The following is a 51,866-nucleotide window of genomic DNA, read 5'->3' as shown; positions in this document are numbered from 1 at the left end:
GGACGCCGGTCGGGCAGCACCCCGGCCGACGGCGCCCGCTGACCCGCACCCGTCCGTGAGCACCGCCGAGGCCGACCGGCCGCGCACCCGGCGGCGCCGCCGTCCGCCGCGGGACGAAGCGGCGACGATGACGCTCATCGCGCACCTCAAGGAGCTGCGCAACCGCATCGCCGTCGCCCTGCTGTTCGTCCTGGTCGGCACCGCGGTCGCCTTCTGGTGGTACGACCACGGACTGGGCCAGTTCATCCGGGCCCCGTACTGCTCCATCCCGGCCGACAACCGCTTGTCGGCCCGGATCTCCGGGGACGACTGCACCCTGCTGGTCACCGACGTCTTCGGCGGCGCGCTGATCCGGCTGAAGATCGCGTTCATCGCCGGTGTCGTGCTGTCCGCACCGTTCTGGCTGTGGCAGGTCTGGGCGTTCCTCACCCCGGGCCTGAAGTCCAACGAGAAGCGCTACGGCGTCTCCTTCGTGGCGGCGGCGAGCGCGCTGTTCGCCCTGGGCTCCGCGCTGGCCTACATCTCGCTCAAGGCGGGGCTCACCCTGCTGCTGGGCCTGGCCGGCGACAACGTCACGATCGCGCTCACCGCGCAGGACTACATCGGGTTCGTCATCTCGATCCTGCTGGCCTTCGGTGTCTCCTTCGAGGTCCCGCTGGTCGCGGTCGCGCTGAACCTGGTGGGCGTGCTGTCCTACGCCGCCCTGGCCAAGGCCCGGCGCTGGATCTTCTTCCTGACCATCGTGTTCGCAGCGTTCATCACGCCCACGCAGGACCCGTTCACGATGCTGCTCATGGCACTGCCGATGTGCGTGCTGTTCGAGGTGGCCATCCAGATCGCCCGGGTCGTCGACAAGCGCCGCGCCCGCCGGGACGGCACCGCGTTCTACGCCGACCTCGACGACGACGAGGCCTCCCCGCTGGACGCCCGCCCCTCGCGCCTGGACGGGGACAGCTGACCCGCACTGCCCTGTCCGTCGCCCTGGTGGTCGGGGCCGCGGCCGGACGCGGACGGGCCCGGGTGGCCGCCGACGCCGTCACCGCCCGGTTGACCGCTGCCGGCCTGCAGGTGCAGCGACCGCACACCCCCGACCGCGGGGCGGCCGAGCGGGCCGTCGCCGAGGTCGCCCCGGACGTCGACGCCGTCCTCGCCCTCGGCGGGGACGGGGTCGCGCACGCCGCGGTGCAGGGGCTGGCCGGTCGCGGCACCCCGCTGGGTGTGCTGCCGGCCGGCACCGGCAACGACCTGGCCCTCGCCCTCGGCGTCCCGCCGGACCCGCTGGCCGCCGCCGACGCCGCGGCCGCCGACCTGCTCGCCGGGCGCACCCGGCCGGTCGACCTGGTCCGCAGCAGCTGGGACGGCGGTGAGCGGTGGTGGGCCACCGTGCTGTGCTGCGGGTTCGACTCAGCGGTGAGCGACCGGGTCAACCGGCTGCGCTGGCCCCGGGGACGGCGGCGCTACGACCTGGCCATCGCCGTCGAGCTGGCGCGGCTGCGGCCCCGGCGGGTCCGGTTGACCCTCGACGGCGTGGTGGCCGACCACGACGTCACCCTCGTCGCCGTCGGCAACACCGGCTTCTACGGCGGTGGTCTGCGGATCTGCCCGGACGCCGACCCGGCCGACGGGTGGCTGGACGTCACGGTCGTCGGCCCGGTCACCCGGCGCGAGCTGGTCCGCACCCGGCCGCGGCTGGCGGCCGGCACGCACACCACCCACCCCGCCGTGCAGGTGCTGCGGGCCCGCGAGGTCGGCCTCGACGCGGAGGACCTGACCACCTGGGCCGACGGCGAGCCGGTGGGGCCCCTGCCGCAGCGCTGCACCCTGGTCCCGGCAGCGCTCGCGGTGCTCGGCGCAGGTCGCCGCTGACCCTTCTACGGTGGGTGCATGTCCGCCGATCTGAGCCCGGCCGAGCGGTACGCGGCCTCCCGGCGCCGGGGGCGGTTCCCCCTGCTGTCGGACTTCGTCCTCGACCTCGGGTTCACCCTCGACCCCTTCCAGCAGGAGGCCTGCGAGGCGCTCGAGGAGGGCTCCGGCGTCCTGGTGTGCGCCCCGACCGGGGCCGGCAAGACGGTGGTCGGCGAGTTCGCGGTGCACAAGGCGCTGGCCGAGGGCCGCAAGGCCTTCTACACCACCCCGATCAAGGCGCTGTCCAACCAGAAGTTCGCCGACCTCGTGGACCGGTACGGCCCCGAGCGGGTCGGACTGCTCACCGGCGACAACGCCGTCAACGGCGACGCCCCGGTGGTGGTGATGACCACCGAGGTGCTGCGCAACATGCTCTACGCCGACTCCCCGGCGCTGCGCGGTCTGGGCTACGTGGTGATGGACGAGGTGCACTACCTCGCCGACCGGTTCCGCGGTGCGGTCTGGGAGGAGGTGATCATCCACCTGCCCGACGACGTCACCCTGGTGTCGCTGTCGGCCACGGTCAGCAACGCTGAGGAGTTCGCCGACTGGCTGGTCACCGTCCGCGGTGACACCCGGGTGGTGGTGAGCGAGGTCCGGCCCATCCCGCTCTGGCAGCACATGCTCGTCGGCGGCCGGGTGTTCGACCTCTTCGCGCTGCGGCCCACCGCCCACCTCGCCGGCGTCGCCCAGCTGTCCACCCGTGAGCGCGGCGCCGCCGTCGTGGACCCCGAGCTGGTCCGCTACACCAAGGAGCAGGAGCGCCGGCTGGACTCCTGGCACGGCGGAGCCAGCCGGCGCAGCAAGGACCGCTACGAGCACCGGCCCCGGTACACCCCGCCCGGCCGGGCCGAGGTGCTCACCCGGCTGGACGCAGCGGGCCTGCTCCCCGCGATCACCTTCGTGTTCAGCCGCAAGGGCTGCGACGCCGCCGTCGAGCAGTGCCTGCGGTCCGGGCTCCGGCTGACCGACGAGGCCGAGCGGGCCGCCATCGCCGAGGTGGTCGACCGGCACACCGGCTCCCTGCACGAGGCCGACCTGCAGGTGCTCGGGTTCTGGGAGTGGCGGGAGGGCCTGCTCGCCGGTCTGGCCGCGCACCACGCCGGGTTGGTGCCGGCGTTCAAGGAGGCCGTCGAGGAGTGCTTCGTGCGCGGCCTGGTGAAGGCCGTCTTCGCCACCGAGACCCTCGCCCTGGGCATCAACATGCCCGCCCGCACGGTCGTGCTGGAGAAGCTGACCAAGTGGAACGGCGAGGCCCACGTCGACATCACGCCGGGGGAGTACACCCAGCTCACCGGGCGGGCCGGGCGCCGCGGCATCGACGTCGAGGGCCACGCGGCCGTCGTCTGGAGCCCCGGGGTCGACCCGGTCGCCGTCGCGGGCCTGGCCAGCACCCGCACCTACCCGCTGCGCTCGTCGTTCCGGCCCAGCTACAACATGGCCGTCAACCTCGTCGGGTCCTACGGCCGGGAGCGGGCCCGCGAGCTGCTGGCGTCGTCCTTCGCCCAGTTCCAGGCCGACCGGTCGGTGGTCGGCCTGGCCCGGCAGGCCGCCCGCAGCGAGGAGGACGCCGCCCGCCTGGAGGCGGCCGTCCCGGCCGCGAAGGGGGACGTCGCGGGCTACGCCCGGCTGCGGCAGGAGATCTCCGAGCGGGAGAAGGAGCTCTCGCGCGACACCGCCGCACGCCGGCGGCAGGAGGCCGCCGAGACACTCCTGGCGCTGCGGCCCGGCGACGTCATCCGGGTGCCGTCGGGACGCCGGCAGGGGCTCGCCGTGGTCCTGGACCCCGGCATCACCGAGCTCGCCGACCCCCGGCCCCTGGTGCTCACCGAGGACAAGTGGGCCGGGCGGCTGGGCCCGCTGGACTTCCCGACCCCGGTCGAGGCGCTGGCCCGCGTGCGGGTACCCAAGCACTTCAACCACCGCAGCCCGCACGCCCGGCGCGACCTGGCCTCCACCCTGCGCAACGCCCGGGTGGAGCACGAGCTCGGCGCCCGCAAGGTTCGCCGCGGGGCACCCGTCGACGACGACCCGGTGCTGGTGGACCTGCGGCACGCCCTGCGCCGGCACCCGGTGCACACGCTGCCCGACCGCGAGGAGCTGGTGCGCAGTGCCTACGGCTGGCTGCGCGCCCGGCGGGACGCCGACCGGGTGCACCGGCAGGTGGAGGAGCGCACCGGCTCGCTGATCCGCCAGTTCGACCGGACCTGCGACGTGCTGGAGCAGCTGGGCTACCTGCTGCCCGACGCGCCCTCGGCGGCCGAGGAGCACACCCCGGGGCCGCACCCGGCGGCCGAGGCCCCGGTCGTGACTGCGGCAGGGCGGCAGCTGTCCAGGATCTGGTCGGAGGCCGACCTGCTGGCCGCGGAGTGCCTGCGCGCCGGCGTCTTCGACGGGCTGGACGCCCCCGGCCTGGCCGCGTGCGCGTCGGCGCTGGTGTTCGAGGCCCGCCGAGACGGCCCCGGCCAACCGCCCGTGCCCTCGGGCCCGGTGTCGGCGGCGCTGGTCCGGATGCGCCAGGTGCACGCGCAGCTGCACGCGGTGGAGACCGACCACGGGGTGCGCCCCAGCCGGGACCTGGACCTCGGCTTCGTGTGGGCGGCCCACCGCTGGGCCGACGGCCAGTCGCTGGACCGGGTGCTGGCCGGGGCGGAGCAGGCGGGCACCGAGCTGTCGGGCGGGGACTTCGTGCGGTGGGCGCGGCAGCTGGTCGACCTGCTGGACCAGCTGGCCAAGGTCAGCGAGGGCGCGCTGGCCCGCACCGCCCGGCAGGCCGTCGAGCGCACCCGCCGCGGCGTGGTCGCGGTGGCGGTCACCGGCTGACCCGACGCGCCGACTGGGGCGGCACCTCCGCGTGGTGGAGGATGGGCCCGGCCCGTGGCCGGTGCCCCCGCAGGCCCGGCCCGCGACGACGAGGAGCGACGATGAGCAACCCGCCGCAGGGTGGCGACCAGCAGGACCACGACCGCCCGGCCGACCGGACCCCCGGTGCGGACGAGGGCGCCGACACCCGTGCGACCGGCCCCGAGGACGACGGCGGCACCCGGATGATCCCGCTGCGCGGGGACGGCCCGGCCGCTCCCGGTGCTCCCTCGGGCGGGGCCGGCTGGGGCGGGCAGGGCGGCTCGTGGGGCTCGTCGTCCTCCGGCGGCCAGGGTCAGTCGTCGACCCCGTCCTGGGCGCAGGGCCCCTCGGGCTCGGGGGATCCGTCCGCGCCGGGTGGGTGGGCGCGGTCGTCGTCCCCGTCGTCGTCCCAGCCGTCCTCGCAGAGCTCGCCGTCGACCCCGTCCTGGGGCCAGGGCAACCCGGCGCCGTCCGGCTCGGGCCCGCAGGGTCAGTCCGGCTCGGGCGACCAGTACGGGCAGTCCGGCTACAGCCAGCAGGGGTACGCGCAGCCCGGTCAGGCGAGCTCGGACCACGGCCAGTCGGGCTCCGGCTACGGGCAGCAGAGCCAGCCCGGGCACGGCCAGGGCGGCCAGCAGGGCCAGTCGGGCTTCGGGCAGCAGAACTCCGGCTACGGCCAGCAGGGCCAGTCCGGCTACGGCCAGCAGGGCCAGCCCGGCTACGGGCAGCAGAGCGGGTCCGGCTACGGCCAGGGCGGCCAGCAGGGCCAGTCGGGCTTCGGGCAGCAGAACTCCGGCTACGGCCAGCAGGGCCAGTCCGGCTACGGGCAGCAGGGCCAGTCCGGCTACGGGCAGCAGGGCCAGTACGGGCAGAGCGGGTACGGCCAGTCGGGGTCGGGCTACGGCCAGCAGGGCCAGCCCGGCTACGGGCAGCAGAGCGGCTCGGGCTACGGCCAGGGCCAGAGCTACGGCCAGGGCCAGACCGGGTTCGGGCAGCCAGGTCAGTACGGGCAGTCCGGCTACGGCCAGCAGGGCCAGCAGTACGGACAGCAGGGAGCCTTCGGTCAGCCGCAGCAGACCAAGCCCAAGCGGACCGGGCTGGTCATCGGCCTCGTCGTCCTCGGCCTCGTCGTCATCGCCGCCGCGATCGTGCTGCCGCTGGTGCTCGGTTCGACGAAGCTCGACCCGCAGGCCGTGCAGCGCGACGTCGCCGCCCAGTTCGAGGAACGGGAGAACGTCGCCGTCGACCTCACCTGCGACGACGACATGACCGTCGACGTCGGGGCCACCTACACCTGCACGGGCACCACGGCCGAGGACGAGGACGTCACGATCACCATCCGGATCACCGACGACCAGGGCGCCTACAAGTGGTCGGAGTGACTCACCAGCCCAGCACGGACGCCAGCCGGGCCACCGAGGTCTGCAGGCCGTAGCGCTGCGCCAGCGCGTCGAGGGCCGCCGGGTCCGCGGGGGACCGCGGGAGGTGGCCCTCGACGGGCCGCAGGTCGATGTCGGTGACGACCTGGACGACGGCGGGCGCGACGTCCAGGTAGGCCGAGGCCTCGTGCAGCTTCTTCAGCACCGAGGCGGTCAGGGGCGCCTTCGGGACGGCGGTGCGGGCCGCCGCCTCCCGGATGCCGGCCAGCGACCCGAACGCGGTGATCAGCGCCGCGGCCGTCTTCTCCCCGACGCCCTTCACGCCGGGCAGGCCGTCGCTGGGGTCACCGCGCAGCACCGCGAAGTCGGCGTAGGACCTCCCCGGCACCCCGTACTTGGCCGCGACTGCGCCCTCGTCGACGACGTCGAGGTCACCGATGCCGCCGCGGGCGGTGTACAGCACCCGCACCCCGCGGGCGTCGTCGACCAGCTGGAACAGGTCCCGGTCGCCGGTGACGACGTCCACGGGGCCCTCGGCGCGGGTGGCGAGGGTGCCGATGACGTCGTCGGCCTCGTAGCCGGGGGCACCGACCCGGGCGATCCCGGCCGCCGCCAGCACGTCGACCAGCACCGGCACCTGCGGGCCGAGCTCGTCGGGGACCTCCTCGCCGCCGTCGTCGGACTGCCGGTGGGCCTTGTAGGAGGGCACGGCGTCGGTGCGGAACGCCGGCCTCCAGTCGTCGTCCCAGCAGGCGACGAACCGGTCGGGGCCGTGCGCTGCGATGAGCCGGGCCGACATGTCCAGGAACCCCCGGACGGCGTTGACGGGCATGCCGTCGGGTGCGGTGACGGTGGTGGGCACCCCGTAGAACGCCCGGAAGTAGAGACTGGCCGCGTCCAGGAGCATCGTCGTCACACCGCGGGACGGTAACGGCTCGGCAACGACCCGTCCGGAACCGTCCGACGGTCTGGTTACTGTGCCGGGCGTGCCGTCCGACCACGCCCAGCCGACACCCAGCACGGGCCTGGTGACCACCCAGCGCCTCGACCGCGCCCGTGAGGTCACCGCCGAGCTGGAGCTCGACGCCGTCGTCGTCACGCCGGGTGCCGACCTGCGCTACCTGTGCGGGTACGCCGCGCACGCCCTGGAGCGGCTGACCGCCCTGGTCGTGCCGGCCAGGGGCGCGCCGCTGCTCGTCGTGCCCCGGCTGGAGGCCCCCATGGTCGCTGCGTCCCCGGCCGGCGGACTCGGGCTGGAGCTGGTCGCCTGGGACGAGACCGACGACCCCTTCGCCCTCGTCGCGCAGCAGCTGACCCGCCGGTTGGGCCGGGCACCCCGGTCCCTCGCCGTCGGGGCGCGCACCTGGGCCGAGCACGCCCTGGGCCTGCAGCGTGCTGCGCCGGGGACGCGGCTGGAGCTGGCCACCCCGGTGCTCGACCGGCTGCGGGTGGTCAAGTCCGAGGCCGAGGTCGCCGAGCTGGCCGTCGCGGCCGCCGCCATCGACCGGGTGCACGCCCGGATGGGGGAGTGGCTGCGGGTGGGGCGCACCGAGGCCGAGGTCGGCGCCGACATCGCCGCGGGGATCCTGGCCGAGGGCCACGTCGCGGTCGACTTCGTCATCGTGGGTTCGGGACCCAACGGCGCCAGCCCGCACCACGAGCTCTCCGACCGGGTGGTGCAGGCCGGCGACCTCGTCGTCGTCGACATCGGGGGCGAGCTGGCCAGCGGCTACCGCTCCGACTGCACCCGCACCTACGCCGTCGGCGGGGCCCCCGACGCCGCGACCGCCGAGTGGTACGGCGTGCTGCAGGCGGCGCAGGACGACGCCCGGGCCGCCGTCGCACCCGGGGTGACCGCCGAGCAGGTCGACGCCGTCGCCCGCGACGCGATCACCGCGGCCGGCTGGGGCGAGCAGTTCCTGCACCGCACCGGGCACGGCATCGGCCTGGACACCCACGAGGCGCCCTACGTCGTCGCCGGAAACAGCACGCCGCTGGAGCCGGGCATGGCGTTCTCGGTGGAGCCCGGCATCTACCTGGCGGGCCGGCACGGCGCCCGGATCGAGGACATCGTCGTCTGCACCACCGACGGCGCCCGCACGCTGAACGGGGGACCCCGTGACCTCGTCGAACTCCCCGGGTGACCCGGTGGCCGCCGAACCGCTGGACAAGCTCGAGCCCCGTGCCGACGTCGACCGTGCCCTGCTGGCCGCGCTCGCCCGCGACGGCCGGGCCAGCTACACCGAGCTGGCCACCCAGGTCGGGCTGTCGGTGTCCGCGGTGCACCAGCGGGTGCGCCGGCTGGAGCAGCGCGGCGTCATCACCGGGTACTCGGCGCGGGTCGACCCCAAGGCCGTCGGCCTGCCGATGGTCGCGTTCGTCTCCATCACCCCGATCGACGTCGCCCAGCCCGACGACGCCCCGGCCCGGCTGGCGCACCTGACCGCCATCGAGGCCTGCCACTCCGTCGCCGGGCCCGACAGCTACATGCTCAAGGTCCGGGTGGCCTCACCCGACGCGCTGGAGAGCCTGCTCGCCGAGATCCGCGCGGCAGCCAACGTGACCACCCGGACGACGGTCGTGCTCAGCACCTTCTACGAGGACCGCCCGCCGGTGTGAGCCCGTTCGACGTGCACGGCTTCTACGCCGACTGGACCACCGGCGACCTGGCCGCCGTGGTGGCCCGGTTGCACCCGGACGTCGACTGGCCCGAGGCGTGGTCGGGTGGACGGGTGGTCGGCCGGGACGCCGTGGCCGGCCACCTGGAGCGCCAGGCCCGCGACGTCCGGTTCTCCGTCGTGCCCGTGCAGGTGCACCCCGGCCCGGCCGTGACCGTGCACCAGGTGGTGCGGGACGCCGACGGCGACGTGCTGTCCGACACCCGGGTGCTGCACGGCCTGACGGTCCAGGACGGCTTGCTGCGCCGGCTGGACGTCGGCGAGCCGCCCCCGTAGTCGTCCACCGCCCGGCCCGGCGCGTCGACAACGCACCGAACGTGTGTTCGACTGGGTGCATGCGATGGGACGCCCAGCGGCTGGACCTCGAGGATCCCGGCACCCTGCCCGGGCTGCCCACCGTCGCCGGTCTGCTGCGCAGCCTGCAGGTGCCCGAGTTCCCCGGCCTGACGCTGCACGAGGTCCGCGCCAAATCCGCCCTCAACAGGGTGCCCGACCATTCCTCCATGCCATTCGCGTTCACCGTGAACACATTCAGAGGATGCAGCCATTCCTGCGTTTACTGCTTCGCCAGGAAAACACACGAATGGCTCGAACTCGACACCGGGTCGGACTTCGACTCGCAGATCGTGGTCAAGACCAACGTCGCCGACGTGCTGCGCCGCGAGCTCTCCCGCGCCTCCTGGAAGCGCGAGCACGTCGCCCTGGGCACCAACACCGACCCCTACCAGCGCGCCGAGGGCCGCTACCGGCTCATGCCCGGGGTCATCGACGCCCTCGCCCGCTCGGGCACCCCGTTCTCGGTCCTGACCAAGGGCACCCTGCTCACCCGCGACCTGCCGCTGCTGGCCGCGGCGTCCCGCGACGTCCCGATCGGCCTGGGCGTCTCCCTGGCCATCTGGGACGACGAGCTGCACCGCAGCCTGGAACCCGGCGTGCCCACCCCGAGGGCGCGGCTGGAGCTGGTCCGGCGGATCGCGGACGCCGGCCTGCCCTGCGGGGTGTTCCTCGCCCCCGTGCTGCCCGGCCTCACCGACCAGAAGGAGCACCTGGAGCGCGCGATCGCGGCCGTCGCCGAGGCCGGCGCCACCGGGGTGACGGTGCTCCCGCTGCACCTGCGGCCGGGGGCCCGGGAGTGGTTCACCGCCTGGCTGTCCCGCGAGCACCCCAAGCTGGTGGGCCGCTACCGCACCCTCTACAGCCGGGGTGCCTACGTGCCGGCCGAGTACCGCAGCTGGCTCACCGCCCGGGTGGCACCGATCCTCGCCGCGCACGGCCTGGACCGGCACAGCGGGGGAGAGGCCAGGGGCCTGCCCGGTGACGAGTCGGCGTCCTTCCCGCACGGGTCGCTCCCCGGCCCGCCCGCCCCGGCGCAGCCGCGGGCCGAACCCGAGCAGCTGGCCCTGTGCTGACCGGGCCCGTGCCCAGCACCCGCGGTTAGGGTCCGCACCATGTACACGGCCAGCTGGCGCGACGTCGTCCGCCGCGACCTGTTCGGCCCCTCGCCCGACCCCCGGGACCGGCCCTACCGGCTGGTCATCCGGGTGTTCCTGGTCGTGCTGACCCTCTTCCGGTTCCGGTTCGACGTCCGCGGGTCCGAGCACCTGCCGCGGCAGGGCGGGGCGGTGGTCGCCAGCAACCACGTCAGCTACTTCGACTTCGTCTTCCTGGAGCTGGCGGCGCTGCCGCAGCGGCGGCTGGTGCGGTTCATGGCCAAGGCCTCGGTGTTCGACAACCGGTTGGCAGGTCCCGCGATGCGCGCGATGCAGCACATCCCCGTCGACCGCACCGCGGGCGTCGCCGCCTTCGACGAGGCCGTGCGGGCGCTGCAGGCGGGCAAGGTGGTCGGCGTCTTCCCCGAGGCCACCATCTCCAGCTCCTTCACCGTGCAGGACCTCAAGGCCGGCGCGGCCCGGATGGCCGTGCAGGCCGGTGTCCCGGTCGTCCCGGCCGCGCTCTGGGGTGGGCACCGGGTCGCCACCAAGAACCGGCGCGTCGTGCTGCGCCGCGACGTCCCGGTCACGGTGCTGCTCGGCGAACCGGTCGTGCCCGAGCCGGGGGAGAAGACGCAGTCGGTGCTCCGCCGCACCCGCGCGGCCATGGAGGCGCTGCTCGAGGAGGCCCAGCGCACCTACCCCGACGCCCCGGCCGGCGACGACGACCGCTGGTGGCAGCCGGCTCACCTCGGCGGCACCGCGCCCACGCCCGAGGAGGCCCGCGCGATCGACCGGGACGACGTGCGCGGCACCGCGGTCCCAGTCCGGCGGTCACCGGTGCAGCAGGTCCGGCACGTGTTCGGCTCGCTGGTCAGTCGACGACGTCGGGGGCGATGAGCCGGAAGGCCTCGCAGTCCACCCCGTACCAACGGGTGGTCCGGCCCAGCGGCGCCATGCCCAACCGCCGGCACACGGCCATGGATCGCTCGTTCCCCGGCCGGACGACGGCGTAGACCTCGGGCAGACCGTCCTCGAAGGCCCGCTGCACCACCGCGGCGGCGGCCTCGGTGGCGTACCCGTGGCCCCAGCTGTCCGGGTGCAGGTGCCAGCCCACCTCGAACTCGCCGACCCCGTCGGGCAGCGGCTTGAACAGCAGCGTGCCCGCCACCGGCCCGCCCGCGAGCGGTTGCACCGCCCAGCACCCGGCCCGCGGGTCCGCCTCGTGCACCTGCCGCCACCGGTCCACCAGGGCCTCGACGCCGCCCGACGGGGGACCGGACAGCCAGCGCAGCACCTCCGGGCGCGAGTACAGGTCACCCAGCCGCGCCAGGTCCTCCTCCGACAGGGTCCAGGCCCGCACGAGCAGGCGGTTGGTCCGCAGCAGCTCCACGGGCCCTGCCTACCCCAGGTCAGCCCAGCTGCGCGACCGATGCCTCGCGGGACGCAGCAGCGGCGGCCTCGGCCGCCACCGGGTCGACCGCGCGGTCCGCCCACCAGCGCTGCCCGGACTCCGGCAGCGAGTGGATCGGGTCGTAGTAGGTGTAGCGGCGGTCCAGCGCCGCCTCGTCGGTGCGCTCGATCCCGGTGCGGTAGTTCTTCGTCCAGTAGCTGATGCCGCGCTCGCGGTCGTACTCGGCGACCTGGTGCACCCAGCGCTTGCCCACGTAGGGCACGTCGCAGACGATCCGCGGGGTGGCGAAGCCTGGCAGGTAGCCCATCAGGTCGTGCTGCAGGGTCTGCGCCTGCGACAGCGGCACCCGCCAGTGCTCGGCCGACGGGATCATGTCGCACATGTAGAAGTAGTAGGGCGTGACGCCGGCGCCGTCCAGGAGCGCGAAGCACAGGTCCAGCAGCTGGTCGGCGGTGTCGTTGACCCCGCGCAGCAGCACGCCCTGGTTGCGCACGTCGCGCACCCCGGCGGCCAGCATCGCCTGCGCGGCCTCGGCCACCAGCGGGGTCACCGACTGCGCGGCGTTGACGTGCGTGTGCACAGCGAGGGAGACACCACGCGAGCGGGCGGTGGCGGCCAGCCGGGTCATGCCGGCCACGACGTCGTCCTGCAGCCAGTGCTGGGGCAGGCCCATCAGGGCCTTGGACGCCAGCCGGACGTCGCGCACCGACTCGATCTCGAGCAGGCCCGCGACGAAGGCCTCCAGGTTCTTGAAGGGCAGGTTGGCGACGTCGCCGCCGGAGACCACCACGTCGCGCACGCCGGGGGTGCGGCGCAGGTAGTCCAGCATCTCGCCCTGCCGGTCGACCGGCTTGAGGTCGAACTTCAGCTTGGTGACCGCCGGGGTGGAGTTGCCGACCAGGTCCATCCGGGTGCAGTGCCCGCAGTACTGCGGGCAGGTGGGCAGCAGCTCGGCGAGCACCTTGGTGGGGTAGCGGTGGGTCAGGCCCTCCACGGCCCACATCTCGTGCTCGTGCAGGGAGTCGCGCGCCGCGTACGGGTGGCTGGCGGCGGTACCGGCCAGCCGGTCGGAGGCGACGGGGAGCATGTAGCGGCGCACGGGGTCGGCCAGCATCGCCGCGGTGGTGGGCACGGCGTCCGGCACCATCGTGTTGAGCATCTGCGGCGGCAGCAGCAGCGACATCGTCGCCCGCCCGGCCTGGTCGGCCTCGACGTCGGCGTAGAAGGACTCGTCGAGCAGGTCGCCGTAGACCCCGCGCAGCTGGCGCAGGTTCTTCACGCAGTTGACCCGCTGCCACTGCGCGCTGCGCCACTGCTCCCCGCTGACCTCGGCGAAGCCGGGCAGCCGACGCCAGTCGGGCTCGACCAGGGCCCGGGCCCGGTACTCGTAGGGCTGCTCCAGCACGACGACCTCCCACGACTTCTCAGTGCGACACGGGCACCCTACGGGAGATCGTTCGGCGAAACGTGTTCTCTGCGATAGTTTCTCAACCCGTCGAGGAAGAGGAGCAGGACGTGGGGACGGCAACGGAGCGGTCGCTCGGGGTGCACCGGGTGCTGGAGCCGGTCGGGGTGCTGCCCCAGGCCGCCCACCGGCTGGACCCCGACGCCCCCACCGGGCGCGACGAGGTCCGCATCGACGTCGAGCGGATCAACCTCGACGCGGCGTCCTTCCGCCAGCTCACCGAGGCCCACGGCGGGGACGGCGACGCCGTGCGCGCCGCCGTCCTGGCGATCGTGGCCGAGCGCGGCAAGATGCAGAACCCCGTCACCGGCTCCGGCGGCATGCTCATCGGCCGGGTCGCCGAGGTGGGGGAGGACTCCCCGCTGGGCCTGGCGGTCGGCCAGCGGGTGGCCACCCTGGTCTCGCTCACCCTCACCCCGCTGCGCATCACCGACGGGCTCGAGCGCTGGGACGGCCGCAGCGAGCAGGTCCCGGCGCAGGGCACCGCGGTGCTGTTCGCCCGCTCCATCGCCGCCGTCCTGCCCGAGGACCTGCCCGAGCAGGTCGCCCTGGCGCTGCTCGACGTGTGCGGCGCGCCCGCGCTGGTCGAGCAGGTGGTGCACCGCGGGTCCTCGGTCGCGGTGCTCGGCGCCGCCGGCAAGTCCGGGTGCCTGTCGGTGGCCGCCGCCCGCGAGGCGCACGCCCGCCGGGTCGTCGGCGTCGTCCGCGACGAGCAGGAGGCCTCCGCGCTGCGCGGGGCAGGCCTGGCGCACGAGGTCGTCGTCGCCGACGCCACCGACCCCCTCGCCGTCGCCGCGGCCGTTCGCGAGCCGGTCGACGTCACCGTCGTGTGCGTCGACGTCCCCGGCGCCGAGCACGGCGCGGTCCTCGCGACGGCCGACGGCGGCACTGTGGTCTTCTTCGGGATGGCCACCTCCTTCCCGGCGGCGGCCCTGGGCGCGGAGGGGATGGCAGCGGACGTGCGGATGCTGATCGGGAACGGCTACACGCCGGGGCACGCCGCCCTGGCCCTGGACCTCTACCGGCGCAGCGCCGGCGTGCGGGCGCTGATCGACCCGCGCGTGCACGCATGAGCCTGCTGCTCACCGGGGTCACCGTCGGGGACGCCGCCGACCGCGCCGTGCACGTCGTGGACGGCGCGGTCGGCTGGGTCGGCCCGGCGGCCGAGGCCCCGCGTGCCGACCGCACCGTGGACGGCGGCGGCGCCCTGCTCACCCCCGCGTTCGTCGACGCGCACGTGCACGCCACCGCCACCGGGCTGGCGCTGACCGGGCTGGCCCTGCACGGCGCGGACAGCCTGCGCTCGGCGCTGGCCGCGGTCACCGAGCACGTCGTCGCGCACCCCACCGGCACCGTGCTGGGCACCGGCTGGGACGAGACGGTGTGGCCCGAGGGCCGGGCGCTGACCCGGCACGACCTGGACGCCGTCGTCGGCGACCGCCCGGCCTACCTGGCCCGCGTCGACGTGCACTCGGCGACCGTCTCCACCGCGCTGCTCGACCGCATCCCCGGCATCACCGAGCTGCCCGGCTTCGCCGCCGACGGCCGGTTGCGGCTGGACGCCCACCACGCCGCCCGGCAGGTCGCCCACGGCTCGGTCGACCCCGCGCAGCGGGCCACCGCCCAGCGCGCCGCCCTGGACGCCGCCGCCGACCTCGGCATCGGCTGCGTGCACGAGATGGCCGGCCCCGAGGTCTCCAGCGCCGAGGACCTCGCCGCGCTGCTGGAACTTTCCCGGCGGGCGCCCGGCCCGCTGGTGCTGGGCTGGTGGGGCGAGCTCGCCGAGCGCGGCGGGCTGGACGTCGTCGCGGAGCTCGGCCTGGCCGGCGCCGGTGGCGACCTGTTCTGCGACGGGGCCTTCGGCTCGCACACCGCGGCCCTGTCGGCGCCCTACACCGACCGGCCCGAGACCTCCGGCGCGCTGCGCTTCGACACCGGCCAGCTCGTGGAGCACGTGCGCGCCTGCACCGCCGCGGGTGTGCAGGCCGGCTTCCACGTCATCGGCGACGCCGCCGTCGACCAGGTGCTCGCCGCCGTCGCCGCCGTGGCCGACGAGCTGGGCCGCGACGCCGTCCGGGCCTGCCGGCACCGGCTCGAGCACGTCGAGATGGTCTCGGCGGAGGCCGTGGAGACCCTGCGGTCCCTGGGCATGGTGGCGAGCGTGCAGCCGGCCTTCGACGCCGCCTGGGGCGGGGACGGCGGCATGTACGCCGAGCGCCTCGGGGTCGAGCGCGCGCTGGCCTGCAACCCGCTGGCCGACCTGTCCGACGGCATGGTCGCGATCGCCCTGGGCAGCGACGCCCCGGTCACCCCGCTGGACCCCTGGGGCGGGGTGCACGCCGCGGTCGACCACCGCACACCCGGCGCCGGCATGCGGCCCTTCGACGCCTACGACGCGGCCACCCACGGCGGCTGGTACGCCGCCCGCGCCGAGCACCCCGCGGGCCCGCTCGCCGTCGGCGCCCCGGCGCACCTGGCCCTGTGGGCCACCGACCTGACCCTGTCCGGGGTGCTCGCGCAGCGCGCCCGGCCCACCTGCGCCGGCCTGCTGGTCGGCGGGGACGTCGTCCGAGGAGCCCTGTGAGCGCCCGCCTGACCATCGACGAGGGCCTGGCCACCCGGGCCCGCGAGCTGGCCGCCCGGGCCGCGCAACCGGTCATCGACCTGGCTACGAAGCACACCACCGTCTCCGTGGAGCGCGCCGTGCTGCGGCTGGCCGGGCTGGAGGGCACCGACCCGGTCACCGGCGAGGGCGAGATCCCCTGGGTGAACCGGGTGGTCGACGTCGTCCGCGAGCAGGTGGGCCTGGAGCACGGGGTCGCGCTGCCGGTCTGGCACACCATCGCCTCGGGCGCGGCGGGGAGCCTGCAGGAGGTGGCCGAGCAGGTGGGCGCCGGCACCGCGCGGTTCGCCGTCCCCACCGGGGGCGACGAGGAGCGCGCCCGGGACGCCGCGCTGGCCGCCGTGGGCGCGGGCCTGGGCCGGGTGGACGCCGCCCGCCGCCGGCGGGAGGAGCTGGTCGCCACCCACGGCGACCCGCCCCGCCGTCCCTGGATCTACCTGATCGTGGCCACCGGCGACATCTACGAGGACATCCCGCAGGCCCAGGCCGCCGCCCGGGCCGGGGCCGACGTCATCGCCGTCATCCGCTCCACCGGCCAGTCGCTGCTGGACTACGTGCCCGAGGGCGCCACCCGCACCGGCTACGCCGGCACCTACGCCACGCAGGAGAACTTCCGGCTCATGCGGGCCGCCCTGGACGACGTCAGCGCGGAGCTGGGCCGCTACGTCCGGCTGACCAACTACGCCTCAGGTCTCTGCATGCCCGAGATCGCCGCGCTGGCCGGCCTGGAGCGGCTGGACATGATGCTCAACGACGCGATGTACGGGATCCTCTTCCGCGACATCAACCCGATCCGCACCTTCGTCGACCAGCGGTTCAGCCGGATGGTGCACGCCCGGGCCGGGATCATCATCAACACCGGCGAGGACAACTACCTCACCACCGCCGACGCCGTCGACGAGGCGCACACCGTCACGGTCAGCCAGCTGCTCAACGAGCGGTTCGCCCGCGAGGCCGGTCTGCAGGACTGGCAGCTGGGCCTGGGCCACGCGTTCGAGATCAACCCGGCCGTCCCGGACTCCTTCCGGCTGGAGCTGGCGCACGCGCTGCTGGCCCGGGCGCTGTTCCCCGACGCGCCGCTGAAGTGGATGCCGCCCACCAAGCACATGACCGGCGACGTGTTCGGCGGCTACCTGCTCGACGGGTTCTTCAACCTCGCCGGCGCGCTCACCGACCAGGGCATCCTGCTGGTCGGGATGATGACCGAGGCCGTGGTCACCCCGTGGCTGTCCGACCGGGACCTGGCGCTGCGCAACGTGCGCTACGTGCTGGACGCCGCCGGGGGCCTGGCCGAGGACTTCGCGCCGCCGCCGGGCGGGTTCATCGACCGGCGCGCGCACACGGTGCTCTCCGAGGCCGTGGCGCTGCTGGAGACGATCACCGCCGACGGCCTGCTGCCCGCCATCGCCGCGGGCACCTTCGGCATCACCAAGCGCCCGGCCGACCGCGGCAAGGGCCTGGACGGCGTCGTGGTGAAGGCGCCGGGCCACCTGGACCCCGCGACCGAGCTCATGGAGGCTGCCTTGGAGGACGCTGCCCGATGACCGTCATCCGGCCCTACGGCGACACCACCGGCGACGGCATGGTGCAGACCTCGTTCACCCTGCCGGTGGCCCCCGGCCCCCGCGCCGAGGGCGCCGCGCTGCAGCTGGCGAACAAGATGGGCATCCACCCGGCGATGGTGGTGCACAGCCACGGCATCGGGGGAGGCGGGGCGGGCGGGGGAGAGCCCGCCTTCACCTTCTTCGTCGTCTACGGCTCGGTGACCCACCTGGTCGACACCGACGAGGTCGAGGTGGAGGAGCGCGACTACCCGCTGCTGAGCCCCACTGAGGTCAACGGCGCGATCAAGGCCCGGCTGCACCGCAAGCTGGTCGTGATGGGGGCCTGCATCGGCACCGACGCGCACACGGTGGGCATCGACGCGATCCTCAACCTCAAGGGGTTCGCGGGGGAGAAGGGCCTGGAGTACTACCGGGAGATGGACGTGGCCAACCTCGGCGCCCAGGTGACCGTCCCGGAATTGGTCACCCGCGCCCGCGCCGCGAAGGCCGACGCCGTCCTGGTCAGCCAGGTCGTCACCCAGAAGGACGCGCACCTGCGCAACACCCGCGAACTGGCCGGCGCGTTCCGCGAGGCGATGGGGGAGACCCGCCCCCTGCTGGTGGTGGGCGGCCCACGCTTCGACCCGGCCATGGCCCGCGACCTCGGCGTCGACAAGGTCTTCGGCCGCGGCACCACCCCCGGCGAGGTGGCCTCCTACCTCGTCTCCGCCCTGCTGCCCGCCCCGACCCCGGACCCCGCCCTGCTGCCCGCCCCCGAGGAGACCACCGCGTGAGCGCCACCGTCGGCCTGACCGTCACCCACCGCCGCTACGTGCCCTACGCGCACGCCCACTACGGCGGGTCGCTCGTCGACGGCGCCTACACCCTGGGCCTGTTCGGCGACGTGGCCACCGAGGTGGCCATCGTGGGGGACGGCGACGAGGGCCTGCTCGCCGGCTACACCGACGTCCGGTTCCTGGCACCCGTGCAGGCCGGCGACGTGCTGGAGGCATCCTGCGAGGTGGTGCGGGTGGGCACCCGTTCGCGCACGCTGCGCTGCTGGGCCGACGTCGTCGCCCGCGCCGAGCCGCAGCGCGGGGCGTCGGCCGCGGCGGTGCTGGCCGAGCCGCTGCGGGTGGTGGAGGCGACCGCCACGCTGGTCGTCCCCCTCCCGGACGCAACTGTGCGTGAGTGACACGTAACGATCGGGTAACGGCCTGCCGCAGGTGTCCCGATGCCCTGTGCGGGGCGGCCCCGGCTCCCTAGGGTTCCGGTGTCGCACCACGCGACCCCGGGGCGGTCGAGCCCGAGGGATCGCCGGGCGGCACCCCGCGCCACCAGACAACGACGGTCCGAGGACACCCAGTTCCCCGGACCGGCGGCCCGAAGGCCGGGGTGCCGCCGCCGGCGGCCGGTGCACCCGTCGCCGGTGCACCGGTCACCGCGCCGCGGGTGGGATGCTCGGGCGGTGACCGTGACCGACCCGGCGGTGCGCCCGGCCGACGACGCACCCGCCCCGCGACGCCGCGGCGCGCGCCTGCTGGCCCGCACCCTGCTGGCCGCCGCCGGCGGCATCTCGATGTACCTGGCGTTCCCCGGGTGGGACCTGGCCGCGCTCGCCGTGCTCGGCCCGGCCACGCTGTCGGTGGCCACCCGCGGCGTCCGGTTCCGCACCGGGCTGTGGCTGGGTCTGGTGCAGGGCCTGTGCTTCTTCGTGCCGCTGCTGTCCTGGACCGGCATCTACGTCGGGTCCTTCCCCTGGTACGCGCTGTCGGTCGCGGAGTCGCTCTACGTGGCGGTGCTGGGCGGCGCCCTGGCGCTCACCGCCCGGTTGCCGGCCTGGTGGCTGTGGGCCGCGGCGCTGTGGGTCGGGCAGGAGGCGCTGCGGGGTCGCTGGCCGCTGGGCGGGTTCCCCTGGGGCCGGCTCGGGTTCAGCCAGGCCGAGGGGCCGTTCACCGCCTTCGCCGCCTACGGCGGGGTGCCGCTGGTCAGCTTCGCCGTGGCGCTGACCGGCACGCTGCTGGCCGCGGCCGGCCTGGCACTGGTGCGGGCCTGGCGCGACAGCGACGACGCCGCCCGCCGCGCCGGGTCGCTGCGCGCGGCCGCCGTCCTGGTGGTGGCCACCCTCGCCGTCCCCGTAGTGGGCACCGTCGCCCGCTGGCCGCTGGCCGGCGGGTCGCTGACCGAGGGCGGGCCGACCCGCACCGTCGCGGTGGTGCAGGGCAACGTGCCGCGCGCCGGGCTGGACTTCAACGAGCAGCGCCGGGCGGTGCTGGACAACCACGTGGCCGAGACGACGGCCCTGGCGCGGCAGGTGGACCGCGGCGAGGTCGCCCAGCCCGACCTGGTCATCTGGCCGGAGAACAGCTCGGACATCGACCCCTACCTCAACGCCGACGCCGCCGCGGCCATCGACCGCGCCGCCCGCGCGATCGACGCCCCGATCCTGGTCGGCGCGGTGGTCAGCGGGCCGGGCCGGTTCATCAGCAACACCGCCATCGTGTGGGACCCGCAGACGGGGCCGGGGGAGACCTACACCAAGCGGCACCCCGTCCCGCTGGCGGAGTACGTGCCCGCCCGGTCGTTCTTCCGCTTCTTCAGCGACAAGGTCGACCTGGTGCGCCGGGACTTCCTGGCCGGCACCGAGGTCGGCACGCTGGACATGGCCGGGACGACGGTCGGTGACGTGATCTGCTTCGAGGTGGCCTACGACGGCCTGGTGCGCGACACGGTCGAGGGCGGGGCGACCATGCTCGTCGTCCAGACCAACAACGCGACGTTCGGGTTCTCCGACGAGAGCCCCCAGCAGCTGGCGATGGGACGGCTGCGGGCCGTCGAGGCCGGGCGCAGCGTGGTGATGGCCTCCACCAGCGGCATCAGCGCGATCATCGCCCCCGACGGCTCCCTGGTGCGCAGCTCGGGGCTGTTCACCCCGGCCGCCTTCGTCGAGGACATCGCCCAGCGCGACGGGACGACGCCGGCCACCCGGCTGGGTGCCTGGCCGGAGGCGGCGCTCACCGCGCTCGGGCTGGGCGCGGTCCTGCTGGTCGTCGTGGCCGGGGTGCGCCGTCGCCGGCCCGGGAGCACCAGCGCGCCCTCGGACGTTGGGGGTGCAGGAGACACGAGGAGAGGACGAGCATGACGAGCCGACTGCGCACCGTGCTGGGCCTGGGCGCTCTGGCCGAGCTGCTGGTGTTCATCGCCGTGGCGGCCTGGATCGGGCTGGGCTGGGCCATCCTGGCGTCGCTGGCGACCAGCGCGCTGGGCTGGGTCCTGCTGGCCAAGCAGGGCACCAAGACGCTGACCGAGCTGCGGCTGCGGGCCCAGGAGCACCGCGCCCCGGGCACCGCGCTGGGCGACGCCGGCCTGGTCGCCGCCGGCGGGTTCCTGATGATCCTGCCGGGCTTCGTCGGCGACGTGCTGGGGCTGCTCTGCCTGCTGCCCGGCACCCGCAGGCTGCCCCGGGCGCTCATCGCGCGGGCGGTGCTGAACCGGCTCCCCGACCGAGCGCGCGGCCCGGTGCGGGTGCAGAGCACCCGCCCCGCGCAGGTCGACCCCGACCCGGACGTGCAGCACGTGACCAGCACCCGCGTCGTCGAGGGCACCGTCGTCGACCAGCCCTGACCCACGCAGAAGGGCCCCTCCGGGGCGATCCGGAGGGGCCCTTCTGCGTCAGTGGGTCAGCTGACCTTGGTGCGGCGGCTCTTCAGCACGTCCAAGCGCTCGGCCAGGACCTCTTCGAGGTCGTCGACCGAGCGACGCTCCAGGAGCATGTCCCAGTGGGTCCGCGGCGGCTTGACCTTCTTGGGGGCCGGCTCGGCGCCGCCCACCAGCTTGGCCACGGAGCCGTCGTACTTGCACTCCCAGGTGTCGGGGAGCTCGGCGTCGTCGGCGAAGGGCACGGTCACGACGTGGCCCTGCTCGCAGCGGTACTCGGCGTACTGCCGCTCGATCGGCGCGGTGTTGCGCTCGGTCTCGTAGCTGACGCTGCCCAGTCGGCTGCCGCGAAGGGAACGCTCGCCCATGGCACACCGTCCTCTCGTGCTCGTGTGTCGGTCCGTGCGTCATGCCCCATCGGCACGTCGGTGACGCGTCCGCAGCGCGAGCAGCGGGGCGTCACCCGGAGGGGGCCGGTGGGTCCAACGAAGGAAGTCGCGCGGAGATTCCGTCGCGTCAGTCGCTCATCATCGCACGGCCACCTGCCCGTCGGCCAGGGGCTGCCCGGCGAGGGTGAGCTGACCGGGGCCGGTGGGGGTGGGTCCGAGCTGCCCGCCGACGTGGTGCCGACGGCAGAGGACCTGGTAGCGCACCTCGTCCGGGGCCGCGTCGGGGGCGGTGTCGGCGACGACGACGGTCTCGCCCTGGCGCACCATGACACCGTCGACGACGCGGGCGTTGAGCAACCCCGGCGCGCCGCACCAGCACAGCACCTCGACCTGGATGCGCTGCACCACGTCGGCGAGCTCGAACAGCCGCTGGGTGCCGGTGAACAGCTGGGCGCGGAAGTCGGTGGTCAGCCCGAAGGCGTAGACGTCCACGTGCGACTGGTCGACCAGCTCGGCGAGCTGGTCGACCTGGCGGGCGGAGAGGAACTGCGCCTCGTCGACGACGACGTAGTCCACCCGGTGCCCGGCCGCCCAGCGGTCCCGCACCAGCAGCCGCAGATCGGTCGTGCCGTCGACCTCGACCGCCTCCCGCGACAGCCCGACCCGGCTGCTGATCCGGGCGGCCCGCGACCGGTCGCCCTGGGTCAGCCGCAGCCCGTGCCGGCCCTGCCGGCTCTGGTTGTGGTCCACCTGCAGAGCGAGGGTGGACTTGCCGCAGTCCATCGGGCCGTGGAAGAAGGTCAGGTGGGCCGGCGCGGCGTGCCGGCGGCGGTCGCCGGAGGCGGGGACGGCGTTCACAGCTTCTCCGGTGGCACGTTGCCCGCCTCGACCACGGCCCGGCGCATCGGCAGCCGGGCCAGCAGCACGAAGCCCGCGACGAAGAAGACCACCAGGCTGATGATGGCCAGCCGGTAGGAGCCGGTGAGCTGGTAGGTCAGGCCGAAGGCCAGCGGGCCGAGCCAGCTGGTCCCGCGGTCGCTGATCTCGTAGAAGCCGTAGTACTCGGCCTCCTTGCCGGCCGGGATGAGGTGGCTGAACAGCGACCGGGACAGTGCCTGGGTGCCGCCCTGCACCAGGCCGATGACGGCGGCGAGGGCGTAGAACTGGGCCACCGCGCCGGCCTGCAGGAAGAACGCGGCCACCAGCACCGCCGTCCAGGCCACCAGGCAGCCCAGCACCGTGCGGGTGGCGCCGTACCGGGCGGCGACCCGGCCCAGGCCCAGCGCCCCGGCGATGGCGACCACCTGCACCATGAGGATGGCCCCGGTGAGCACCGACTGGTCCAGGTCGAGCTCCTCGGTGGCGTAGACCGCCGACAGCGAGATGACGGTCTGCACGCCGTCGTTGAACAGCAGGTAGGCGCCCAGGAACCACAGGGTGAGCGGGAAGGCCCGCATCTCCTTCAGCGTCCGGGCCAGCTGACGGAACCCGCTCCCGGTCCGCCCCTCCGTCGCCGCGACCGGCCGGTTGCGCAGCCGCGAGACGGTGAAGACGGTGAACGCACCCCACCACAGCCCGGCGGTGGCCAGGCAGATCCGCACGGCCTCACCGCTGGTCAGGCCCAGGGACTCCGCGGACAGGAACAGGCCCAGGTGGACGGCGAGCAGCAGCGCCCCGCCGACGTAGCCGACGGCCCAGCCGCGGCTGGAGACCTTGTCCCGCTCGTCGGGGGCGGCCAGGTCGGGCAGCCAGGAGTAGTAGACGACGGTGGCCGCGCCGAAGCTGATGTTGGCCACCACGAAGAGCAGGGCGCCCAGCAGGTAGCGGCCGTCGGCGACGAAGAACAGACCGGTGCAGGCCGCGGCACCGAGGAACGCGAACCCGGCCAGCAGTTCGCGACGGCGTCCGGTGCGGTCGGCGACGGCGCCGGTGATCGGCAGGACCAGCACCTGGGCGAGCACCGAGAACGACAGCACGAAGGAGAACCAGCTGCCCGGGTCGATGCCCAGGAACCCCAGCTTCCCGTCCGGCCCGGCGGCGTCGCGGGCCACCGACGTCAGGTAGGGGCCGAGGAAGACCGTGGTGACGCTGGTGTTGAACACCGACATCGCCCAGTCGTAGGAGTACCAACCGGTGCGCTCGCGGCGCAGGGCGCGGTCGGGCGTCGCGGTGGTGTCGGCGGTGCTCACCGGCGCAGGGTGTCAGCCGCGGGGTGGGGTGGTCCAGCACCGGGCACGTCGTCGGGGACGCGTCCCCCCGGGAAGGCCGCGACGGCCCGCACCGGCCGGGTGGGGTCGTGGAAGGCGATCCGGTCGGCGGGCTCACCGGCCCGCAGCGGCACCAGCCCGCGGGTGATCGCGGCCATGATGCGGGTGCGGGCGCGGTGGGCGTCACCGACCCGGCCGGCCTCGAGGTCGTCCAGCGGGACCGGCGGCCCGACGTGCACCCGGAGGGCGGGCTGGCGCCAGGCCGCGGACAGCGCGGTGCGCAGCTTGCCCCAGTCGTTGGCGTACTGCAGCACCTCGTGCGCGCCCCACTGGCTGACCGGCAGCACCGGGACCCGGGTCTGCAGGGCCAGCCGAGCCAGCCCGGTGCGGCCGCGCTCGGGCCAGCCGTCGGCGCTCAGCCCGACCCGGCCCTCGGGGTAGACCAGCACCTGACCGCCGTGCTCCAGCGCCACGAGCACCACCCGCATGGCGTGCGCGGCGACGTCGGTGCCCCGGTCGACCCGGACGCCGCCGGCCCGTTCGAGCATGGGCCCGGCCACCGGGGCCCGCATGATCCCGCCGGTGGCCAGGAACCGGGGGACGACGCCCAGCCGGTGCAGCGCGGCGGCCACGGTGAAGGTGTCGTAGTCCCCGACGTGGTTGGCGGCCAGGATCAGCGGCCCGCCGCGCAGGTGCTCGGGCACCCCGCCGGTGACCTGCACCCGCCCGAACAGCGACACCGCCGGGGAGACGGTGGTGAGCAGGAACCGCCACAGCCACCACGGCGGGTGCGCGGCGATCGCCAGTTCGCGGGCGAACCAGTCGGGGTCGTCGTCGGCGACTGATCCCTCCAGGTCCTCGGGCAGCGGCGGCGGCACCGGCCGCCAATCGCGCAGGCTCACGCCGCGCTCCAGACCCCGCGCTCGGCGTAGACGTCCCGCAGCATCGAGGGCCGGTCGGTGAGGATGCCGTCGACCCCGAGGTCGAGCAGCCGGTGCACCTCGGCCGGGTCGTCCACGGTCCACACGTGCACCTGCAGGCTGCGCTCGTGCGCGGCCGCCAGGAACCGCTCGTCGACGACCGGACGCCCGCCGAGCTCGACGGGGACCTGCGCGCAGCCGGCCTGGATGCGCACCAGCCCGGCGGCGCGGGGGGAGTAGGAGGACAGCCGCAGCGCCGCGACGCCCTTGGGGCCGAGCGAGGTGCACAGGCCCGGGCCCAGCAACCGGCGGGCCGCGGCGACCCGGGCGTCGGAGAAAGAGGCCAGGCAGACCCGGTCCAGCGTGCCGGTGCGCCGGATCAGCGCCGCCAGGGGAGCGAGGACCCCGGCGGTCTTGACGTCGATGTTGAACCGGACGTCGGGCCAGGCGGTGAGCAGGTCCTCCAGGGCCAGCACGGGTTCGCGGCCCCCGATGAGGGCGTGCCGGACCTCGCTCCAGGGCAGCGCGTCGATCCTGCCGGTGCGGTCGGTCACCCGGTCGAGGACCGGGTCGTGGAAGGCGACGAGCACGCCGTCGGCGGTGGCCCGGACGTCGGTCTCCAGGTACCGGTAGCCCATCGCCACGCAGGCCTCGAAGGCCGGGAAGGTGTTCTCCACGTGCTCCACGGCGCCGCCGCGGTGGGCCATCGCCAAGGGCGTCGGCCCCTCGAGGAAAGGGAAACGCGCGGGGGGCACGCGCCCACGCTAGGGGCGTGCGGGGCGGGGGGCGCGGGCGGGGTCACGGACCGGTCGACAGCGGGCGTGTCCGGCTCCCTGTCAGCCCGCTGAGCAGTACCTTCTCCGGCGTGGTGGCAGAGCAGGTCCCGGTGGACGACATCCCTGCGCTCGACGTCCCGGCGCCGGGTGCACCGACCCGTCGCGCCCGCCGCCGTGCCGCCGACGCCGAGGAGCGCCGTTGTGGCTGGTGCCGCAACGTGCTGCCGGCCCAGGAGTCCGTCGGCCGGCCGCGGCTGTACTGCGGGCAGGCGTGCCGGCAGCGCGCCTACGAGCAGCGGTCGGCGACGGCGAAGGCCGGCCTGTCGCCCGACGTCGTGCTGGTGACCCGGACGGAGCTCGACGGGCTGCAGGACCGGTTGTTCCAGCTGCGGTGCGCCCTCGAGGACGTGCAGACCCTGCTGGCGGAGAAGCCCACGAAGGTGGAGATGGAGCGCGCCCTGGCCGAGCTGGTGCGCTCGACCGGGCGGCTGGACAAGCTCTGGCTGTCCGGTCGCAACGCCGGCTGAGCCGGCGCCGCGCCCAGATCGGTCCTCGTCGGTCGGCTCAGCCGACCGGGCCGCCCTCGGCGTTCTCGACGCCGCTGCCGGGCCGCTCGTTGCCGTGGTTGTAGACGCTGCCCTGCTCGACGCTCGTCGGGTCGTTGCCCGAGAAGTTCTCGGTGGAGTCCTTCGACGTGCCGGTGCGCTGCTCCAGGCCGTTCACGTCGCTGCAGCCGGTCAGGGCGGCGGTGCCCCCGAACAGGGCCAGGGCGGCGAGGACGGAGACGACCGGACGACGGATCTGCATGTGCGGAGCCTAAGGGACCGGCGCCGCCGAGGGGCACTCGACACCGGGGCGCCGACCCGGCTGGGGAGCGTCCGGATCTGGCACGATCCGCGCGTGCCCGACACCTACACCGTCACCCGGCAGACCCGGGTCGCCGCACCCGCGGCCGCCGTCCACGCGTTGCTGGCCGACTTCCGCCGGTGGCGGGACTGGTCGCCCTTCGAGGACCTCGACCCGGCCATGTCCCGGGACTACGACGGGACCGGCGCTGGGAGCGGCTACCGCTGGGCCGGGTCGTTCAAGGCCGGCAGCGGCTCGATGCGGATGGCGGCCGTCGAGCCGGACCGGGTGGTCGTCGAGCAGGAGAACACCAAGCCGATCCGGTCCTCCAGCACGTCGACGTTCACCCTCGCCGAGGACGACGGCGGCACGGTGGTCACCTGGTCGGGCAGCGGTCGGCAGGGTCGGCTGATGCGGTTGCTGCCGATGGAGAAGTTCCTCGGCCCGACCTTCGAGAAGGGCCTCGCCACCCTGAGGGCCGCCGCCGAGCGGGGCTGACCATGGGTCATTCCGTCAGCGTGACGCAATGACCCAGCCATGGGAGGAACCGCCGGGGGACCCTGGTCGGGGTCCGTTGCGTCAGGGTGACGGAACTCGTCGTCCGGTCCGTCGGCGAGGGAGCGGGTCGCCGGGTGCGGCACACCGTGGATCAGCGACAGTCGGGGTTGCTGCCGACCGGACGCGCGCGGGCAGCAGGGTCGGGTGGCGGTTGGACGTCGGACGGCGGCGGGCGATGCGTCGGTGCGCGGACACGGGACGAACGGGCGGACCGGGCCGGCGGCACGGGTCCGGGGTCGACCTGTGGCGCCCCACTCCCCGCGTTCCGCCTGCGCCGATAATCGACATTATGTCAACTCGTCAGGCCATGACCTCGATCCCCGCGCACCTGCTCGCGACGTCGCGGATGCTCTGCCAGAGCACGGCCCGGGGTGCGCGCATCGCCAGCGCACGCATGCACTCGTCGAGCCGCTGCGGCCGCTCGCGGAGCTGCTCGACCGCGCTGCGCAGGCTGGCGCCCACCGACCGGCCGTAGGCACCGACCGCCTTCTCGGCGCCGGCGACCAGCTCCGTCGTCTTGGGTGCCATCATGGCCAGGTCGACCAGGTCCCGGCTGAACGTCGAGCGGTCGGCCCAGCGGTCGTCGTTGGCCAGCAGCTTGCTCGCGACCTGGTCCACCCGGGTCAGGGTGCGGATGCCGCAGATTGCCTGCTGCGGCGGCGGCTCGTCGAGCTCGATCCGACCCTCCAGGACGACCTCGAACTTGATGGGGACACCACCGGACCGCACGGCCGCCCGGATGCCGTGGTTGTCCACCCGCGCCGGGCGAACCAGGTCGAGGTCACCGGTGGCCAGGACCGATAGTCCGTCGGCCTTCACGGCCTGTCGCAGCGCCCGGTAGGACCGCTGGTCGGAGACGAGGAAGTCGATGTCCACCGACTCCCGGTACTCACCGCACGACAGGGCGATCGCGGTCCCACCCCCGAACCAGCACCGGTGCCCGGTCAGGACGTCGGCATCCAGCCGGGACAGCACCTCGGCGACCAGGCGGTGGTGCGGCCGGTCAAACAAGGAGCGATCCCCCGCTGTAGGTGTCCGCGAGGTGCTGCACGAATGCCCGTTCACGTTCGGTCAGCGACGCCTGGTCGAGGTGGCGCCAGCCGCGTTCGTAGAGGTTGAGCGCCTCCACCTCGGTCAGCTCGGTGCCGGCATCGGTCTGCCAGGCCAGGGACCGCAGACCCGGGTAGTCGCCGACCACCACCGTGGCCCGCTCCCCTGCCGGCCGCTCCAGGACCGGTACGACCAGGTGCAGGCCGAGCGCGGCCGCCACGTTGCTGTAGGCGCCGATGGTCACCGACGGGTTGCCCGCCTCGACCCGGTGCAGGGTCACCCGGGACACGCCGGCGGCCTCGGCGCAGGCGACGGCCGTGACGCCGAGCGCTTTGCGGTGCTCCCGCAACCGGGTGCCCAGGCGCACCAGGTCGGCCTGCTGTTCCGCGCTGGTGTACGGACTGGGCGCCGGCATGTATCTCATTCTGGTCATAAGGAGCAAATTGTCAAGAACGGGATACATCGTTGTGAGGTGTTGGCGAGCCCGTGCTGATGCCAGGCCCCTCGGCAGCCATGGCCGTCGTGCTGGACAGGTGGAGCGATCGTCGGCCGGCCAGCAGTGGCGGCCGCACCCGGCATCTCAGGTCCCGGAGGTGTCACCGGTGGCGTCAGGGTGCGGCACCTTGCGCAGGTCCAGTCCGGAGATCCCGGCGAAGTCTGCCGGGTTGTACGTGTACAGCGGCACCCCCTCCGCGATCGCGGACGCGGCGATGAGGGCGTCGTCGACCCGAGCCGCCGGCTCGCGACCCGAGGACCGCAGATCGGCCGCGACCCGACCGAAGGCGCGCGCGGCCTCGGGCGGGCCAGCCGTCCGAGCAGGATGACCGTGGAGGTGTCGCATCCCCCGCTCGGGCGGTGCGATCACAGCGACGGGTCGAGCAGTTCGTCGACATCGGCCCGCCAGGGCCGTGGGGCGACGGCCGGGAGGGTGCGGCGCCGGGCGACGAGGTCGGCCGGCGCCGGGCTCCGCCGGGTGCGGGGCCGCAGCTCGGCAACCTCCACGCCGTCGCGCGTCACCGCCAACCGCTCGCCGCGGGCGACGCGCGTGAGCACCTCTCCCCCGTTGTTCCGCAGCTCCCGCACCGTCACCACGTCCATGCCGTCAACGTATCGCCGGTAGGAGGCGCGGGAGATGACCCAGTACGACCATTCGAGCGGGCTCGGGTCAGGAGCCGGCGAAGTCGTGCTGACGCCAGGCCTCGTAGGCGGCCACCGCCGCGGTGTTGGACAGGTTCAGCGACCGCCGGCCGGCCAGCATCGGCAGCCGCACCCGGTCGGTCACCCTCGGGTGGGCCAGCACCTCCGGCGCCAGACCCGTCGGCTCCGGGCCGAAGAGCAGCACGTCGCCGGGCACGTAGGCGACGTCGGTGTACCGGGTGGTGCCGCCCGCGGTGAAGGCGAACACCCGGGCGCCGGGCAGGGCGGCCAGCAGCTCCCCCAGGCCCGGGTGCACGGTCACCGAGGCCAGGTCGTGGTAGTCCAGGCCGGCCCGGCGGAGCTTGGCGTCGGAGAGGTCGAAGCCCAGCGGCTCGACCAGGTGCAGGTGCGCCCCCGTGGCCGCCACCATCCGGATCGCGTTGCCGGTGTTCGGCGGGATCCGCGGCTCGTGGAACGCGATGTGGAACACCCGGTCAGTCTCCCCCGGTCCGCTGGACCACCATGAGGACGGCGTCCACCCCGTGCTCGCCCCAGTGCTGGCGGGCGGTACCGACCTCCCGCCACCCGTGCCGGAGGTAGAAACCCCGCGCCGCCGCCGTGGGGTCCACGAGGAGCACCGGTTCCCGGTGCATCGCCCGCGCGGCCGCGACGGCGGCCCCCAGCAGCGCCAGGCCCGCCCCGCGCACGGTGCCGTCGGTGACCAGCCGGGACACCACGGCCAGCCCCTCCCGCCGGATCCCCGTGGCGGCCGACCAGCCGCGTACTGCGAGCCGCTCCCCCTCGTCGTCGATGACGGCCGGGTGCAGCGCCACGTGGCCGACGACCCGGCCGTCGCGCTCCGCGACGGCCGAGAAGAGCTCGGTGGGCACCGCGAGCCAGTCGGCCCGCACCACCGAGGCACGCACCGGGTAACGGTGCTCGTCGTGGCTGCGCCGCAGGATCGCCACGAGCACCGGCAGGTCGGCCGGCACCCGCGGTCGGACGACGATCTCCGGCAGCTGCTCGGTCACATGTCGGCGGCGAGGCCGCGGTAGGTGCCCCACCACGGGTCGAGGTCGCGGCTGCTGTCCACGCCGCCGGGCTGCTCCCCCGCGCCGAGCAGCCCGGCCGCGACCAGCCCCGTGCGCAGGGCCGCCACCTCGGCGTCGTCGAGCTCCGCCAGCGGCTGGCGCACCCGCCGGTTGTCGAGCACGCCCAGCAGCTGCAGGGCCGCCTTCGCCGTCGTCGCGCCGTAGTTGGGCACCCCCATGACCGCGTCGAAGCCCGGCAGCAGCCGGGTGTGCAGCTCCAGGGCCCGGCCGTGGTCGCCGGCCAGGAACGCCTCGACCATCGCGCGCAGCTCGCGTCCCGCCGCGTGCGCCACCACGCTGACCAGCCCGACCGCGCCGTAGGCCAGGTAGCCCAGGGTCAGCGCGTCGTCGCCGCAGTAGACCTCGTAGCCCAGCTCCACCAACCGCGCGGCGTGCGCCGGGTTGCCGGTGGCGTCCTTCACCGCGACGACCGTCTCGATGTCCAGCGCCGCCCGGTAGGTGTCCAGAGCGATCGAGGACCCGGTGCGGCCGGGGACGTCGTAGAGCATCACCGGGATGTCGCTCACCCCGGCGACCGTCCGGAAGTGCCGCAGGATGCCGTTCTGGCTGGGCTTGTTGTAGTACGGGGTGACCAGCAGCAGTCCGTCGGCGCCGACCCGGGCCGCCTGCTCGGCGATCTCCACCGAGTGCGCGGTCGCGTTCGTGCCCACTCCGGCGACGACCACGGCCCGGTCGCCGAGGGCCTCGCGGACGGCGGCCAGCACCTCGCCGTCCTCGGGCACGGTCGTGGTTGGGGCCTCCCCCGTCGTCCCGGAGACCACGACGCCGTCGCTGCCGGTGTCGACCACGTGCCGGGCGATCGCCACGGTGGCGTCGAGGTCGACCCGCTCGTCGGCGTCGAAGGCCGTGGCGACGGCGGTGAGGAGGCGGCCGAACCGGGGCGTGGAGCTCACCGCGGCACTCTAGGACAGCGGCCTCAGCCGCTGTGCTGGGCGATGTTCACCACCGTGCCGTCGGGCGCCCGGACGAAGAACCGCCGCACGCCCCACGGCTCGGTGGTCAGCGGGTGCACCACCTGGTACCCGGCCGCCTGCGCCTGCGCGTAGGCCTCCTCGACGTCGGCGACCTGCACCGTGAGGGCGGAGTCCTCGGGCGCGGTGGCGTCCCGGGTGACCAGCTGCACGTGCTGGCCGGTGTCCGGGTCGGTCCAGCGGGCGACCCAGCCGAGGCTGAACTCCTGCTCCCGCAGACCGAGGAACCCCGACCAGAACCCGGAGGCGTCCTCGACGTCGTCCACCGGCAGGTTCGGTACGATGCCCAGGACGCGGACCCCGCTCACCCAGCGAACTCGACGTCGGCGGCCGGGACGACCGCGGCGGTGCGGCCCGGGGCGTCCTGGAAGCCCCAGTAGAGGTTGGTGTGGGAGATGACGTCGGCGGGCGGCGGTGCCCCGTAGGCCGACAGGTCCTCGGTGGTGTGCGCGTCGCCGACCAGGGTGACGTCGTAACCCCGGGTGAAGCCGCCGTGGATGGTGGAGCGGATGCAGGCGTCGGTCTGTGCACCGGTGACCACCAGCCGGCCCACGCCGGCATCGGCGAGCACCTGGTCCAGGTCGGTGCCCTCGAAGGAGTCGCCGTACTGCTTGTGCACCAGCGCCTCGCCCTCGGCGCGCCGGAGCTGGGACACGTACTGCCACTGGTCACTGCCCTGCGGCAGCTCATCGGAGCTGTGCTGCACCCAGACCACGGGCACGTCGGCGGCCCGGGCCCGCTCGACCAGCTCCCCGATGCGGCCGACGACCGCGTCGGCGTCGTGCGAGGCGGCCATCACCCCGTTCTGCACGTCGATCACCAGCAGTGCGGTGCCTGTCCGGTCGGTCAGGGTGGTCATGGCGTCCTCCACGTCGGGTGCGGTTGGTGGCTGCACCCTAGGGCCGGGGTCGGACAGTCGCCCAGGTCCTGCTGCAGGCTGGCACGGTGCTGGACCCCCTCGTGCGGCGGGGCCGTGCCGGGCGCTGGCCGGTGACCGTGGCCTGCCTGGTGCTACCGGTCGCCGTCCTCGGCTGCCCCGCCCTCGCCGGGTGAGGCCGGGGGACGCTTGGCCGCTTCGTGCTCGGCGACCAGCCGGCGGTGCTTCTCCGCCTTCTTGGCCCGGCCCGGGATGACCGGTGGGGCGCCGGCACGGACCTCACTCATCACCCGGTTGGTCAGCGCGACGGCCGACTCGCCCTCCCGCGGGGTCACCGGGGGCAGGAACTCCACCAGCACCCGGGGGCGCGTGGGGAACCGGACGATGTCCTCCTGCCCGGTGATGCGCAGGCCGACGACGGTGGTGCCGGGCACCGCGAGGGCGAGCCGGCCGGCCCCGGACAGGAAGCGCATCGTGCGCCCGCGGGAGACGGTGCCCTCGGGGAAGACACCGATGGCACCGCCCGCCCGCAGCACGTCGATCGCCGCCTGCAGGGCGTTGGCGTCCCCGCGGCCCCGGGCGATCGGGATCTGGCCCATGCCGTCCAGCCACTTCCCCACCACGGGGTTCTTCCAGAGCGAGTCCTTGGCCAGGGCCTGCAGCTGCCGGTGGCCCAGCGTCGCGATGCCGGCGACCACCGGGTCCCACTGGCTGTCGTGGTTGGCCATCACGACGGTCGGCCCGGAGGCCGGGAGGTGCTCCAGCCCGCGCACCTCCATGCGCCCCCACCACTTCGCGGCGGGGGTGCCCACGGCCATCACGACGCGGTAGACGAACGGCGGGGCGCTCACGGGGTCCTCCTCGACGGTGGGGCGGCCGCGTCAGTGTGCCGCACGGCGAGTCGCACGCGGTTCACTGGACCGCGATGGACCAGCTCTGGGCGCGCGTCACCGCCACCTCTCCCCCGCTCACCACCCCCTGGCTGGTCGGCACCGCCCTCGTCGCGCTGGTGCTGGTCGCCCAGCGCGACCTCTGGCGGGTCAGCCGCAACGCGGTCACGATCGCCCACGAGGGCGCCCACGGCGTGGCCGCGCTGGTGACCGGCCGGCGGCTGGCCGGCATCCGGCTGCACTCGGACACCTCGGGGGTCACCGTGTCCGCGGGCCGGCCCTCCGGGCCCGGCATGGTGGCCACCGCGTTCGCCGGTTACCCCGGGCCGGCGTTGTTCGGCCTGGGTGCGGCCGCGCTGCTGGCCGCCGGGCACGCGATCGGGGTGCTGTGGGTGCTGCTGGCCCTGCTGGCCCTGCTCCTGCTGCAGATCCGCAACTTCTACGGCCTGTGGTCGGTGCTGGTCACCGGGGGCCTGGTGTTCGCCGCGACCTGGTGGCTTCCCGGGCAGTGGCAGGCCGCGTTCGCCCACGTCGTCGTCTGGTTCCTGCTGCTGGCCGCCCCGCGGGCGGTGTGGGAGCTGCAGGCCCAGCGGCGCCGCCGTCCCACCCCGGACAGCGACGCCGACCAGCTCGCCCGCCTCACCGGCGTCCCCGGGCTGGTGTGGGTGGGGGTCTTCCTCGCCCTGAGCCTGGGGTCGCTGGCGCTCGCCGTCCGCTGGCTGACCTGATCCCTCAGCGCCCCCGGCGGCGCGGGGCGCAGTGCGCGGGCTGGTGCACCGGCTCGACCTCGGGGGCCGGCGGGACGTCGAGCACCAGCTCCGCGGACGTCACGGTGACCGGTTGGCCGTGGTGGGTGATCTCCAGGTCCTCACCCGACACCAGCTGGTAGGTGGCGGCCTCCTGCGTGACGCGCACCCGCAGGCAGCGGCCCCGGTAGACCACCCGGAAGCCCAGGCCGGTCAGCCGGGGCGGCAACCGGGGGGCGAAGGAGAGCTGTCCGTCGTGGTCGCGCATGCCGCCGAACCCGGCGACCGCGACGGTCCACCCGCCGGCCAGCGACGCGATGTGCAGGCCGTGCCCGGAGTTGCCGTGCAGGTTCTGCAGGTCGGTGAGCGCGGCCTCGCCCCAGTAGTCGTAGGCCAGGTCCAGGTGGCCGACCTCCGCGGCCACCACCGCCTGCTGCGCGGCCGACAGCGAGGAGTCCCGCACGGTGCGGGCCTCGTAGTAGGCGAAGTCGGCGGCCTTCTGCTCGGGGGTGAAGGCGTCCCCGCGCAGGTGCAGGGCCATGACCAGGTCGGCCTGCTTGACCACCTGCGTGCGGTAGATCTCGAAGTAGGGGTAGTGCAGCAGCAGGGGGTACTTCTCGGGCGGGGTGCCCTCGAAGTCCCACTCCTGGTGGCGGGTGAAGCCCTCGCTGGTCATGTGCACGCCGAGCTCGTCGTCGAACGGGATGCGCATGTGGTCGGCGGCCTCGCCCCAGGCCGCGACCTCCTCGTCGGTGACCTGCAGCCGGGCCGCGACCTCGGGACGGCGGGCCACCGCGGCGGCGGCCTCGCGCAGGTTCCGCTGCGCCATGAGGTTGGTGTAGACGTTGTTGTCGACGACCGCGGTGTACTCGTCGGGGCCGGTGACGCCGTCGATGCGGAATCCGCGTCCGTCGTCCATGTGGCCCAGCGACGCCCACAGCCGGGCGGTCTCGACCAGCAGCTCGGTGCCGTGGTCGACGTCGAAGGACTCGTCCTGGGTGGCGTGCCAGTACCGGGCGACGGCGTCGGCGATGTCGGCGTTGACGTGGAAGGCGGCGGTGCCGGCCGGCCAGTAGCCGCTGGTCTCCTCGCCGCGGATCGTCCGCCACGGGAACGCCGCACCCTGCTGGCCCAGCACCCGGGCGCGCTCGCGGGCCAGGTCCAGGGTCGACCAGCGCCAGATCAGCGCGTCGCGGACCGCCTCGGGCGCGGTGTAGGTGAGCACCGGCAGCACGTAGGTCTCGGTGTCCCAGAAGGCGTGCCCGTCGTAGCCGGGGCCGGTGAGCCCCTTGGCCGGGATGGGCTGGCGCTCGGCCCGCAGGCCGGCCTGCAGGACGTGGAACATGCCCACGCGCACGGCCTGCTGCAGCTCGTCGTCGCCCTCGATGGTGACGTCGGCCTGCGCCCAGTGCCGGTCCAGCAGCTCCCGCTGCTCGGCGGTCAGCCGCTCCCAGCCGGCCAGCTTGGCGATGCCGAGGACACCTTCGACCTGGTCGCGGACCGCGGCGGAGGAGCGCCGCGAGGACCAGCCGTAGGCCAGGTACTTCGTCAGCTGGAGCTTCTCCCCCGCCGGCAACCGCGCGGCCAGGGTGTAGCGGGCCAGGTCGGGGGACACCTCGATGGACTCGTCGTGCTTGTCGGGGGTGCGCACCTCGTGGTCCATGCCGGCGGCCATCCGCAACCCGCTGACCCTGGTCCGGTGCACCAGGACGGCGTGCCGGTCCTTGCCGGTGTGCTGCTCGGACACCAGCGGCGTGCGCAGCGCGGCCGCCGCACGCGGGTCACCGGACCCGGAGTTCTCGACCACCTCGTTGGCCAGCAGGTCCGACTGCAGTGCCACGTAGAGGTCCCCGCCGTCGTCGGTGCAGCGCACCTCGTAGCGGATCGCGGCGACCGACCGGCGGGTCAGCGACACCAGCCGGGTGCTCCTCACCTCGACGGTGCGGCCGTTGGGCGAGCGCCACTCGGTGCACCGCTGCAGCACGCCGGCGCGCAGGTCCAGGGTGCGGCGGTGGGAGACGACGTGCCCGTAGTCCAGGTCCAGCGGGGAGTCCCCGACCAGCAGCCGGATCAGCTTGCCGTCGGTGACGTTGACGACGGTCTGGCCCATCTCGGGGAAGCCGTAGCCGGCCTCGGCGTAGGGCAGCGGGCGCTCCTCGAAGTAGCCGTTGAGGTAGGTGCCCGGCACGACGGAGGGCTCGCCCTCCTCCAGCGTTCCGCGCATGCCGATGTGCCCGTTGGCCAGGGAGAACACCGACTCGTTGACGCCGAGGCTGGCGTGGTCGATCGAGGTCTCGGTCAGCGCCCACGGCTCGATCGGGAAGTGCGCCCGCCCCTCGGTCACGACCGGTCCTCCAGCAGCTCCGCCAGATCGGTGACGACGACGTCGGCCCCGTGGGCCCGCAGCTGCTCGGCCTGGCCCACGCGGTCCACGCCGACGACGAAGCCGAACTCCCCCGCCTTCCCGGCCGCCACGCCGGACTGGGCGTCCTCGAAGACGGCCGCCTCCGCCGGCTCGAGGCCCAGCGCGCGGGCGCCGGCGAGGAAGGTGTCGGGCGCGGGCTTGCCCCGGTAGCCCTCGCGGGCCGTGACGACGCCGTCGATGCGGGCGTCGACCAGGTCGGCGAAGCCGCCGGCGGCAACCACCTTCTCCCCGTTCGCCGAGGCGGTGACCACCGCGACGGGGAGGCCGGCGTCCTTCACCGCCCGCAGGTAGCGCATCGAGCCGTCGTAGACGTCCACGCCGTGCTCGTCGAGCTCGGCCTGCACCAGGTCGTTCTTGCGGGTCGCGACGCCGCGGACGGTCTGCGCGCCCGGTCCGTCGTCCTCGCTCCCCTCGGGCAGCTCGATGTCCCGGGAGGCGAGGAAGTCGCGGACGCCGTCCTCGCGGGGCTTGCCGTCGACGTAGCTCTGGTAGTCGGAGTCGGAGAACTCGCGCGCCTGCGGGTCGCGGGCGCGCAGGAACTCGTCGAAGGTGCGCTTCCAGGCGGCCTGGTGCACCGTGGCGGTCCGCGTGAGCACCCCGTCGAGGTCGAACAGGCAGCCGCGGATGGTCTCCGGTAGTCCGAGCACGACTGCACGGTACGGGCGGGCGGCCGGGTTCCCACATCGAGCGGGCCGGGCCTCCCCCTCCTAGGTTGGGTGCTACCGACCGTCGACGTCCGAGGAGGACCAGCGATGTCCCGAGCCACCCCGCCGAACCCCTACGACTTCCTGCCCGAGGTCCCGGAGTTCACCGTGACCAGCAGCGACGTCCGCGACGGGCAGCCCCTGGGCCGCGACCAGGTCAGCGGGAAGATGGGCCTGGACGGCGAGGACCGCTCCCCGCAGCTGTCCTGGTCGGAGTTCCCCGAGGGCACGAAGGGCTTCGCGGTCACCGTCTACGACCCCGACGCCCCGACCGCCAGCGGCTTCTGGCACTGGGCCGTCGCCGGGATCCCCGCGTCGGTGACCGAGCTGCCCTCCGGGGCATCCGACGGCGGGCTGCCCGAGGGCGCGGTGCAGCTGCGCAACGACGCCGGGTTCCCCGGGTTCGTCGGGGCCGCTCCCCCGTCCGGGCACGGACCGCACCGCTACTACGTGGTCGTGCACGCCCTGGACACCGACGACCTCGGCGTCCAGGGCGACGCGACGCCGGCCTTCCTGGGGTTCAACCTGTTCAGCCACACCCTGGCCCGGGCCACCCTGGTGCCGACCTACGAGGTGTCCTGACCCGTATCCCGGGTTTCCGCTGGTGTGACCGTCGGGTAGTGCAGCGTTCATGCAGCGGTGGGGCGGACGAGCGGCGGCACTGACCACCGCCCTGGTGGCGGGCCTGCTGGCCGAGGTGGGCCCGGCCACCGCCGCCCCCACCGTCGTCGCCGCACCGCTCCCCCGGCCCGACGTCCCCTCGTCGCCCGGCGGCCCGTCGGCGGACGACCGGCTCTCGCCTGCGCAGGCGGCGCAGGCCGCGTTCGGCCCGGTGGGCTCGCTGGTCGTCGTGGTCGCCCCGGACGAGCCCCCGACCCCGCCGGGCACCAGCGCGGACGCCGCAGCCCGCGCGTCGGCGGGCACGTCGGTGGCCGGCGACGCCGAGCGGCCGGTGCCCACGGCATCCCTGGTCAAGCTGTACCTGGCCGAGGGCATCCTCACCGGCGCCCGGCGCGCCGGCGCCCTGCTGCCGACCGAGGACCTCGCCTGGATCGAGGCCATGCTGACCAGCTCCGACGACCCGTCGGCCTCGCAGCTGTGGGTGACCTACGACGGGCCCGCGGTGCTGGCCGACGTGGTCGACCGCTACGGGCTCACCGCGACCACCCCGCCCTCCCCCGACCCGGGCGCCTGGGGCTCGTCCCGATCCTCCGCCGCCGACCTGGTCCGCTTCCTCACGGCGTTGCCCGACGTCGCGCACCCCGACGACGCCGCGCTCGTGCTCGACGCCCTCGGCCGGGCCACACCCACCGGTGCGGACGGGTTCGACCAGTCCTTCGGCCTGCTCTCCCCCGGGGTCGAGGGTGTCGACGGCGCCAAGCAGGGCTGGATGTGCTGCGTGGACGACGTGCGGCACCTGCACTCGGTGGGCCTGGTCGGCGACCGGGTGGTCGTGCTGCTGAGCAGCTTCCCGCCCGACCTGGACTGGTCGGCCGCCCGGGCGGCGCTCGACGCCGCTGCGGTGGCCGCGGTCAGCCGCTGACCCGCTCCCCCACCAGCGTGGTGCCGATGCGGGCGAACCCGACCCGCTCGTAGACCCGGGCCACGTCGTCGTCCCCGGCGGCCAGGAAGACGGTCTCGACGGTCTCGTGCGCGTGCTCCACCAGCACCGAGGCCAGCCCCGCGCCGAGCCCGCGACCGCGGTACCGGGGCAGGGTCGCCACCCCGACGATCTCGCTCATGCCGTGCCCGTCGACGTCCTGCGGCTGGTGGGAGCCGACCGCGACGGGGGTGCCGTCCTCGACGGCGACCATCATCACCGTGCGCCCCGCGGCGATCCGCTCGCGCAGCACGCTGGTGGGCTGCGGCGGGTCGACGAGCCGGTCGGGAGCTGCGCCGGGTGCGGAGGAGACCGGCCCCTCGACCGCGCCGACGGGGACGGCGAAGGCCAGCTGGGCCAGCCGCTGGTAGGTCGCCAGCTGCGGGTCGTCGGCGCCGACGAGGTAGAAGCGCACCCCCTCGGGCAGGGTCACCTCGACGTCGTCGACGGCGACCAGCAGCGGGAGCTCGTCCACGCCCAGCCCGGCGGCGCGCACCGCCTGGCCCAGGCCGGGGTTGCGCTCGGCGAACCACTCGACGGCCTCGGGCAGGTCGGCGGCGCGCTGGATCGCGAGCGCCGCCTCGACGTCGTCCCGGCCGACCGGCCCGCCGCCGGGGACCGGGCGGGCCGGGTAGGGCCACTCGGGGGTGCCGACGGGCACGGCCAGCCCACCCACCGTGCGCACGGGGGTGTCGGGCAGGGGGGACTGCGCGAAGTACCGCTCGATGCGGTCCAGCAGGCCCGGTCGGATCGGCACACCCGAACCCTAGACGCGCCCGGTGCCGGCCACGCCGTGGCGGGTCCCGAGGCCACCCGCGCGAGGTGGGTGGCCCGCCCGACGGCACCATGGTCGCCGTGACCGACGCCGCTCGCAGCCACCCCTCGCCCTGGACGGCGTTCGACCGGGCGCAGTGGCGGGCGTTGGCCGATGGCCAGGAGCTGCCGCTGGACGCCGACCAGCTGGCCCGGCTGGCCTCCCTCGGTGACCGCATCGACCTGGAGGAGGTGCGCACCGTCTACCTGCCGCTGGCCCGGCTGCTGGCGTTGCACGTGGCGGCCAGCCGGAGGCTGTGGACGGCGCAGTCGGCGTTCCTGGGTGCCCGCACGGCCAAGGTGCCGTTCGTGATCGCGGTGGCCGGCAGCGTGGCGGTGGGCAAGAGCACCACCGCCCGGCTGCTGCAGGTGCTGCTGGCCGCCCAGCCCGACACCCCGCGGGTGGACCTGGTGACCACCGACGGGTTCCTGCACCCGAACGCGGTGCTCGAGGCGCGGGGTCAGCTGGGCCGCAAGGGGTTCCCGGAGACCTACGACCGGCGGGCGCTGCTGCGGTTCCTGGCCGACGTGAAGAGCGGGCGGGGCACGGTGAGCGCGCCGCTGTACTCGCACCAGAGCTACGACGTGCTGCCCGACGAGAGGCAGGTGGTGGACACCCCCGACGTGCTGGTGCTCGAGGGCCTGAACGTGCTGCAGGCGGGCAACCGCGCCGACGGCCGGGTGCCCGAGGTCTTCCTGTCCGACTTCTTCGACTTCTCCGTCTACGTCGACGCCGCGGAGGCCGACGTGGAGCGCTGGTACGTGGAGCGCTTCCTCGCCCTGCGCCGGACGGCGTTCCAGGACCGGGACGCCTACTTCCACCGGTTCGCCGACCTGACCGACGCCGAGGCCACCGAGACCGCCCGGGGCATCTGGGCCGCGGTGAACGGGCCGAACCTGCGCACCAACATCGCGCCCACCCGCTCGCGGTCGCGGCTGGTGCTGCACAAGGCCGCCGACCACGCCGTCCGCAAGGTGCTGCTGCGCAAGCTCTGACGTCAATCGGGCAGCAGCGATCGACCCGCGTCGTCCAGCGGCCACGCCGGGTTGTGCGCCACCTCCCAGCGGTGGCCGTCGGGGTCGGCGAACACGCCGTTGTAGCCGCCCCACACGGTGGCCGCCCCGGCGCGCAGGACGGCGCCGCCGGCGGCGACGGCCTCGGCCAGGACGCCGTCGACGTCGTCGGGTGACCCGACGTTGTGCGCCAGCGTGACGCCGCCCCAGCCGCCGGCGTCGTGGGTGACCTCGGAGTCCGCGGCGAGCTCGGTCCGCGACCACAGGCCGAGGTGGGTGCCCGCGCCCTGCAGGAACGCGACCTCGCCGGTGGACTGGCTGGACTCCCGCCACCCGAGCGCCTCGTAGAAGGCCCGCGCGCGGGGCAGGTCGGTGGTGCCGAGGGTGACGAGGCTGATGACCGGTCTCATGGCGGGCACCCTGGCACTCCCCACCGACAGAACCGCCCTCGGCGGCCTACTCCGGAGCACGCGTGCGGTGGAGGTCGCGCAGCACGGTGATCTCGGCGCCGTGGTGGACCAGCTCCCGGTTGAGGTGCAGCACCAGGTGGGCGAAGGGGGCCTGCTGGTCGATCGGGGTGGCCTGGCTGCGACCCACCGTCCACATCTCCTCCGCGCTCGACGCCTCCACGCCCTCGCGCCATCGACCGACGGCCTCGGACAGCGCGGCCACCCCGGCCTGCGCGGTGGGGTGCGCCAGCTCCAGGTCGTCGCGGCGCAGCCGGTGCCCGCCGAAGGTCCACTCGTACCGCTCGGCGAAGACCTCGACCAGGTGGGCGACCAGCCAGGCGATGGTGCGCGGGCCGGGGTCGTCGGGGCCGTCAGGCCACTCGACCACCCACTCCCCCGCACCCACCGCGCGACGGTCGGTCTGCCCGCGCGGGGCGATCGACAGCGCCGTCGGGGCCGGCTTCCACAGGTACTCCTCGTCCGGCAGGTCCTGCAGGTGCTGGTGCAGGTCCCACCAGGAGAAGGACAGCTGGCCGGTGACCAGCGAGACGACGTCGGGCCGGGACAGCACGTCCCAGTCGAACTCGGGTGCTCCGTGGGTCATGCCCCACCCTGGCACCGACCACCGACGGTCCGGAAGGTGTCGGACCCCGGGTGCAGGCTGGGCGCATGGTGACCCCCGTGATCGCGCAGGTGGTGCTCGACGGCACCGACGTCCGGCAGCTGGCCGAGTTCCACCGGCAGCTGTTCGGCTACGCGTACCGCCCCGGCGACGAGCCACCGGCCGACGGGCCCGACGAGCTGGAGTGGCTGGTGCTGCGCGGGCCCGAGGGCAGCGTGCAGCTGGCGTTCCAGCAGGTCGACGAGCTGACCCCGACCACCTGGCCGGACGACGCGGTGCCCATGCAGCTGCACCTGGACTGCACCGTGCCCGACGTGGAGAGCCTGCAGGCGGTGCTGCGGCGGGCCCTCGACCTCGGCGGCACGCTCCGGCTGGACCGCAGCGACGACCCCGACGAGCCGCTCTACGTCGTCGCCGACCCGGCAGGCCACCCGGTCTGCCTGTTCGTCGGGTGAGCGCGGGGCTGCACCGGGCCCCGGGGAGACTGGAGGCCATGAGCGCCGCCGACCCCACCCGCCGGGCCCCGCACGACCAGGCGTTCGGGCCCTGGGTGCAGACCACGCTGGCCGACGGCTGGGACCCCGAGCCCGAGGCACCGCACCCCGCCGTCCCCGGGGCGGCGCAGGCCGCTGCCGCGCACCGCGCCCGGCTGCTGGCCGCCCTGCCCGGCCGCGCCGTCGTCGTCCCCTCCGGCTCCGCGCCGGTGCGGGCCAACGACACCGTCTTCGGCTTCCGGCCGGCCAGCGCCTACACCTGGCTGACCGGTGACCAGGCCGAGGGCGCGGTGCTCCTGCTGCGCCCCGACGGCGCCACCACCGTCTACCTGCCGGCCACGGCCGGCCCGGGCACCCTGACCTACGTCACCGACCGCCGCGAGGGCGCGCTGTGGGTGGGCGGGGTGCCGTCGGCCGCGACGACGGCCGACCGGCTGCAGGTGCCGGTCCGGCCGCGCACCGAGCTGGCCGCCGACCTCGCCCGGGTCGAGCAGCCCCGGGTGCTGGGCGGCATCGACGCCGAGCTCGGCCCTGGTGACCCCCAGCTGGCCCGCACGGTCGACCGGCTGCGGGCGGTCAAGGACGACTGGGAGCTCGACCGCCTCGCGGAGGCCTGCGCGGCCACCGCCCGCGGGTTCGCCGACGTCGCGCGGGAGCTACCGGGGCTGCTGGCGAACGGCGGGCGCCGCGGCGAGCGCTGGCTGGAGGGCACCTTCTGGCGGCGGGCCCGGCTGGAGGGCAACGATGTCGGCTACTCCTCCATCGTGGCGGCCGGCGCGCACGGCACCTCGCTGCACTGGGCGCCGGTGGACGGCGACATCCGCCCCGGGGAGCTGCTGCTGGCCGACATGGGCGTGGAGACGACCTCGCTCTACACCGCCGACGTCACCCGCACCTTCCCGGTCGACGGCACCTGGACCGACGTCCAGCGGCGGGTGCACGGTGCCGTGCACGAGGCGCACCACGCCGGCATCGCCGAGGTCCGGGCGGGCCGGCCCTTCCTCGCCGCGCACCACGCCGCGCAGTGGGTGCTCGCCGACCACCTGCACCGGTGGGGGCTCATCGAGCACACCGCCGACGACGCCCTGCACCCCGACCTCGACCGACCGGGCGCCGGGGCGCACCGCCGGTACACGCTGCACTCCACCAGCCACCTGCTCGGCCTGGACGTGCACGACTGCGCGAAGCTCGACGGCAGCGAGTACCTGGACACCGTGCTGGAGCCAGGGCACTGCCTCACCGTGGAGCCGGGCCTCTACTTCCAGGTCAACGACCGCACCGTGCTCGCCGAGCTGCGCGGGCTCGCCGTCCGGCTGGAGGACGACCTGGTGGTCACCGACGGCGCCCCGCGGGTGCTCTCCGACGCGCTGCCCACCGACGCCGACGGCCTCACCGCGTGGCTGGCCGACGCCCAGGCTCAGCCCTTCGGCGCGTAGCGCTGCTCCGGGCGGCCGGTGGTGCCGTAGCGCAGCTGCAGGTCCAGCCGGCCGTCGGCGTCCAGCGCCGCGAGGTGGCGCTGCGCGGTCGCCCGGGACACCCCGGTCGCGGCCGCCAGCTCCGCCGCCGAGCGGGGCTCACCGGCCTCCCGCAGCGCCTGCAGCAGCAGGTCCCGGGTGGCCGAGGACGCCGTCCGGGCTCCCGAGCCGCCCTCGCCGCGCAGGGCGTGCAGTGCGGCGTCAGCCAGTTCCTGGTCGACCTCGAGGGCGTCGTCGAGCACCCGCCGGAACCGGGCGTAGGCCCGCAGCCGGGCCTGCAGCACACGCTCCGGGAACGGCTTGACCAGGTAGCCCAGGGCGCCGGCGCGCAGCGCGGCCCGGAAGGTGGGCAGCTCGGTGGCCGCGGACAGCACGAAGGCGTCGCACTCCAGCTCGGCCAGCAGGCCGATGCCCGAGCCGTCGGGCAGGTAGACGTCGACCAGGGCCAGGTCGAAGGGCGGCGCCCCGGAGCTCCGCCGGGCCGCGACCGCCGTCCGTGCCGCGGCCCGGGTGCCGGCCCGCGCGGCCACCGTGAACCCGGGGACGGCGGCCACCGCCCGGGCGTGCAGCTCGGCCACCCGGAAGTCGTCGTCGACCACCAGCACCTGGAAACCCGTCACGGACCCTCCTCCAGCACCCCGGGCAGCTCCACCACGACGACCGCCCCGCCCAGCTCGCCGTCCCCACCGGGCGAGGCCAACCGGGCCTCCCCGCCGCGGGCCCGGGCCACCTGCCGCACCAGGCCCAGCCCGATGCCGCCCTCCCCGGACGCCCGGGTGGTCACGCCCGGCTCGAACACCCGGTCACCGAGCTCGGCCGGCACGCCCGGCCCGTTGTCGGCGACCGCGACCACCAGGGTGCGGCCGTCGGCGACCAGGTCCAGCTCCACGACGCCGTCGGCCCGCCCGGCCAGCGCGGTGACCGCGTTGTCCACCAGGTTCCCGAGCACGGTGGTGACGTCGACCGGGTCGGCCAGCCGGGACCGCACGGACACCCCGCCCAGGCGCAGCTGCACCCCGCCCTCCCGGGCGTGCGCGGCCTTCGCGGCGACGAAGGCCTGCAGGTAGGGGTCGGCGACGGCGTCCAGGCCCTCGACGGCGGTCCCGAGCGGACCGGTGCCGAGCAGGGTGTGCACGTACTCCCCGGCCTCCTCCGCGGCACCGGAGTCCAGCAGACCCGAGACCAGGTGCAGCCGGTTGGCGAACTCGTGCCGCTGCGCCCGCAGCACCGTCCCGGCCTCGGCCACCGCGTCCAGCTGGCGGGTCAGCAGCTCGACGTCGGTGCGGTCCCGCAGGGTCAGCACCACGCCCAGACCGCGGCCGTCCCGCTCCACGCGGCGGGAGGAGCACAGCAGTGCCCGGTCACCGAGCACGGTCAACCGGGGCACCGGGTCCGGCTCGGTGGCCAGCGCCCGCAGGGCGAAGGGCCAGTCCGCGGTGGCGTCGCCGGGCCGCACGGACCGGCCGAGCAGGCGTGCTGCCTCCTCGTTGGCCAGCACCACCCGGCCGTCGGGACCCACCGCGACCACGCCGTCCCCGATGCCGTGCAGCACCGCCTCGTGGCCCTGCAGCAGCCCGCCCAGCTCCTCGGGCTCCACGCCGTGGGTCAGCCGGCGCAGCCGCCGGGTCAGCAGCACCGCGCCCGCGACCCCACCCAGCAGCGCCAGCACCGCCGTCCCGCCGGCCAGCAGGGTGGCCTCGCGCGCCAGGCGGTCGACCTCGGAGACCGCGACGCCGACGGACACCTCGCCGACCACGCGGTCGGACCCCGGGGCGCGGACCGGCACCTTGGCCCGGGCGGCCGGGCCGAGGGTGCCGGCGTCCTCCTCCACCACCTCGCCCCCGGCCAGCGGCACCGAGGGGTCGCTGCTGACCTCCTCGCCCAGCCGGTCCGGGACCGGGTGCGCGATCCGCAACCCCCGGTCGTCGGTGACGACGACGAACAGCGCACCGGTGCGCACCCGGGCGTCCTCGGCGGCGACCTGCACGGGGCCGTCCACCAGCTCCGGACCGGGCAGGGGCGCGGCGTCGCTGGCGGACTGCGCGCCGGCCCGGACGACGTCGTCCTCGGCCACGCTGCGGGCGATGGCCAGCGCGAGCCGGCCGGCGTCCTGCTCGACCTGGCGCTGCAGCACCCACGCCGAACCGCCGAAGGCGACCACGAGCACGACGGCGACCAGCAGCACGAGCACGGCCAGCGTCTGCGTGGTGAACGACCAGCGCCGGGGGTGCACGCGGGCAGGCTACGCCGGGTGTGCGCAGAACGCGCAGAAGTGGTTCATCGCGGAGAACGGATCACTTCGCGCGCAAGCGCTGTGGTACACGCCACCACTCCTAGCGTCGCTGACGTCCCGGCCCGTGGGGCCCGTCACACCTCGATGAGGAGCACCGATGCTCGTCCTGCTCGGCTTCGGCATGGTCGCCGTGTTCATGGCGCTGATCCTGACCAAACGGCTCTCGCCGGTGGTGGCGCTCGTGCTGGTGCCGGTCACCTTCGCGGTCGTCGCCGGGGCCGGCCTCGACCTCGGCGACGCGGTGAAGGAGCAGATCAGCGGCTTCGCCACCACCGCGGCCCTGCTGTTCTTCGCGATCATCTTCTTCGGGCTGATGATCGACGTCGGCCTGTTCGACCCGCTCATCAAGGGCATCCTGCGGCTGTGCGGCGACGACCCGGTCCGGGTGGTCATCGGCACCGCACTGCTGGCCGGCGTGGTCTCCCTGGACGGCGACGGCTCCACCACCTTCATCATCACCGTCTCGGCGATGCTGCCCATCTACCTGCGGCTGGGCCTGTCCCCGGTGACCCTGACCGTGGCGGCGAACCTGGCCAACGGCGTGTTCAACATCCTGCCGTGGGGCGGGCCGACGATCCGCGCGGCGACGGCGCTGGACGTCTCCCCCACCGAGCTGTTCAACCCGATGGTGCCGAGCATGGTCGCCGGGTTCCTCATGGTGCTGGTGCTGTCGGTGCTCATGGGCCTGGGCGAGCGGCGCCGGCTGGCCAAGAAGGGCATCTCGCTGACCGAGGTGCACGAGCAGGAGCTGGCCGGGGTGGGCGCGTTCGTCACGGGGGGCACCGGGGGCGGCCGCCGTCCCGTCGTCCGGCCGACCGGGGGCACCGGGGACGCCGACCTGCCCGAGGAGCCGCCGGCGATCGCCGGGCTGGACCCGGACCGGGCCTCGCTGCGCCCGAAGCTGCTGTGGTTCAACGCGCTGCTCACCGTCGCGCTGCTGGTGCTGCTGGGCATGGACGTCGTCCCGCTGTTCTTCGTCTTCATGGTCTTCGCCGCGATCGCCCTGGTGGTGAACTTCCCCAGCCCCGCCGAGCAGAGCGAGCGGATCAAGGAGCACGCCTCGAGCATCGTCGCGGTCGTCTCGATGGTCTTCGCCGCCGCCGTGCTGGTCGCGGTCCTGTCGGCCACCGGCATGGACACCGCGATGGCCGGCTGGATCGTCGACGTCGTCCCCGACAGCTGGGGCCCGTACTTCGCGACGATCACCGCGGTGCTGTCGATGCCGCTGACCTTCTTCCTCACCAACGACGCCTTCTACTTCGGTGTGCTGCCGATCCTGTCCGAGGCCGCCGCCAACTACGGGATCACCCCGGTGGAGATGGCCCGGGCCTCGATCATCGGCCAGCCGGTGCACATGACCAGCCCGCTGGTGCCGGCCATGCTGCTGCTGGTCTCGCTGGCCAAGGTCGACCTGGCCGACCACCACAAGCGGGTCATCTGGCGCGCCGCGGTGTGCTCGCTGGCCATGCTCGCCGTCGCGCTGCTGCTCGGCGTCGTCCCCTTCCACGCCTGAGGAGCCCGACCATGACCGCACCCGCCGTCCCCGCCTCTGTCGTCATCGCCGTCAACGACCGCCCCGAGGGCGTCGCCGCCCTGCACTGGGGCCTCAAGCGGGCCCGCCGCCTGCAGACCTCCGCCGTGCTCGTGGCCTCCACCGGGGACACCCCCAGCGCGCCGGTGCACCTGTCCAGCGCCACCCGCGAGCTGATCGCCACCGCGGCCGAGGGCGTCGACCACGTGCTGCACGAGCAGCCCGAGGACGTCGCCCAGACGCTCATCACCCTGTCCGAGGACGCCGACATGGTGGTGCTGCCCGTGCGCCGGCGGTCGGTGACCATGAAGTTCCTGCTCGGCAGCAACGCGATGCGGGTGATCGCCGAGGCGCACTGCCCCGTGGTGACGGTCAAGTCGCCGACCTGACCCACCGCACCACGTGCGCCCCCCGGGGGGACAGGTATCGGAAGCTCTACCCCGTCCGGCGGGCCGCCGCGGGCGGGTGGAGCTTCCGATACCTGGGTGGAGCCGGCGCGTGAGCTGGTCAGGCCTGGGCGACGGGCTCGCGGTCGACGCCGGCGGTCTCGGTCTCGCCCACGCCCTCCGGGTCGGCGTCCCCGCTCACCGGGGCGGGCTCGACCTCCTCGAAGGCCTCCGGCGAGGGGCAGGAGCAGACCAGGTTGCGGTCGCCGTACGCGCCGTCGATCCGCCGCACCGGCGCGAGGTAGGCCCGCCCCACCAGCGCGGGCAGCGGGTGGACGGCGACCTCGCGGCTGTAGGGCCGGTCCCAGTCGCGGGCGAGCATCGCCAGGGTGTGCGGGGCGTTGCGCAACGGGTTGTCGGTGCGGTCGAACTCCCCCGACGCCACCTTCGCGATCTCGCCGCGGATGGCCACCATCGCGTCGACGAACCGGTCGAGCTCGCCGAGGTCCTCGCTCTCGGTGGGCTCGACCATCAGGGTGCCGTTGACCGGGAAGCTCATGGTCGGGGCGTGGAAGCCGTAGTCGACCAGCCGCTTGGCGATGTCGTCGTTGGTGACGCCGGTGGCCTTGGTGATCGGCCGGATGTCGAGGATGCACTCGTGGGCGACCAGGCCCTCGGCGCCGGTGTAGAGGACCGGGTAGTGCTCGCGCAGCCGCGCGGCGACGTAGTTGGCCGCCAGGATCGCGTGCTCGGTGGCCGAGCGCAGGCCGTCGGGGCCCATCAGCCGCAGGTAGGCCCAGGAGATGGGCAGGATGCCCGCCGACCCGAACGGCGCACCGGCCACCGCGGGGCCCTCGCCGCCGGTGGGCACCAGCGGGTGGCCGGGCAGGAAGGGCACCAGGTGCTCGGCGACGCCGATCGGACCCACGCCGGGGCCACCGCCGCCGTGCGGGATGCAGAAGGTCTTGTGCAGGTTCAGGTGGCTGACGTCGGAGCCGAAGCGGCCCGGGCGGGCCAACCCGACGAGCGCGTTGAGGTTGGCGCCGTCGACGTAGACCTGGCCGCCGGCGTCGTGCACGGCGGCGCAGATGTCGCCCACCGCGGTCTCGAACACCCCGTGCGTGGAGGGGTAGGTGATCATCAGCGCGGCCAGCCGGTCGGCGTGCTGCTCGACCTTGGCCCGCAGGTCGGCGACGTCGACGTTGCCCCCGTCGTCGCAGGCCACCACGACCACCCGCATGCCGGCCATGACGGCGGAGGCGGCGTTGGTGCCGTGCGCCGACGACGGGATCAGGCAGACGTCGCGCTGGTCGTCCCCGCGCGAGCGGTGGTACCCGCGGATGGCCAGCAGACCGGCGAACTCGCCCTGCGAGCCGGCGTTCGGCTGCACGCTCACCGCGGCGTAGCCGGTGATCTCGGCCAGCCCGGTGCACAGCTCGTCGATCATCCGGGCGTAGCCGCGGGCCTGCTCGACCGGCGCGAAGGGGTGCAGGCCGGCGAACTCCGGCCAGGTGATCGCGGCCATCTCGGTCGCGGCGTTGAGCTTCATCGTGCAGGAGCCGAGCGGGATCATCGTCCGGTCCAGCGCGAGGTCCTTGTCGCTCAGCGAGCGCAGGTAGCGCAGCAGCGCCGTCTCGCTGCGGTGCGCGGAGAAGACCGGGTGGGTCAGGTACGGGGTGCGCCGGTGCAGGTCGGCGGGCAGCGCGTCGGTGGTGTCGTCCGCCCCGCCGGCCTCCACACCGAACGCGGCGGCCACCGCGCGGAGGGTGTCCACCGTGGTGGTCTCGTCGCAGGCGACCGCGACGGTGTCGGCGTCGACCCGGCGCAGGTTGATGCGCCGGTCGGCTGCGGCGGCGACGACGTCGGCGGCGCGGCCGGGCACCCGGGCCAGCACGGTGTCGAAGAAGTGCTCGTGCACGACCTCGACCCCGCCGGCGCGCAGCCACCCCGCCAGCGTGGTGGCGCAGCGGTGGGTGCGGGCGGCGATCGCGGCCAGGCCCTCGGGGCCGTGGTACACCGCGTAGGCACCGGCGATGACCGCCAGCAGCACCTGCGCGGTGCAGATGTTGCTGGTCGCCTTCTCCCGGCGGATGTGCTGCTCGCGGGTCTGCAGGGCCAGCCGGTAGGCGACGTCGCCGTCGGCGTCCACCGAGACCCCGACCAGCCGGCCGGGCAGCTGACGGGCCAGGCCCTCCTTCACCGAGAGGTAGCCGGCGTGCGGGCCGCCGTAGGCCATGGGGACGCCGAAGCGCTGGGTGGTGCCGCAGGCGACGTCGGCACCCCACTCCCCCGGTGCCTCCAGCAGGGTGAGCGCGAGCAGGTCGGCGGCGACGACGACGGAGGCACCGGCCTCGTGCGCGGCGGCGGCCAGCGCCCGGTGGTCGCGCACCGCCCCCGAGGCGCCGGGGTAGGCCAGCAGCACCCCGAACGCGGACGGGACGTCGGCCGGCCAGCCCTGCGACAGGTCGGCCACGTGCAGCGTGATGCCCAGCGGCTCGGCCCGGGTGCGCAGCACGGCCAGGGTCTGCGGCAGCGTGTCCTCGTCGACGACGAACACGGCGTCGGCCTTCGCCCGGCCGGCCCGGCGGACCAGCGTCATCGCCTCGGCGGCCGCGGTGGCCTCGTCGAGCATCGAGGCGCCCGCGACGGACAGGCCGGTCAGGTCGGCCACCGTGGTCTGGAAGTTGATCAGTGCCTCGAGGCGGCCCTGGCTGATCTCGGGCTGGTAGGGCGTGTAGGCGGTGTACCAGGCCGGGTTCTCCAGGATGGTGCGCTGGATGACCGCGGGGGTGGTGGTGCCGCTGTAGCCCAGCCCGATCATGGAGGTGAACACCTCGTTGTCGGCCGCGCGCTCGCGCAGTGCCGCCAGCACCTCGGCCTCGCCGGCGGCCGCGGGCAGGTCCAGGGCGGCCCGGTCGCGGACCACCTCGGGCACGGCGGCGTCGACGAGCGCGGCCAGCGACGGCCGGCCCACGGCGGCGAGCATGCGCTCGACCTCGGCCGGGCGCGGCCCGATGTGCCGGGCGGCGAAGGCGCCGGTCGGCTGCAGGGCGTCCAGAGCGGGGAGCGGGAAGTCGACCACGCCCCGAAAGTACCCGGGTGGGGTCAGGCGGAGGCGCGTCGCCGGCGACGGGCCGAGAGCTCGTCGTCGGCCTGGACCGGGGCACCGTCCACACGCTCGGCCGGCAGCTCGGCGAGCTCGCCGGACAGCTCGCGCAGGGCGCCGGAGACGGCGATGCCGAACACGCCCTGGCCACCGGCCAGCAGGTCGACGACCTCCTCGGCGGAGGTGCACTCGTAGACGGTGGCGCCGTCGGAGAGCAGCGTGATGTTCGACAGCTCCTTCACCCCGCGGGTGCGCAGGTGGTCGACGGCCTTGCGGATGTTCTGCAGGGAGACGCCGGTGTCCAGGAGCCGCTTGACGACCTTCAGGACCAGGATGTCGCGGAAGCTGTACAGGCGCTGCGTGCCCGACCCGGTGGCGGTGCGCACGGAGGGGGCCACCAGACCCGTTCTCGCCCAGTAGTCCAACTGCCGATAGGTGATACCAGCGGCGGCGCAGGCCGTCGGGCCGCGGTAGCCGAAGGCGTCGGAGTCGGCGTCGTCGTAGGAGGGTGCACCCACAGCTGCGTCGGGGAAGAGCTGGCCCTGGTTGCCGTCGCCCACGTCCGCGTCCTCCTGGTAGAGCGGCCGAACCGGACACCCGGGTCGGGCCCCGGCGCGCTCCGCGAGGAGTTGCACCGGGGTGATTCGTCGACCGTAGGCGTGCCCACGGGGGCGGTCAACCGAGGCCGGCGGCGTGTCGAGGACCTCACCCCGAGGGGTGACCGGACCGTGACCTGCGGCTACCCGACCGTCACCGGCCCCTCACCCAGCGTCAGGGGTTGGGGCCGGACCCGGACGGGCCGAAGAAGTCGTCCGGGGTCACCTGGTCGAGGAACTCCCGGAACTTCTCGACCTCGTCCTCCTGCTCGTCGGGGATCTCGATCCCGACCTCGTCGAGCAGGGCCTCGGCGCCGTAGATCGGGGCACCGGTGCGGACGGCGAGGGCGACGGCGTCCGACGGCCGGGCGCTGACGGTGCGCTGCTCGCCGAAGACGAGCTCGGCGATGTAGATGCCGTCCTTCATCTCGGTGATGTGCACCGCCTGCAGGGTGGCGCCCAGCGCGGTGACCACCTCGCGCAGCAGGTCGTGGGTCATCGGCCGCTGCGGGCGCACGCCCTGCTGCTCGAAGGCGATGGCCGCGGCCTCGACAGCGCCGATCCAGATCGGCAGGTACCGCTCGCCCTGCGTCTCCTTCAGCAACAGGATCGGCTGGTTGCCGGGCAGCTCGACCCGGACACCGACCACTCTGAGCTCCTGCACGACGGTCCTCCTCCGGTCGGTGATGCCGGTCCCCAACCTACCCCGGGCCTCAGGCCCCGGCGTCGGGCCCGAGGACCTCGCGCAGCGCCAGCTCCAGCAGCGCGGTGTGCAGCTGGGCCGACAACGCCCCGAGCTCGTGCAGCTGCTCGGCCGCGCGGGTGCGGGCGTCCTCGGCGCGCGCGGCCAGGGCCGGCGCCACGACCTGCCCCAGCAGCGCCGCCTCGCGCTCGGCGCCGGTGCGGTGCACCCGCAGGTGACGGGGCTCGATGCCGTGCT

General features: G+C 74.7%; 55 protein-coding genes and 1 pseudogene. 26 read left to right on the top strand and 30 right to left on the bottom strand.

Annotated elements, in window-relative coordinates; genetic code table 11:
* The first annotated feature begins 55 nt into the window (after positions 1-55).
* From tatC to NH342_RS03970, 4 genes are all read left to right on the top strand, one after another.
* A complete protein-coding gene (gene tatC / locus NH342_RS03985; RefSeq protein WP_253011524.1) occupies positions 56-958 on the top strand; it encodes a twin-arginine translocase subunit TatC in 903 nt (300 codons plus the stop codon).
* 26 nt (positions 959-984) lie between these two features.
* On the top strand, positions 985-1,866 hold the full coding sequence (locus tag NH342_RS03980) for a diacylglycerol kinase family protein (protein WP_308200607.1): 882 nt from the start codon (positions 985-987) through the stop codon (positions 1,864-1,866).
* Between the two features lie 18 nt (positions 1,867-1,884).
* Complete coding sequence (locus NH342_RS03975; protein WP_253011517.1) at positions 1,885-4,728, top strand: RNA helicase; 2,844 nt, start codon at positions 1,885-1,887, stop codon at positions 4,726-4,728.
* Positions 4,729-4,829: 101 nt separating this feature from the next.
* The gene (locus NH342_RS03970) at positions 4,830-6,131 is read left to right on the top strand and encodes a DUF4333 domain-containing protein (RefSeq protein WP_253011515.1); all 1,302 of its coding nucleotides are present in this window, start codon (positions 4,830-4,832) and stop codon (positions 6,129-6,131) included.
* Between the two features lies 1 nt (position 6,132).
* On the opposite strand, the gene NH342_RS03965 is transcribed toward NH342_RS03970, so the two are convergent.
* Complete coding sequence (locus NH342_RS03965) at positions 6,133-7,035, bottom strand: 5'-3' exonuclease (RefSeq protein WP_253011530.1); 903 nt, start codon at positions 7,033-7,035, stop codon at positions 6,133-6,135.
* Between the two features lie 79 nt (positions 7,036-7,114).
* Here NH342_RS03965 and NH342_RS03960 point away from each other — a divergent pair, with 79 nt between their 5' ends.
* The 5 genes from NH342_RS03960 to NH342_RS03940 are packed head-to-tail and all read left to right on the top strand — an operon-like array spanning position 7,115 to position 11,136.
* Positions 7,115-8,272, top strand: coding sequence for a Xaa-Pro peptidase family protein (locus tag NH342_RS03960; protein WP_253011512.1), 1,158 nt, complete (start codon positions 7,115-7,117; stop codon positions 8,270-8,272).
* Between the two features lie 19 nt (positions 8,273-8,291).
* Positions 8,292-8,747: a winged helix-turn-helix transcriptional regulator gene (locus tag NH342_RS03955; RefSeq protein WP_256479366.1), complete on the top strand. Its 456-nt coding sequence runs from the start codon at positions 8,292-8,294 to the stop codon at positions 8,745-8,747.
* Positions 8,744-9,082 carry a nuclear transport factor 2 family protein gene (locus NH342_RS03950; protein WP_253011506.1) on the top strand — a complete coding sequence of 113 codons (339 nt, stop codon included), beginning with the start codon at positions 8,744-8,746 and terminating at the stop codon, positions 9,080-9,082. Before NH342_RS03955 ends, NH342_RS03950 begins: the two co-directional genes overlap by 4 nt.
* Positions 9,083-9,141: 59 nt before the next feature.
* Positions 9,142-10,215, top strand: a complete 1,074-nt coding sequence (locus NH342_RS03945) for an Rv2578c family radical SAM protein (RefSeq protein WP_253011503.1) — start codon at positions 9,142-9,144, stop codon at positions 10,213-10,215.
* 39 nt (positions 10,216-10,254) lie between these two features.
* On the top strand, positions 10,255-11,136 hold the full coding sequence (locus tag NH342_RS03940) for a 1-acyl-sn-glycerol-3-phosphate acyltransferase (protein WP_253011500.1): 882 nt from the start codon (positions 10,255-10,257) through the stop codon (positions 11,134-11,136).
* Here NH342_RS03940 and NH342_RS03935 read toward each other — a convergent pair.
* Together NH342_RS03935 and NH342_RS03930 are read right to left on the bottom strand one after the other, a co-directional pair.
* Entirely contained in the window at positions 11,111-11,629 is a 519-nt protein-coding gene (locus NH342_RS03935; protein ID WP_253011497.1) for a GNAT family N-acetyltransferase, read from the bottom strand. The two genes, NH342_RS03940 and NH342_RS03935, sit on opposite strands and share 26 nt — an antisense overlap.
* A 19-nt stretch (positions 11,630-11,648) precedes the next feature.
* Positions 11,649-13,055, bottom strand: coding sequence for a KamA family radical SAM protein (locus tag NH342_RS03930; protein WP_253011495.1), 1,407 nt, complete (start codon positions 13,053-13,055; stop codon positions 11,649-11,651).
* A 110-nt stretch (positions 13,056-13,165) separates the two neighbouring features.
* On the opposite strand from NH342_RS03930, the gene NH342_RS03925 reads away from it, so the two are divergent.
* The 7 genes from NH342_RS03925 (at position 13,166) to NH342_RS03895 (ending at position 20,906) form a co-directional block, all read left to right on the top strand.
* Complete coding sequence (locus NH342_RS03925; protein WP_253011492.1) at positions 13,166-14,188, top strand: L-erythro-3,5-diaminohexanoate dehydrogenase; 1,023 nt, start codon at positions 13,166-13,168, stop codon at positions 14,186-14,188.
* A complete protein-coding gene (locus NH342_RS03920) occupies positions 14,185-15,699 on the top strand; it encodes an amidohydrolase (protein ID WP_253011489.1) in 1,515 nt (504 codons plus the stop codon). Before NH342_RS03925 ends, NH342_RS03920 begins: the two co-directional genes overlap by 4 nt.
* Positions 15,696-17,282, top strand: coding sequence for a lysine 5,6-aminomutase subunit alpha (locus NH342_RS03915; RefSeq protein ID WP_253011486.1), 1,587 nt, complete (start codon positions 15,696-15,698; stop codon positions 17,280-17,282). The genes NH342_RS03920 and NH342_RS03915 overlap by 4 nt, the downstream gene beginning before the upstream one ends.
* A complete protein-coding gene (locus NH342_RS03910) occupies positions 17,279-18,076 on the top strand; it encodes an OAM dimerization domain-containing protein (protein WP_253011483.1) in 798 nt (265 codons plus the stop codon). The genes NH342_RS03915 and NH342_RS03910 overlap by 4 nt, the downstream gene beginning before the upstream one ends.
* A complete protein-coding gene (locus NH342_RS03905) occupies positions 18,073-18,477 on the top strand; it encodes a hotdog domain-containing protein (protein ID WP_253011481.1) in 405 nt (134 codons plus the stop codon). Before NH342_RS03910 ends, NH342_RS03905 begins: the two co-directional genes overlap by 4 nt.
* A gap of 273 nt (positions 18,478-18,750) precedes the next feature.
* Positions 18,751-20,424 carry an apolipoprotein N-acyltransferase gene (gene lnt, locus NH342_RS03900; protein ID WP_253011479.1) on the top strand — a complete coding sequence of 558 codons (1,674 nt, stop codon included), beginning with the start codon at positions 18,751-18,753 and terminating at the stop codon, positions 20,422-20,424.
* A complete protein-coding gene (locus tag NH342_RS03895) occupies positions 20,421-20,906 on the top strand; it encodes an FxsA family protein (RefSeq protein WP_253011477.1) in 486 nt (161 codons plus the stop codon). Before lnt ends, NH342_RS03895 begins: the two co-directional genes overlap by 4 nt.
* A 56-nt stretch (positions 20,907-20,962) precedes the next feature.
* Here NH342_RS03895 and NH342_RS03890 read toward each other — a convergent pair whose 3' ends face one another.
* From NH342_RS03890 to NH342_RS03870, 5 genes are all read right to left on the bottom strand, one after another.
* Complete coding sequence (locus tag NH342_RS03890; protein WP_253011475.1) at positions 20,963-21,307, bottom strand: RNA polymerase-binding protein RbpA; 345 nt, start codon at positions 21,305-21,307, stop codon at positions 20,963-20,965.
* A 159-nt stretch (positions 21,308-21,466) separates the two neighbouring features.
* Positions 21,467-22,186, bottom strand: coding sequence for a thymidine kinase (locus NH342_RS03885; RefSeq protein ID WP_253011472.1), 720 nt, complete (start codon positions 22,184-22,186; stop codon positions 21,467-21,469).
* The gene (locus NH342_RS03880; protein WP_253011469.1) at positions 22,183-23,517 is read right to left on the bottom strand and encodes an MFS transporter; all 1,335 of its coding nucleotides are present in this window, start codon (positions 23,515-23,517) and stop codon (positions 22,183-22,185) included. Before NH342_RS03880 ends, NH342_RS03885 begins: the two co-directional genes overlap by 4 nt.
* Entirely contained in the window at positions 23,514-24,437 is a 924-nt protein-coding gene (locus tag NH342_RS03875) for a 1-acyl-sn-glycerol-3-phosphate acyltransferase (RefSeq protein ID WP_253011466.1), read from the bottom strand. The genes NH342_RS03880 and NH342_RS03875 overlap by 4 nt, the downstream gene beginning before the upstream one ends.
* Positions 24,434-25,210 carry a glycerophosphodiester phosphodiesterase gene (locus tag NH342_RS03870; RefSeq protein ID WP_253011463.1) on the bottom strand — a complete coding sequence of 259 codons (777 nt, stop codon included), beginning with the start codon at positions 25,208-25,210 and terminating at the stop codon, positions 24,434-24,436. The genes NH342_RS03875 and NH342_RS03870 overlap by 4 nt, the downstream gene beginning before the upstream one ends.
* Before the next feature lie 110 nt (positions 25,211-25,320).
* Here NH342_RS03870 and NH342_RS03865 point away from each other — a divergent pair, with 110 nt between their 5' ends.
* Positions 25,321-25,758, top strand: coding sequence for a hypothetical protein (locus NH342_RS03865; protein ID WP_253011460.1), 438 nt, complete (start codon positions 25,321-25,323; stop codon positions 25,756-25,758).
* Between the two features lie 37 nt (positions 25,759-25,795).
* On the opposite strand, the gene NH342_RS03860 is transcribed toward NH342_RS03865, so the two are convergent.
* The gene (locus NH342_RS03860; protein WP_253011457.1) at positions 25,796-26,038 is read right to left on the bottom strand and encodes a hypothetical protein; all 243 of its coding nucleotides are present in this window, start codon (positions 26,036-26,038) and stop codon (positions 25,796-25,798) included.
* A gap of 93 nt (positions 26,039-26,131) precedes the next feature.
* Between NH342_RS03860 and NH342_RS03855 the strand changes: the two genes are divergently transcribed.
* Positions 26,132-26,575 (top strand): SRPBCC family protein, encoded by a 444-nt coding sequence (locus NH342_RS03855; RefSeq protein ID WP_253011454.1) that lies wholly within the window; start codon positions 26,132-26,134, stop codon positions 26,573-26,575.
* Between the two features lie 360 nt (positions 26,576-26,935).
* Here NH342_RS03855 and NH342_RS03850 read toward each other — a convergent pair whose 3' ends face one another.
* The 10 genes from NH342_RS03850 to NH342_RS03805 form a co-directional block, all read right to left on the bottom strand.
* The gene (locus NH342_RS03850) at positions 26,936-27,646 is read right to left on the bottom strand and encodes a nucleotidyl transferase AbiEii/AbiGii toxin family protein (RefSeq protein ID WP_253011451.1); all 711 of its coding nucleotides are present in this window, start codon (positions 27,644-27,646) and stop codon (positions 26,936-26,938) included.
* Positions 27,639-28,100, bottom strand: a complete 462-nt coding sequence (locus tag NH342_RS03845; RefSeq protein ID WP_253011448.1) for a helix-turn-helix domain-containing protein — start codon at positions 28,098-28,100, stop codon at positions 27,639-27,641. Before NH342_RS03845 ends, NH342_RS03850 begins: the two co-directional genes overlap by 8 nt.
* Before the next feature lie 165 nt (positions 28,101-28,265).
* Complete coding sequence (locus NH342_RS03840) at positions 28,266-28,550, bottom strand: hypothetical protein (RefSeq protein WP_253011444.1); 285 nt, start codon at positions 28,548-28,550, stop codon at positions 28,266-28,268.
* On the bottom strand, positions 28,547-28,783 hold the full coding sequence (locus NH342_RS03835; protein WP_253011441.1) for a type II toxin-antitoxin system Phd/YefM family antitoxin: 237 nt from the start codon (positions 28,781-28,783) through the stop codon (positions 28,547-28,549). Before NH342_RS03835 ends, NH342_RS03840 begins: the two co-directional genes overlap by 4 nt.
* A gap of 67 nt (positions 28,784-28,850) precedes the next feature.
* A complete protein-coding gene (locus NH342_RS03830) occupies positions 28,851-29,312 on the bottom strand; it encodes a tRNA (cytidine(34)-2'-O)-methyltransferase (protein WP_253011438.1) in 462 nt (153 codons plus the stop codon).
* A gap of 4 nt (positions 29,313-29,316) precedes the next feature.
* Positions 29,317-29,853 (bottom strand): GNAT family N-acetyltransferase, encoded by a 537-nt coding sequence (locus NH342_RS03825; protein WP_253011435.1) that lies wholly within the window; start codon positions 29,851-29,853, stop codon positions 29,317-29,319.
* Positions 29,850-30,827, bottom strand: coding sequence for a 4-hydroxy-tetrahydrodipicolinate synthase (gene dapA, locus NH342_RS03820; protein ID WP_253011432.1), 978 nt, complete (start codon positions 30,825-30,827; stop codon positions 29,850-29,852). The genes NH342_RS03825 and dapA overlap by 4 nt, the downstream gene beginning before the upstream one ends.
* 23 nt (positions 30,828-30,850) lie before the next feature.
* Positions 30,851-31,213, bottom strand: a complete 363-nt coding sequence (locus tag NH342_RS03815; RefSeq protein WP_253011429.1) for a VOC family protein — start codon at positions 31,211-31,213, stop codon at positions 30,851-30,853.
* A complete protein-coding gene (locus tag NH342_RS03810; RefSeq protein WP_253011427.1) occupies positions 31,210-31,764 on the bottom strand; it encodes a cysteine hydrolase family protein in 555 nt (184 codons plus the stop codon). Before NH342_RS03810 ends, NH342_RS03815 begins: the two co-directional genes overlap by 4 nt.
* Positions 31,765-31,916: 152 nt before the next feature.
* Positions 31,917-32,633 carry a lysophospholipid acyltransferase family protein gene (locus NH342_RS03805; RefSeq protein WP_253011424.1) on the bottom strand — a complete coding sequence of 239 codons (717 nt, stop codon included), beginning with the start codon at positions 32,631-32,633 and terminating at the stop codon, positions 31,917-31,919.
* Between the two features lie 74 nt (positions 32,634-32,707).
* Between NH342_RS03805 and NH342_RS03800 the strand changes: the two genes are divergently transcribed.
* Positions 32,708-33,400: a M50 family metallopeptidase gene (locus tag NH342_RS03800; RefSeq protein ID WP_253011421.1), complete on the top strand. Its 693-nt coding sequence runs from the start codon at positions 32,708-32,710 to the stop codon at positions 33,398-33,400.
* A gap of 4 nt (positions 33,401-33,404) precedes the next feature.
* Here NH342_RS03800 and NH342_RS03795 read toward each other — a convergent pair whose 3' ends face one another.
* Positions 33,405-35,762: a glycoside hydrolase family 65 protein gene (locus tag NH342_RS03795; protein WP_253011418.1), complete on the bottom strand. Its 2,358-nt coding sequence runs from the start codon at positions 35,760-35,762 to the stop codon at positions 33,405-33,407.
* The gene (locus tag NH342_RS03790; RefSeq protein ID WP_253011415.1) at positions 35,759-36,490 is read right to left on the bottom strand and encodes an HAD family phosphatase; all 732 of its coding nucleotides are present in this window, start codon (positions 36,488-36,490) and stop codon (positions 35,759-35,761) included. The genes NH342_RS03795 and NH342_RS03790 overlap by 4 nt, the downstream gene beginning before the upstream one ends.
* Positions 36,491-36,595: 105 nt before the next feature.
* Between NH342_RS03790 and NH342_RS03785 the strand changes: the two genes are divergently transcribed.
* Positions 36,596-37,129, top strand: a complete 534-nt coding sequence (locus NH342_RS03785; protein WP_253011413.1) for a YbhB/YbcL family Raf kinase inhibitor-like protein — start codon at positions 36,596-36,598, stop codon at positions 37,127-37,129.
* Positions 37,130-37,178: 49 nt separating this feature from the next.
* Positions 37,179-38,090, top strand: a complete 912-nt coding sequence (locus tag NH342_RS03780) for an LppW family protein (protein WP_253011410.1) — start codon at positions 37,179-37,181, stop codon at positions 38,088-38,090.
* Here NH342_RS03780 and NH342_RS03775 read toward each other — a convergent pair.
* Entirely contained in the window at positions 38,080-38,904 is an 825-nt protein-coding gene (locus NH342_RS03775; protein ID WP_253011407.1) for a GNAT family N-acetyltransferase, read from the bottom strand. The genes NH342_RS03780 and NH342_RS03775 overlap by 11 nt on opposite strands.
* 89 nt (positions 38,905-38,993) lie before the next feature.
* Here NH342_RS03775 and coaA point away from each other — a divergent pair, with 89 nt between their 5' ends.
* The gene (gene coaA, locus NH342_RS03770) at positions 38,994-39,956 is read left to right on the top strand and encodes a type I pantothenate kinase (RefSeq protein ID WP_253011527.1); all 963 of its coding nucleotides are present in this window, start codon (positions 38,994-38,996) and stop codon (positions 39,954-39,956) included.
* A 2-nt stretch (positions 39,957-39,958) separates the two neighbouring features.
* Here the strand turns inward: coaA and NH342_RS03765 are convergent, their stop codons facing one another.
* Both NH342_RS03765 and NH342_RS03760 read right to left on the bottom strand, forming a co-directional pair.
* On the bottom strand, positions 39,959-40,384 hold the full coding sequence (locus NH342_RS03765; RefSeq protein ID WP_253011404.1) for a VOC family protein: 426 nt from the start codon (positions 40,382-40,384) through the stop codon (positions 39,959-39,961).
* Between the two features lie 46 nt (positions 40,385-40,430).
* Complete coding sequence (locus tag NH342_RS03760; protein WP_253011401.1) at positions 40,431-41,027, bottom strand: DinB family protein; 597 nt, start codon at positions 41,025-41,027, stop codon at positions 40,431-40,433.
* Positions 41,028-41,092: 65 nt separating this feature from the next.
* Between NH342_RS03760 and NH342_RS03755 the strand changes: the two genes are divergently transcribed.
* Complete coding sequence (locus tag NH342_RS03755; RefSeq protein ID WP_253011398.1) at positions 41,093-41,500, top strand: VOC family protein; 408 nt, start codon at positions 41,093-41,095, stop codon at positions 41,498-41,500.
* A 38-nt stretch (positions 41,501-41,538) separates the two neighbouring features.
* The gene (locus NH342_RS03750; RefSeq protein WP_253011395.1) at positions 41,539-42,975 is read left to right on the top strand and encodes an aminopeptidase P N-terminal domain-containing protein; all 1,437 of its coding nucleotides are present in this window, start codon (positions 41,539-41,541) and stop codon (positions 42,973-42,975) included.
* Here NH342_RS03750 and NH342_RS03745 read toward each other — a convergent pair.
* Positions 42,957-43,634 (bottom strand): response regulator, encoded by a 678-nt coding sequence (locus NH342_RS03745; protein WP_253011392.1) that lies wholly within the window; start codon positions 43,632-43,634, stop codon positions 42,957-42,959. The two genes, NH342_RS03750 and NH342_RS03745, sit on opposite strands and share 19 nt — an antisense overlap.
* Positions 43,631-45,247: an ATP-binding protein gene (locus NH342_RS03740; protein ID WP_253011390.1), complete on the bottom strand. Its 1,617-nt coding sequence runs from the start codon at positions 45,245-45,247 to the stop codon at positions 43,631-43,633. Before NH342_RS03740 ends, NH342_RS03745 begins: the two co-directional genes overlap by 4 nt.
* A gap of 157 nt (positions 45,248-45,404) precedes the next feature.
* On the opposite strand from NH342_RS03740, the gene NH342_RS03735 reads away from it, so the two are divergent.
* Positions 45,405-46,820 carry a CitMHS family transporter gene (locus tag NH342_RS03735; RefSeq protein WP_253011388.1) on the top strand — a complete coding sequence of 472 codons (1,416 nt, stop codon included), beginning with the start codon at positions 45,405-45,407 and terminating at the stop codon, positions 46,818-46,820.
* Positions 46,821-46,831: 11 nt separating this feature from the next.
* The gene (locus NH342_RS03730) at positions 46,832-47,227 is read left to right on the top strand and encodes a universal stress protein (RefSeq protein WP_253011386.1); all 396 of its coding nucleotides are present in this window, start codon (positions 46,832-46,834) and stop codon (positions 47,225-47,227) included.
* 118 nt (positions 47,228-47,345) lie between these two features.
* Here NH342_RS03730 and gcvP read toward each other — a convergent pair whose 3' ends face one another.
* The 4 genes and pseudogenes from gcvP to NH342_RS03710 all read right to left on the bottom strand — a co-directional run.
* Positions 47,346-50,306 (bottom strand): aminomethyl-transferring glycine dehydrogenase, encoded by a 2,961-nt coding sequence (gene gcvP, locus NH342_RS03725; protein WP_253011384.1) that lies wholly within the window; start codon positions 50,304-50,306, stop codon positions 47,346-47,348.
* A gap of 23 nt (positions 50,307-50,329) precedes the next feature.
* Positions 50,330-50,848: a MerR family transcriptional regulator gene (locus NH342_RS03720; RefSeq protein ID WP_229827450.1), complete on the bottom strand. Its 519-nt coding sequence runs from the start codon at positions 50,846-50,848 to the stop codon at positions 50,330-50,332.
* A gap of 253 nt (positions 50,849-51,101) precedes the next feature.
* Positions 51,102-51,590, bottom strand: coding sequence for a bifunctional nuclease family protein (locus tag NH342_RS03715; protein ID WP_091560812.1), 489 nt, complete (start codon positions 51,588-51,590; stop codon positions 51,102-51,104).
* 49 nt (positions 51,591-51,639) lie between these two features.
* Positions 51,640-51,866, bottom strand: a pseudogene (locus NH342_RS03710) (MerR family transcriptional regulator); the annotation flags it as partial.

The organism is Klenkia sp. PcliD-1-E (genome assembly GCF_024124375.1).
GTDB lineage: Bacteria > Actinomycetota > Actinomycetes > Mycobacteriales > Geodermatophilaceae > Klenkia.
This window is presented reverse-complemented; position numbering and strand designations above follow the sequence as displayed.

Bases quoted from the DNA above. Each gene is read 5' to 3' on its own strand.
- NH342_RS03810 (WP_253011427.1), bottom strand. From the start codon at position 31,764: ATGACCACCCTGACCGACCGGACAGGCACCGCACTGCTGGTGATCGAC.
- NH342_RS03910 (WP_253011483.1), top strand. From the start codon at position 17,279: ATGACCGTCATCCGGCCCTACGGCGACACCACCGGCGACGGCATGGTG.
- NH342_RS03970 (WP_253011515.1), top strand. From the start codon at position 4,830: ATGAGCAACCCGCCGCAGGGTGGCGACCAGCAGGACCACGACCGCCCG.
- NH342_RS03800 (WP_253011421.1), top strand. From the start codon at position 32,708: ATGGACCAGCTCTGGGCGCGCGTCACCGCCACCTCTCCCCCGCTCACC.
- NH342_RS03750 (WP_253011395.1), top strand. From the start codon at position 41,539: ATGAGCGCCGCCGACCCCACCCGCCGGGCCCCGCACGACCAGGCGTTC.
- NH342_RS03735 (WP_253011388.1), top strand. From the start codon at position 45,405: ATGCTCGTCCTGCTCGGCTTCGGCATGGTCGCCGTGTTCATGGCGCTG.
- NH342_RS03975 (WP_253011517.1), top strand. From the start codon at position 1,885: ATGTCCGCCGATCTGAGCCCGGCCGAGCGGTACGCGGCCTCCCGGCGC.
- NH342_RS03765 (WP_253011404.1), bottom strand. From the start codon at position 40,384: ATGAGACCGGTCATCAGCCTCGTCACCCTCGGCACCACCGACCTGCCC.
- NH342_RS03895 (WP_253011477.1), top strand. From the start codon at position 20,421: ATGACGAGCCGACTGCGCACCGTGCTGGGCCTGGGCGCTCTGGCCGAG.
- NH342_RS03920 (WP_253011489.1), top strand. From the start codon at position 14,185: ATGAGCCTGCTGCTCACCGGGGTCACCGTCGGGGACGCCGCCGACCGC.
- NH342_RS03835 (WP_253011441.1), bottom strand. From the start codon at position 28,783: ATGGACGTGGTGACGGTGCGGGAGCTGCGGAACAACGGGGGAGAGGTG.
- NH342_RS03760 (WP_253011401.1), bottom strand. From the start codon at position 41,027: ATGACCCACGGAGCACCCGAGTTCGACTGGGACGTGCTGTCCCGGCCC.
- NH342_RS03785 (WP_253011413.1), top strand. From the start codon at position 36,596: ATGTCCCGAGCCACCCCGCCGAACCCCTACGACTTCCTGCCCGAGGTC.
- NH342_RS03730 (WP_253011386.1), top strand. From the start codon at position 46,832: ATGACCGCACCCGCCGTCCCCGCCTCTGTCGTCATCGCCGTCAACGAC.
- NH342_RS03845 (WP_253011448.1), bottom strand. From the start codon at position 28,100: ATGCCGGCGCCCAGTCCGTACACCAGCGCGGAACAGCAGGCCGACCTG.
- NH342_RS03780 (WP_253011410.1), top strand. From the start codon at position 37,179: ATGCAGCGGTGGGGCGGACGAGCGGCGGCACTGACCACCGCCCTGGTG.
- NH342_RS03890 (WP_253011475.1), bottom strand. From the start codon at position 21,307: ATGGGCGAGCGTTCCCTTCGCGGCAGCCGACTGGGCAGCGTCAGCTAC.
- NH342_RS03965 (WP_253011530.1), bottom strand. From the start codon at position 7,035: ATGCTCCTGGACGCGGCCAGTCTCTACTTCCGGGCGTTCTACGGGGTG.
- NH342_RS03755 (WP_253011398.1), top strand. From the start codon at position 41,093: ATGGTGACCCCCGTGATCGCGCAGGTGGTGCTCGACGGCACCGACGTC.
- coaA (WP_253011527.1), top strand. From the start codon at position 38,994: ATGGTCGCCGTGACCGACGCCGCTCGCAGCCACCCCTCGCCCTGGACG.
- NH342_RS03940 (WP_253011500.1), top strand. From the start codon at position 10,255: ATGTACACGGCCAGCTGGCGCGACGTCGTCCGCCGCGACCTGTTCGGC.
- NH342_RS03945 (WP_253011503.1), top strand. From the start codon at position 9,142: ATGCGATGGGACGCCCAGCGGCTGGACCTCGAGGATCCCGGCACCCTG.
- NH342_RS03860 (WP_253011457.1), bottom strand. From the start codon at position 26,038: ATGCAGATCCGTCGTCCGGTCGTCTCCGTCCTCGCCGCCCTGGCCCTG.